Annotated in this window: 48 protein-coding genes and 2 pseudogenes (2 of these 50 cut by a window edge); 34 read left to right on the forward strand and 16 right to left on the reverse strand. The window is 62.7% G+C overall.

The genetic code is table 11. From position 1 onward, the window contains the following. The 3 genes from mscK to trxC all read left to right on the forward strand — a co-directional run. On the forward strand, nucleotides 1–2,617 hold the 3' portion of the coding sequence (mscK, locus tag OSC50_RS22485; protein WP_181080380.1) for a mechanosensitive channel MscK. 767 nt of this gene lie to the left of the window's left edge; 2,617 of the gene's 3,384 nt are visible here — the last part of the coding sequence; its start codon lies beyond the left edge, outside the window; the stop codon is at nucleotides 2,615–2,617. Between the two features lie 48 nt (nucleotides 2,618–2,665). Next, nucleotides 2,666–4,129, forward strand: a complete 1,464-nt coding sequence (gene selO, locus OSC50_RS22490) for a protein adenylyltransferase SelO (RefSeq protein WP_266245585.1) — start codon at nucleotides 2,666–2,668, stop codon at nucleotides 4,127–4,129. Between the two features lie 87 nt (nucleotides 4,130–4,216). After that, nucleotides 4,217–4,651, forward strand: coding sequence for a thioredoxin TrxC (gene trxC, locus OSC50_RS22495; RefSeq protein ID WP_181080378.1), 435 nt, complete (start codon nucleotides 4,217–4,219; stop codon nucleotides 4,649–4,651). Between the two features lie 132 nt (nucleotides 4,652–4,783). Here trxC and OSC50_RS22500 read toward each other — a convergent pair whose 3' ends face one another. Continuing rightward, entirely contained in the window at nucleotides 4,784–5,554 is a 771-nt protein-coding gene (locus OSC50_RS22500) for a ParA family protein (RefSeq protein WP_181080377.1), read from the reverse strand. 337 nt (nucleotides 5,555–5,891) lie between these two features. Here OSC50_RS22500 and OSC50_RS22505 point away from each other — a divergent pair, with 337 nt between their 5' ends. Genes OSC50_RS22505 through OSC50_RS22600 form a run of 20 tightly spaced genes read left to right on the forward strand, consistent with a single transcriptional unit; the run spans nucleotide 5,892 to nucleotide 23,140 of the window. After that, nucleotides 5,892–6,611, forward strand: a complete 720-nt coding sequence (locus tag OSC50_RS22505; protein ID WP_253510092.1) for a beta-ketoacyl synthase chain length factor — start codon at nucleotides 5,892–5,894, stop codon at nucleotides 6,609–6,611. Continuing rightward, complete coding sequence (locus OSC50_RS22510) at nucleotides 6,587–7,393, forward strand: lysophospholipid acyltransferase family protein (protein ID WP_266245583.1); 807 nt, start codon at nucleotides 6,587–6,589, stop codon at nucleotides 7,391–7,393. The genes OSC50_RS22505 and OSC50_RS22510 overlap by 25 nt, the downstream gene beginning before the upstream one ends. After that, nucleotides 7,377–7,646, forward strand: a complete 270-nt coding sequence (locus OSC50_RS22515) for a phosphopantetheine-binding protein (protein WP_253510088.1) — start codon at nucleotides 7,377–7,379, stop codon at nucleotides 7,644–7,646. The genes OSC50_RS22510 and OSC50_RS22515 overlap by 17 nt, the downstream gene beginning before the upstream one ends. Before the next feature lie 9 nt (nucleotides 7,647–7,655). Further along, the gene (locus tag OSC50_RS22520; protein WP_003187949.1) at nucleotides 7,656–7,910 is read left to right on the forward strand and encodes an acyl carrier protein; all 255 of its coding nucleotides are present in this window, start codon (nucleotides 7,656–7,658) and stop codon (nucleotides 7,908–7,910) included. After that, nucleotides 7,907–8,452 carry a COG4648 family protein gene (locus OSC50_RS22525; RefSeq protein WP_181080372.1) on the forward strand — a complete coding sequence of 182 codons (546 nt, stop codon included), beginning with the start codon at nucleotides 7,907–7,909 and terminating at the stop codon, nucleotides 8,450–8,452. The genes OSC50_RS22520 and OSC50_RS22525 overlap by 4 nt, the downstream gene beginning before the upstream one ends. Beyond that, nucleotides 8,449–10,113 carry an acyl-CoA synthetase family protein gene (locus OSC50_RS22530; protein ID WP_181080371.1) on the forward strand — a complete coding sequence of 555 codons (1,665 nt, stop codon included), beginning with the start codon at nucleotides 8,449–8,451 and terminating at the stop codon, nucleotides 10,111–10,113. Before OSC50_RS22525 ends, OSC50_RS22530 begins: the two co-directional genes overlap by 4 nt. Beyond that, nucleotides 10,106–10,840, forward strand: a complete 735-nt coding sequence (locus tag OSC50_RS22535; RefSeq protein WP_266245580.1) for a glycosyltransferase family 2 protein — start codon at nucleotides 10,106–10,108, stop codon at nucleotides 10,838–10,840. The genes OSC50_RS22530 and OSC50_RS22535 overlap by 8 nt, the downstream gene beginning before the upstream one ends. After that, nucleotides 10,837–11,772: a lysophospholipid acyltransferase family protein gene (locus tag OSC50_RS22540; RefSeq protein WP_266245578.1), complete on the forward strand. Its 936-nt coding sequence runs from the start codon at nucleotides 10,837–10,839 to the stop codon at nucleotides 11,770–11,772. Before OSC50_RS22535 ends, OSC50_RS22540 begins: the two co-directional genes overlap by 4 nt. Further along, on the forward strand, nucleotides 11,756–13,297 hold the full coding sequence (locus tag OSC50_RS22545) for an HAL/PAL/TAL family ammonia-lyase (protein WP_181080369.1): 1,542 nt from the start codon (nucleotides 11,756–11,758) through the stop codon (nucleotides 13,295–13,297). The genes OSC50_RS22540 and OSC50_RS22545 overlap by 17 nt, the downstream gene beginning before the upstream one ends. Further along, the gene (locus OSC50_RS22550) at nucleotides 13,290–13,715 is read left to right on the forward strand and encodes an acyl-CoA thioesterase (RefSeq protein WP_034095527.1); all 426 of its coding nucleotides are present in this window, start codon (nucleotides 13,290–13,292) and stop codon (nucleotides 13,713–13,715) included. Before OSC50_RS22545 ends, OSC50_RS22550 begins: the two co-directional genes overlap by 8 nt. Beyond that, nucleotides 13,712–14,302, forward strand: a complete 591-nt coding sequence (locus OSC50_RS22555; protein WP_266245575.1) for an outer membrane lipoprotein carrier protein LolA — start codon at nucleotides 13,712–13,714, stop codon at nucleotides 14,300–14,302. Before OSC50_RS22550 ends, OSC50_RS22555 begins: the two co-directional genes overlap by 4 nt. Further along, complete coding sequence (locus tag OSC50_RS22560; protein WP_266245573.1) at nucleotides 14,292–16,604, forward strand: MMPL family transporter; 2,313 nt, start codon at nucleotides 14,292–14,294, stop codon at nucleotides 16,602–16,604. Before OSC50_RS22555 ends, OSC50_RS22560 begins: the two co-directional genes overlap by 11 nt. A gap of 33 nt (nucleotides 16,605–16,637) precedes the next feature. Then, the gene (locus tag OSC50_RS22565) at nucleotides 16,638–17,885 is read left to right on the forward strand and encodes an NAD(P)/FAD-dependent oxidoreductase (RefSeq protein ID WP_266245571.1); all 1,248 of its coding nucleotides are present in this window, start codon (nucleotides 16,638–16,640) and stop codon (nucleotides 17,883–17,885) included. Beyond that, the gene (locus OSC50_RS22570; protein WP_266245569.1) at nucleotides 17,882–18,616 is read left to right on the forward strand and encodes a class I SAM-dependent methyltransferase; all 735 of its coding nucleotides are present in this window, start codon (nucleotides 17,882–17,884) and stop codon (nucleotides 18,614–18,616) included. Before OSC50_RS22565 ends, OSC50_RS22570 begins: the two co-directional genes overlap by 4 nt. Then, nucleotides 18,613–19,095: a hypothetical protein gene (locus tag OSC50_RS22575; protein WP_266245567.1), complete on the forward strand. Its 483-nt coding sequence runs from the start codon at nucleotides 18,613–18,615 to the stop codon at nucleotides 19,093–19,095. The genes OSC50_RS22570 and OSC50_RS22575 overlap by 4 nt, the downstream gene beginning before the upstream one ends. Next, nucleotides 19,092–20,258 carry a beta-ketoacyl-[acyl-carrier-protein] synthase family protein gene (locus tag OSC50_RS22580; protein WP_266245565.1) on the forward strand — a complete coding sequence of 389 codons (1,167 nt, stop codon included), beginning with the start codon at nucleotides 19,092–19,094 and terminating at the stop codon, nucleotides 20,256–20,258. The genes OSC50_RS22575 and OSC50_RS22580 overlap by 4 nt, the downstream gene beginning before the upstream one ends. Beyond that, the gene (locus OSC50_RS22585; RefSeq protein WP_034136590.1) at nucleotides 20,255–20,716 is read left to right on the forward strand and encodes a hotdog family protein; all 462 of its coding nucleotides are present in this window, start codon (nucleotides 20,255–20,257) and stop codon (nucleotides 20,714–20,716) included. Before OSC50_RS22580 ends, OSC50_RS22585 begins: the two co-directional genes overlap by 4 nt. Then, nucleotides 20,713–21,441, forward strand: a complete 729-nt coding sequence (gene fabG, locus OSC50_RS22590; protein WP_181080361.1) for a 3-oxoacyl-ACP reductase FabG — start codon at nucleotides 20,713–20,715, stop codon at nucleotides 21,439–21,441. The genes OSC50_RS22585 and fabG overlap by 4 nt, the downstream gene beginning before the upstream one ends. Continuing rightward, nucleotides 21,441–22,667 (forward strand): beta-ketoacyl-ACP synthase, encoded by a 1,227-nt coding sequence (locus OSC50_RS22595; protein WP_034095712.1) that lies wholly within the window; start codon nucleotides 21,441–21,443, stop codon nucleotides 22,665–22,667. Before fabG ends, OSC50_RS22595 begins: the two co-directional genes overlap by 1 nt. A 26-nt stretch (nucleotides 22,668–22,693) precedes the next feature. Beyond that, on the forward strand, nucleotides 22,694–23,140 hold the full coding sequence (locus tag OSC50_RS22600) for a hypothetical protein (RefSeq protein ID WP_181080360.1): 447 nt from the start codon (nucleotides 22,694–22,696) through the stop codon (nucleotides 23,138–23,140). A gap of 95 nt (nucleotides 23,141–23,235) precedes the next feature. Here OSC50_RS22600 and OSC50_RS22605 read toward each other — a convergent pair whose 3' ends face one another. After that, nucleotides 23,236–24,168 (reverse strand): LysR family transcriptional regulator, encoded by a 933-nt coding sequence (locus OSC50_RS22605; RefSeq protein WP_266245560.1) that lies wholly within the window; start codon nucleotides 24,166–24,168, stop codon nucleotides 23,236–23,238. Nucleotides 24,169–24,293: 125 nt separating this feature from the next. On the opposite strand from OSC50_RS22605, the gene OSC50_RS22610 reads away from it, so the two are divergent. Continuing rightward, nucleotides 24,294–25,562: an MFS transporter gene (locus OSC50_RS22610; RefSeq protein ID WP_266245558.1), complete on the forward strand. Its 1,269-nt coding sequence runs from the start codon at nucleotides 24,294–24,296 to the stop codon at nucleotides 25,560–25,562. Between the two features lie 32 nt (nucleotides 25,563–25,594). Here OSC50_RS22610 and OSC50_RS22615 read toward each other — a convergent pair. The 11 genes and pseudogenes from OSC50_RS22615 to pilM form a co-directional block, all read right to left on the reverse strand. Then, nucleotides 25,595–26,083 (reverse strand): annotated as a pseudogene (locus tag OSC50_RS22615) (cytochrome b/b6 domain-containing protein); the annotation flags it as partial. A 194-nt stretch (nucleotides 26,084–26,277) separates the two neighbouring features. Further along, nucleotides 26,278–27,345 (reverse strand): uroporphyrinogen decarboxylase, encoded by a 1,068-nt coding sequence (gene hemE, locus OSC50_RS22620; RefSeq protein WP_266245556.1) that lies wholly within the window; start codon nucleotides 27,343–27,345, stop codon nucleotides 26,278–26,280. 129 nt (nucleotides 27,346–27,474) lie between these two features. Continuing rightward, nucleotides 27,475–28,893: an FAD-dependent oxidoreductase gene (locus OSC50_RS22625; protein WP_181080356.1), complete on the reverse strand. Its 1,419-nt coding sequence runs from the start codon at nucleotides 28,891–28,893 to the stop codon at nucleotides 27,475–27,477. Nucleotides 28,894–28,925: 32 nt separating this feature from the next. Beyond that, a complete protein-coding gene (gene gltB / locus OSC50_RS22630) occupies nucleotides 28,926–33,371 on the reverse strand; it encodes a glutamate synthase large subunit (RefSeq protein ID WP_266245554.1) in 4,446 nt (1,481 codons plus the stop codon). Nucleotides 33,372–33,721: 350 nt separating this feature from the next. Then, the gene (locus OSC50_RS22635; protein WP_181080354.1) at nucleotides 33,722–35,299 is read right to left on the reverse strand and encodes an SPOR domain-containing protein; all 1,578 of its coding nucleotides are present in this window, start codon (nucleotides 35,297–35,299) and stop codon (nucleotides 33,722–33,724) included. A gap of 10 nt (nucleotides 35,300–35,309) precedes the next feature. Next, a complete protein-coding gene (gene aroB / locus OSC50_RS22640; protein ID WP_253510064.1) occupies nucleotides 35,310–36,410 on the reverse strand; it encodes a 3-dehydroquinate synthase in 1,101 nt (366 codons plus the stop codon). A gap of 125 nt (nucleotides 36,411–36,535) precedes the next feature. Further along, nucleotides 36,536–37,054 (reverse strand): shikimate kinase AroK, encoded by a 519-nt coding sequence (gene aroK / locus OSC50_RS22645; protein ID WP_034105907.1) that lies wholly within the window; start codon nucleotides 37,052–37,054, stop codon nucleotides 36,536–36,538. A 4-nt stretch (nucleotides 37,055–37,058) separates the two neighbouring features. Then, nucleotides 37,059–38,315, reverse strand: a pseudogene (locus OSC50_RS22650) (type IV pilus secretin PilQ); the annotation flags it as partial. Between the two features lie 139 nt (nucleotides 38,316–38,454). Next, entirely contained in the window at nucleotides 38,455–39,435 is a 981-nt protein-coding gene (locus OSC50_RS22655; protein WP_266245551.1) for a pilus assembly protein PilP, read from the reverse strand. Continuing rightward, on the reverse strand, nucleotides 39,432–39,986 hold the full coding sequence (locus OSC50_RS22660) for a PilN domain-containing protein (protein WP_253510060.1): 555 nt from the start codon (nucleotides 39,984–39,986) through the stop codon (nucleotides 39,432–39,434). The genes OSC50_RS22655 and OSC50_RS22660 overlap by 4 nt, the downstream gene beginning before the upstream one ends. Further along, nucleotides 39,983–40,636, reverse strand: a complete 654-nt coding sequence (gene pilM, locus OSC50_RS22665; protein WP_266245549.1) for a type IV pilus biogenesis protein PilM — start codon at nucleotides 40,634–40,636, stop codon at nucleotides 39,983–39,985. The genes OSC50_RS22660 and pilM overlap by 4 nt, the downstream gene beginning before the upstream one ends. Nucleotides 40,637–40,852: 216 nt before the next feature. Here pilM and OSC50_RS22670 point away from each other — a divergent pair, with 216 nt between their 5' ends. Further along, on the forward strand, nucleotides 40,853–43,318 hold the full coding sequence (locus tag OSC50_RS22670; RefSeq protein WP_409567517.1) for a penicillin-binding protein 1A: 2,466 nt from the start codon (nucleotides 40,853–40,855) through the stop codon (nucleotides 43,316–43,318). A gap of 136 nt (nucleotides 43,319–43,454) precedes the next feature. Here the strand turns inward: OSC50_RS22670 and OSC50_RS22675 are convergent, their stop codons facing one another. From OSC50_RS22675 to rpmE, 3 genes are all read right to left on the reverse strand, one after another. Beyond that, nucleotides 43,455–44,723, reverse strand: coding sequence for a malic enzyme-like NAD(P)-binding protein (locus OSC50_RS22675; protein WP_181080348.1), 1,269 nt, complete (start codon nucleotides 44,721–44,723; stop codon nucleotides 43,455–43,457). A 181-nt stretch (nucleotides 44,724–44,904) separates the two neighbouring features. Beyond that, a complete protein-coding gene (locus tag OSC50_RS22680) occupies nucleotides 44,905–45,717 on the reverse strand; it encodes a thermonuclease family protein (RefSeq protein ID WP_266245546.1) in 813 nt (270 codons plus the stop codon). Nucleotides 45,718–45,731: 14 nt separating this feature from the next. Beyond that, nucleotides 45,732–45,965: a 50S ribosomal protein L31 gene (rpmE, locus tag OSC50_RS22685; RefSeq protein WP_005784030.1), complete on the reverse strand. Its 234-nt coding sequence runs from the start codon at nucleotides 45,963–45,965 to the stop codon at nucleotides 45,732–45,734. Nucleotides 45,966–46,181: 216 nt separating this feature from the next. Between rpmE and OSC50_RS22690 the strand changes: the two genes are divergently transcribed. The 9 genes from OSC50_RS22690 to phaC (OSC50_RS22730) form a co-directional block, all read left to right on the forward strand. Then, nucleotides 46,182–48,401, forward strand: a complete 2,220-nt coding sequence (locus OSC50_RS22690) for a primosomal protein N' (RefSeq protein WP_253510053.1) — start codon at nucleotides 46,182–46,184, stop codon at nucleotides 48,399–48,401. A 110-nt stretch (nucleotides 48,402–48,511) separates the two neighbouring features. Next, complete coding sequence (argS, locus tag OSC50_RS22695) at nucleotides 48,512–50,248, forward strand: arginine--tRNA ligase (RefSeq protein WP_253510052.1); 1,737 nt, start codon at nucleotides 48,512–48,514, stop codon at nucleotides 50,246–50,248. Between the two features lies 1 nt (nucleotide 50,249). Continuing rightward, a complete protein-coding gene (locus OSC50_RS22700) occupies nucleotides 50,250–50,951 on the forward strand; it encodes an SPOR domain-containing protein (protein WP_181080344.1) in 702 nt (233 codons plus the stop codon). 259 nt (nucleotides 50,952–51,210) lie between these two features. Next, nucleotides 51,211–51,741, forward strand: a complete 531-nt coding sequence (gene hslV / locus OSC50_RS22705; RefSeq protein WP_003171209.1) for an ATP-dependent protease subunit HslV — start codon at nucleotides 51,211–51,213, stop codon at nucleotides 51,739–51,741. 36 nt (nucleotides 51,742–51,777) lie between these two features. Beyond that, entirely contained in the window at nucleotides 51,778–53,115 is a 1,338-nt protein-coding gene (hslU, locus tag OSC50_RS22710; RefSeq protein ID WP_181080339.1) for an ATP-dependent protease ATPase subunit HslU, read from the forward strand. A 79-nt stretch (nucleotides 53,116–53,194) separates the two neighbouring features. Beyond that, the gene (locus OSC50_RS22715; RefSeq protein WP_253510051.1) at nucleotides 53,195–53,572 is read left to right on the forward strand and encodes a gamma-butyrobetaine hydroxylase family protein; all 378 of its coding nucleotides are present in this window, start codon (nucleotides 53,195–53,197) and stop codon (nucleotides 53,570–53,572) included. Between the two features lie 249 nt (nucleotides 53,573–53,821). Then, on the forward strand, nucleotides 53,822–55,501 hold the full coding sequence (gene phaC / locus OSC50_RS22720; RefSeq protein WP_253510050.1) for a class II poly(R)-hydroxyalkanoic acid synthase: 1,680 nt from the start codon (nucleotides 53,822–53,824) through the stop codon (nucleotides 55,499–55,501). An 84-nt stretch (nucleotides 55,502–55,585) separates the two neighbouring features. Then, nucleotides 55,586–56,431, forward strand: a complete 846-nt coding sequence (gene phaZ, locus OSC50_RS22725; protein WP_181080336.1) for a poly(3-hydroxyalkanoate) depolymerase — start codon at nucleotides 55,586–55,588, stop codon at nucleotides 56,429–56,431. A gap of 88 nt (nucleotides 56,432–56,519) precedes the next feature. Beyond that, nucleotides 56,520–57,671: the 5' portion of a class II poly(R)-hydroxyalkanoic acid synthase gene (gene phaC / locus OSC50_RS22730; protein WP_181080335.1), read on the forward strand. It continues 531 nt past the right edge of the window; only the first 1,152 of its 1,683 coding nucleotides appear in the window; the start codon lies at nucleotides 56,520–56,522; its stop codon lies off the right edge, out of view.

Consider the following 57,671-nt stretch of genomic DNA (forward strand, 5'->3'; position numbering starts at 1 on the left):
GCAGTCCATCGAAGCGCAGAAAGCCGGCGGCAGCAGCCTGCTGGCCACCGAAAGCGCGGCCAACCTGAAGCTCTCGGACTACCTGCTCAAAAGCACCGACCGCCTCAACGACCTGACCCAGAAAAACCTGCAGACCAAGCAGCAGCTGGACACCGTCACCCAGAGCGACTCGGCGCTGGACGAGCAGATCAACGTGCTCAAGGGCAGCCTGCTGCTCTCCAAGATTCTTTATAAGCAAAAACAGGCATTGCCGCGTCTGACGGTGGACCGCGACCTGGCGGACGATATCGCCAACATTCGTCTGTACCAGTTCGAGGTCAACCAGCAGCGCGAGCTGATCAGCTCCCCCAGTGCCTATGTGGACAACCTGCTGACCAATCAGCCACCGGACGAAGTGACCCCGCAACTGCGGCGCACCCTGCTGGAACTGGCGATTACCCGCAGCGACCTGCTCGAACGCCTGAGCCGCGAGTTAAGCGCGCTGCTGAACGAATCCATCACCCTGCAACTGAACCAGAAACAACTGCTCAGCACCGCCACCACCCTGCGCGCCACGCTGGACGAACAGATGTTCTGGATCCCCAGCAACAAGCCGCTGGACACTGAGTGGCTGGAAACCGTGCCGGCGCACCTGAGCAAGCAAGTCACCACCCTGCCCTGGGCCTCCAGCGTCAGCGAATTGTATGACGGCCTGATCCAGCGCCCGCTGCTGTTTCTGCCATTGCTGCTGTTGATCGGCGCGCTGCTGTGGCGCCGCAAGGCCCTGTATCAGCGCCTGAACAAGGTGCACCTGGACATCGGCCACTTCAAGCGCGACAGCCAGTGGCACACGCCGCAGGCCATCCTGATCAACATTCTGCTGGCCATGCCGGTGTCCCTGGGCCTGGCCTTGTGCGGCTACGCGCTGCAGATCGACGCCCGAGGGCAGAACGCCAACCTGGGTTCGGCGCTGCTGCAGCTGGCCCAGGCGTGGCTGGTGTTCTACACCGCTTACCGGATTCTGGCGCCGGGCGGCGTGGCCGAATTGCACTTCCGCTGGGAAAAACCCCAGGTTGAATTCCTCCAAGGCTGGGTGCGCAAGCTCGGGTTGGTGGTGCTGGCACTCGTGGCGGTGGTAGCTATCGCCGAACACCAGCCGGCGGCGCTGGCCGACGATGTGCTGGGCATCGGCGTGGTGCTGACCTGCTACGCGTTGATGGCCTGGCTGCTGGGTCGCCTGCTGCTCTATAGCCCGACCCACGAAAAAGCCTCGCTGTTTCGCAAAGCCGTGGGCCTGTTGTTCACCGCGCTGCCCGTCGCGCTGTTTATCGCGGTGTGCTTCGGCTACTACTACACCGCTCTCAAGCTCAGCGACCGTTTGATCAATACCCTGTACCTGCTGATGCTCTGGCTGGTGATCGAAGCCACCTTTGTGCGCGGCCTCGGTGTCGCGGCGCGGCGCCTGGCTTATTCGCGTGCCCTGGCCAAACGCCAGGCTGCCAAGGAAGCCGGCGAAGGCGAAGCGGTGATCGAAGAACCGACCCTGGACATCGAACAGGTCAACGAACAGTCCATGCGCCTGATCCGCCTGGCCTTGCTCGGCGGCTTCATCGCGGCCCTGTACTGGGTGTGGTCGGACCTGATCTCGGTATTTTCCTACCTGGACAACGTCACCCTGTACGAATACACCAGCGGCACCGGCGCGAATATCAGCATGGTGCCCATCAGCATCGGCGACTTGCTCGGCGCGCTGATCATCATTGGCATCACCTTCGCCCTGGCGCGCAACCTGCCCGGCCTGCTGGAAGTGCTGGTGCTGTCCAAACTGGACCTGGCCCAGGGCAGCGCCTACGCCACCACCACCTTGCTGTCCTACATCATTGCCGGCGTGGGTTTTGTTTCGACCCTGTCCACCCTCGGCGTGAGCTGGGACAAGCTGCAATGGCTGGTGGCCGCGCTGTCGGTGGGCCTGGGCTTCGGCATGCAGGAAATTTTTGCCAACTTTATTTCCGGCATCATGATCCTGTTCGAACGCCCGGTGCGCATCGGCGACACCATCACCATCGGCAACCTGTCGGGCACGGTGAGCAAGATCCGCATCCGCGCCACCACCATCACCGATTTCGACCGCAAGGACATCATTGTCCCGAACAAAACGTTTATCACCGGGCAACTGATCAACTGGTCGCTGACCGACACCATCACCCGCGTCACGCTGAAACTGGGCGTGGACTACGGCTCCGACCTGGACCTGGTGAAGGAACTGCTGCTCAAGGCCGCGAGGGAAAACCCACGGGTTCTGAAAGATCCGGAACCCCATGTGTACTTCCTCAACTTCGGCGAAAGCACTCTGGACCACGAACTGCGCATGCACGTGCGCGACCTGGGCGACCGCAACCCGGTACTGGACGAGGTCAACCGCTATATCAACCGTGAGTTCAAGAAACAGCACATCAACATCTCGTTCCGGCAGATGGAGGTGTACCTCAAGAACATGCACGGCCAGGAATATAAGCTGGTGCCGGTCGAGGACGAGCGCAAGACCATCGCCGCCTCGACGCCGGAGCAGGACGCACCCGAGCCGCCCGCCGGAAAAGTCCAGGATGCACCTGAACCGCCACCGAGCAAACTCGACTAACGCATCCAGCCCCAGCAAAATGCGGGGGCATTCTGCTGGAGATGGCCGGTGAAAGCCCTCGATGAACTGACCTTCGACAACCGCTTCGCCCGTTTGGGCGACGCGTTCTCAACCCACGTTCTGCCCGAGCCCCTCGACGAGCCACGCCTGGTGGCGGCAAGCAATGCGGCCATGGGCCTGCTCGACCTCGACCCGGCGGTAGCGGCAACGCCGGTGTTTGCCGAACTGTTCGGTGGCCACAAGCTGTGGGCCGAAGCCGAACCGCGGGCGATGGTGTATTCCGGGCACCAGTTCGGCGGCTACACGCCGCAACTCGGCGACGGCCGTGGGTTGCTGTTGGGCGAGGTGTACAACGAAGCCGGCGAACACTGGGACCTGCACCTCAAGGGCGCGGGGATGACACCCTACTCGCGCATGGGGGATGGCCGCGCGGTCCTGCGCTCGTCGATTCGCGAGTTCCTGGCGTCCGAAGCGCTGCACGCCCTGGGCATTCCCACCAGCCGCGCGCTGTGCGTGATCGGCTCCGACACGCCGGTATGGCGCGAGAAGCAAGAGCGCGGCGCAATGGTCCTGCGCCTGGCGCCCAGCCACATCCGCTTCGGGCATTTCGAATATTTTTATTACACCAAGCAGCCCGAGCAGCAGGCGCAACTGGCCGAACACGTGTTGAACCTGCACTACCCCGAATGCCGCGAACAGCCCGAGCCGTACCTGGCGATGTTCCGCGAAATCGTCGAACGCAATGCCGAGCTGATCGCCAAATGGCAGGCCTATGGTTTCTGCCACGGTGTGATGAACACTGACAACATGTCGATCCTGGGCATCACTTTCGATTACGGGCCGTTTGCGTTTCTGGATGATTTTGACGCGCATTTCATCTGCAACCATTCCGATCATGAAGGGCGCTATTCCTTCAGCAACCAAGTGCCGATTGGCCAGTGGAACCTCAGCGCGCTGGCCCAGGCGCTCACGCCGTTTATCAGCGTGGACGCCTTGAAGGAAGCGCTTGGCCTGTACCTGCCGTACTACCAGGCCCACTACCTGGACCTGATGCGCCGCCGATTGGGGCTGACCACCGCCGAGGACGACGACCAGAAGCTGGTCGAGCGGTTGCTCAAGCTGATGCAGAACAGCGGCGTGGATTACACACTGTTCTGGCGCCGCCTGGGGGATGAATCGGCAGCGCTGGCGGTGGCCAAGCTGCGCGATGATTTTGTCGACATGGCCGGGTTCGATGCCTGGGCGGAACTGTATAAAGCCCGTGTAGCGCGGGACGGGGACTACAGCGAAGAACAGCGTCGTGGACGGATGCACGCGGTAAACCCGCTGTACATCCTGCGCAATTACCTGGCGCAAAACGCCATTACCGCCGCCGAGTCAGGTGACTACAGCGAAGTACGGCGGCTGCACGAGGTGCTTTCCAAGCCGTTTGAGGAGCAGCCCGGCATGGAACAGTACGCGCAACGGCCGCCGGATTGGGGTAAGCATCTGGAGATCAGTTGTTCGTCGTGAAATCGAGAGGTCGACGCATGCTGGCTACCTTGATAAACACCGGCGGCGGCGCCAAATAAAATCCATTGGCCATCCCAGGAGCCCACCATGTCCGAACCTCTCGTCATCCCTTGCCCCCATTGCAACGGCCTCAACCGCATCCCCGGCGAACGTCTGGGTGATGCGCCCAAGTGCGGGCGCTGCAAGCAAGCGGTGCTACTGAGCAAGCCTTTCGAGTTGAAGCAAGGCGACTACGCCAGTCAGATCAAGGGCGATCTGCCACTATTGGTGGATGTGTGGGCCGACTGGTGCGGGCCGTGCAAGTCGTTTGCGCCGGTGTTTGAGCAGGCGGCCGGGCAGCTGGAAGGCAAGTGCCGGCTGGCCAAGCTGGACAGCGAAGCCAACCAGCCGTTGTCGGCGCAACTGGGGATTCGGTCGATACCCAGTCTGATTCTGTTCAAAAACGGCCGTGAAGTGGCGCGCCAGAGCGGGGCGTTCCCGCTGCCGCAATTAATGAGCTGGTTGCGTAGCCAGGGGATATAACCGGACCGACACAATGCTGGACACTGTGGGAGGGGCTTGCCCCCGATGCGGAGGGTCAGCTCCAAATGAGTTAGCTGGCAATACGCTATCGGGGCAAGCCCCTCCCGCCTTGGATCTGTGTGGCGCTTGAGCTCAGGTGCCTTCCAGCAGGTTATGCAGCTCCACAAATTGTTGGGTCAGCTTGTGCCGTGGGTCAAGGTGGATCAGCGGCCGGCTTTCCTGGTGCGATTCGCGCATGCGCACGGAGCTGGCCAGGTACACGGGCAGCACCGGCAGGCCTTCGGCGATCAACTCGTCGAGCATCTGCTGCGGCAGGCTGGCGCGGGCCTGGAACTGGTTGACCACGATGCCTTCCACTTCCAGCCCTTCGTTGTGGTCTTCCTTCAATTCTTCGATTTCCGCCAGCAGACCATACAGGGCCTGGCGCGAGAAGCTGTCACAGTCGAAGGGGATCAACACGCGATCAGCGGCAATCAGCGCCGAAACCGCATAAAAATTCAATGCCGGGGGCGTATCCAGGTAAATCCGGTCGTAATCTTCGCCCAGTTCATCCAGCAGCTTTCGCAACTTGTTGATCTTGTGTTTGGCTTCGAGTTTGGGTTGCAGGTCTGCCAGTTCGGCGGTGGCGGTGATCACATGAAGGTTGTCGAACGGCGTTTCGTAGATATCCACCTTGTTCTTCTTGGAAAACGGCCCGGAAGACAGGGTCTGCTTGAAAAAATCGGCGATTCCCATGGGGATGTCGTCGCCGGTCAAGCCGGTGAGGTACTGGGTTGAATTGGCTTGTGCATCCAGGTCCACCAACAGGGTTCGATAGCCTTCGCTGGCGCTGACCGCCGCCAGGTTGCAGGCGATGCTGGATTTACCCACGCCGCCTTTCTGATTGAACACCACACGCCGCATGGAAAAACCTCCGTGTATCAATGAATGTCCGAGTGTAGAGGGCAAAAGCGCCTGTTAGCTACCTCGTTCATCCATGCAGTGCCGCATCGACAGAACGCAGTCGTATGACACACACGAATGATTCGGAACGGTCTGACAATCCAACCAGCGCTTGGGTAACGGACAATCTGTCAATCTTTCCCGTGATTTTGTAATCGACCTTGAACATTTTTTTACCAATGTTTGCTAGAACCCCACGGCACCCGGATAATGCGCGCCATTCGGCGCTTGCTCCCTGTCCCGGTATTCGGGGCCAAATGCCGCACATGGAAGCCCGCAGGGGCGGGATAACTTCTCAGTGATCAACTTCAACATCGCCCAATGGCGCGCCTGGGCTCCTGGCCTGGAGAGTGCGGACGACTGGCACGCCTGGTGCAAGGCCCCGGTGTTGCTGCCCGAAAGCGAAGCCTCTCCCGACGTGTCATTTCTGCCAGCCATTCAACGCCGACGCCTGAGCCGCCTGGCGCGCATGGCTTTCAGTGTGGGTTGGCCGCTGGCCGAGGGCCTGCAGGACCTGCCGCTGGTATTTGTGTCGCGCCACGGCGAAACCCCGCGCACCCTCGACATCCTCAGCGACCTGGCCCACGAACAGCCATTGTCGCCGACCCAGTTCAGCCTGTCGGTGCACAACGCAGTGATCGGCCTGTGGTCGATCCTGCGCAATGAAACCAGCGAAATGACCGCCCTCGCCGCCGCCGGCGACGGCCTGGAACACGGCCTGCTCGAAGCCGCCGCGTTGCTCAATGAAGGCGCACCGGCGGTGTTGCTGGTGATCACCGAAGAGCAGCCGCCCGCCGCCTATGCCAGCTGGATCCATGACGTGCCCTTCCCCTACGCGCTTGGCCTGCTGCTCACCCCAGGCGACGAGTGGCAACTGGAACTCACCACCGGCACTGTCCAAGCCACTCAAACCCAGTGGCCCCACGCCCTGAACCTGCTGCGCACCCTGCTCACCGACCAGGGCGCGTGCCAACATGCCTGGAAGAACCGCGTATGGAATTGGCAACGCACGCCATGACCGACAAGCCAAGGGACGCCTACTACTGGCGCCTGTGCGCCACGGCCGCCAGTTTTGCGCTGTTCGGTGTCGGCGGGCTGTGCCTGCGCCTGCTGGTGTTTCCCCTGCTCAATTGCCTGCCGGGCAGCGCGGCCCGGCATCGAGGTCGTGCGCGGCACATGATCAGTTGGCTGTTCTGGTTCTTCATTGGTCTGATGCAACGCGCCGGCGTGCTGACCTACAGCGTCGAAGGCGCCGAAAAACTTGGTCGCCCCGGCCAGATGATCATTGCCAATCACCCTTCGCTGATCGATGTGGTGTTCCTGATCGGCCTGGTACGCCAGGCCAATTGTGTGGTCAAGCAGAGCCTGTGGCAGAACCCCTTTACCCGCGGGCCGGTACGCGACGCCGGATATATCAGCAACGACGGCAGCGCCGAGATGCTCGACGCCGCCGCCGGCGCCCTGCAAAGCGGGCAAACCCTGATCATCTTCCCCGAAGGCACCCGCACCACGCCCGGCGCTGCGCCGGCCTTTCATCGCGGGGGCGCCGCCATTGCCCTGCGAGGTGCGACAATCATCACCCCCGTCGTGATCAAAGTCAGCCCCAGCACCCTGACCAAGGCCGAACCCTGGTATCGCATCCCCAAACGCCGCGTGCACTTCAGTTTGCGGGTCGGGGCCGATATAGAACCACAGGCGTTCGCAACTCTGGGGCCCGCGCCCCAGGCTTCACGCAAGCTCAACGATTACCTGCATCACTATTTCACTAAGGAGCTCGCCGAAGATGAGCGACCAACGTAGCCTTGAGCACGACATAAAGATGCTGATCATCGAGGCCCTGGGCCTGGAAGACATCAGCGCCGACGACATCGGCAGCGATCAAACCCTGTTCGGCGAAGGCCTGGGCCTGGATTCGGTAGACGCCCTGGAACTGGGCCTGGCGATCCAGAAAACGTACGGCATCAAGATCGATGCCGACGCCAAGGACACCCGCAATCACTTCACCAACGTGGCCAGCCTTGCGGCGTTCGTCACGGCCAGACAGGCAGCTTGAGACCGGACCATGCAAACTCGTGACGATATTTTCAACACCCTGCGCGATGCCTTGGTGGAACTGTTTGAACTGCCCCCGGAGCGCGTCACCCTCGACGCCAACCTGTATCAGGACCTGGAAATCGACAGCATCGATGCGGTGGACCTGATCGACCATATCAAGCGCCAGACCGGCAAGAAGATCGCCGCCGAGGAATTCAAGGCGGTGCGCACTGTGAACGATGTGGTTGAGGCGGTGTACCGTCTGGTCCAACCGGCCGCATGAGCCGGCTGATTGGCCTTGGCCTGTTGCTGGCGGGGCTGTTGTACCCCTTCGCGGTGTATTACGGCACCGAGCATTTTGCGCCGTGGCAATTCGGCCTGCTGCTGGGCGGCCTGTGGCTGTTGCGGGCGCTCACCGCCGCGCGCAGACCCGGCAGCCGCTGGATGGCGGTGGCGGTGATCGTGTTCTGCCTGCTGCTGGCCTGGTTCGACAACCCGCAGCTGCTGCGCTGGTACCCGAGCCTGGTCAGCGCGTTCATGCTCACGCTGTTCGGCTTGAGCCTGAAATACGGCCCGCCGATGGTTGAACGCCTGGCGCGCATGACGGAACCGGAGCTGCCACCCGAAGCCATCGTGTACACGCGCCAGGTCACCGTGGTCTGGAGTGTCTTTTTCTTGGTTAATGGCCTGCTCGCGGCCGCCCTCACCTTGTGGGCACCGCTGAGCTGGTGGACGTTGTACAACGGCCTGATCGCCTACGGGCTGATGGGGCTGCTGTTTGCCGTGGAATGGCTGGTACGACAAAGGGTGCGGGGCCGCATATGAATTGGTTGAACCTTGAGCATCTGTTGCTTGAGCCGGTGGCGCAGCGTTCGGTGTGCGCCAACCTGAATCACGCCCAACTGCGCGACCAGGCCCTGTGCCTGGCCGCCGGGCTGCAACGCCGTGGCATCCAGCGCCTGGCCGTACACCTGGAAGATGCCGGCCTGCTGGCGATCGCCCTGCTGGGCGCCTGGCGTGCCGGGGTCAGCGTGCTGCTGCCCGCCGACCTGCAACCCCAGACCCGTCAACGCTGGGACGAATGCGTGGATGCCTGGCTGACCGAGGCCGCTGACCTTGACGCCGTGTATCAGTCGCCCCTGAACCCGGCCGCGCTGGACCTGGACACCTGCCAACTGAGCCTGTGCACCTCCGGCTCCAGCGGCGAACCCAAGCGCATCGACAAGACCCTGCGCCAGTTGGCCAACGAAGTGCAGGCCCTGGAAACCCTATGGGGCGCCGACCTCGACGGTGCCTGCATCATCGGCAGTGTCGCCACGCAGCATATCTACGGCTTGCTGTTCCGTGTGCTGTGGCCGCTGTGTGCCGGTCGCACGTTTGTGCGTCAGCAACTGGCCTTCCCCGAAGATTTACAGCGCGCCAGCCGCGAACACACACGGTTTGCCTGGGTGGCCAGCCCGGCGTTGCTCAAGCGCATGGGCGACAACCTTGATTGGCCGGCGCTGAGCCAGGTAGCGCGCGTGTTCTCCTCCGGCGGCGCGTTGCCGATGGAAGCCGCCGGCAGTCTGTATGAACGCCTGCAGCAATGGCCGACGGAAATCCTCGGCAGCTCGGAAACCGGCGGCATTGCCTGGCGCCAGGGCAATCAACCCTGGCAGCCGTTTGCCGATGTGCACCTGAGCCAGGACGCCGACGGCGCCCTGCGCATCGCTTCGCCGTACCTGCCGGCCGGGCATATCGAACAGACCGCCGACGCCGCGCGCCTGCATGCCGATGGCCGCTTCGAGCTGCTGGGGCGTCTGGATCGCATCGTCAAACTGGAAGAAAAACGCATCTCCCTGCCCATGCTCGAACAGGCGTTGATGGCCCACCCGTGGGTGGCCGAAACACGGTTGGGCGTGGTCGAGGAAAACCGCGCGTCCCTCGGCGCCCTCGTGGTGTTAAGCGCCGCCGGTGTGCACGCCCTGCGCAATCAGGGGCGGCGCAGCGTCACCCAGACCCTGCGCCAGCACTTGAGCCAACATTGCGAAGCCCTGGCCCTGCCGCGCCGCTGGCGCCTGCTGAGCCAACTGCCACTCAACGCCCAAGGCAAACTGCCCCAGGCCGACGTGGCGGCGCTGCTCATGGCGCCACGGCCGAAGGCACCGCAGGTGTTGGAACAGGTTGAAATCGACGGCGAATGGACGCTGCAATTGAGCGTACCGCCGGACCTGGCGTATTTCAGCGGGCACTTTCCGGTCACACCGGTTCTGCCGGGGGTGGTGCAAGTGGAATGGGCGTTCAACCTCGGCCGACAACTGCTCGACCTGCCGCCGACCTTTGCCGGCATGGAAGTGCTCAAGTTCCAGCAACTGGTACGCCCCGGCGACCAGATCGAACTGCACCTGCGTTTCGACACAGAGCGCGGCAAATTGTATTTCGCCTATCGCAACGACGTCGCCGCGTGCTCCAGTGGCCGCATTCTGCTGGAACCTGCCCATGCATAACCCCTGCGCCCTGATCCCGGTCTATAACCACGAAGCCGCCGTGCCCGCCGTGGTCCATAGCCTGTTGAACAGCGGCCTGCCGTGCCTGTTGGTGGACGATGGCAGCAGCCCGGCCTGCGCAGCGGTGCTGGCGCAACTGGCGCGGCTGGAGAATGTCACCCTGCTGACCCTGCCGACCAACCAGGGCAAAGGCGGCGCGGTGATGGCGGGCTTTCGCGAAGCGGCGCGCCTGGGCTTCAGTCATGCCTTGCAGGTCGATGCCGACGGCCAACACGACCTGCGCGAAGTCGAGACCTTTATCGACGCCTCTCGCCGCCAGCCCGACGCGCTGATCTGCGGCTACCCCGAATACGACGAAAGCGTGCCCAAAGGCCGGCTGTACGCGCGTTACCTGACCCACGTATGGGTATGGATCAATACCCTGTCGCTGCAGATCCGCGACTCGATGTGCGGCTTTCGCGTGTACCCGCTGGCGCCGGTGTTGGCCCTGATGGAGTCGGCCTACATCGGCACGCACATGGATTTTGATTCCGACATCCTGGTGCGTCTGGCCTGGCGCAACCAGCCCATGCGCTGGCTGCCGACGCAGGTGCACTACCCGGCCGACGGCCTGTCGCACTTTCGCCTGTTGCGCGACAACGTGCGCATCAGCGCCATGCATGCGCGGCTGTTCTTCGGCATGCTGGTGCGCGCGCCGATGATCCTGTGGCGGCGGTGGCAGGCATGAGCGACAGCACCAAGCACTGGGCCGACCGCGAAGAACGCGGCAGCTATTGGCTGATGAAACTCACCGCGTTCGCCGCCAAAGTGCTGGGCCGGCGCCTGCTGAGCCCGGTGCTGTACGGCATCGTGTTGTACTTCTTCGTGTTCGGCCGCACCGCGCGCCAGAGCGCCTGGCAGTACCAGCAGCGCCTGGCCGAGTGGAGCGGGCGCACTGAATTGCGCCCCTCCCATAGAAAAGTCTTCGGCCAGTTCATGGCCTTCGCCGACGCCTTGCTCGACAAGCTCGATGTGTGGAACGGCAAGCTGCGCATCGAACAGATCGACATCGACGACCCGGCCAAACTACGCGGGCAATTGCGCGGCGAGCGCGGGCAGATGCTGGTGGGGGCACACCTTGGCAATCTGGAAGTGTGCCGCGCGCTGGCGGAGATCGGCGAACAGGTGACCATGAACGTGCTGGTGCACACCAAGCACGCCGAACGCTTCAACCGTCTGCTGGGCGAAGCCGGCGCGACCCATTTGCGCCTGATTCAGGTCAGCGAGCTGGACCCGGCCACCATGCTGCTGCTCAGCCAGCGCTTGGACGACGGCGAATGGCTGGCGATCGCCGGCGACCGCGTGCCGCTGCACGGCGGGCGCACGGTGCGCGTGGATTTCCTCGGGCACGCCGCCGCATTTCCCCAGGGCCCTTGGCTCTTGGCCGGCCTGCTCAACTGCCCGGTGAACCTGCTGATGTGCCTCAAGCACAATGGCCGTTATCGCCTGACCATCGAACCGTTCGCGCCATCGATCGAATGGAAACGCAGCACCCGCGAGCAGGTCATCGCCCAGTGGACCTCACGCTACGCCGCGCGCCTGGCCGATTTCTGCCTGGAAGCGCCCCAACAATGGTTCAACTTTTACCCTTTCTGGAAGACCGATGACGACGCATCTTGAGCCGGTAACCTTTGGCGAACGCCCCCTGCGCATCGAAGACGTGCTGGCCCTGGCCAACCGTCAGGTACCTACCCAGCTGCAAAGCGACGCGGCCTATCGCCAGCGCATCGCCAAGGGCGCGCAGTTCCTCGACTCGCTGCTGGACAAGGAAGGCGTGATCTACGGCGTGACCACCGGCTACGGCGACTCGTGCGTGGTGGCGGTGCCGTTGCAGCACGTCGAAGCCCTGCCCCGTCATCTGTATACCTTCCACGGCTGCGGCCTGGGGCAGTTACTCGACGCCCAGGCCACCCGCGCCGTGCTGGCCGCGCGCTTGCAGTCGCTGTGCCACGGCGTGTCCGGGGTACGCGTTGAGTTACTGGAGCGTCTGCAAGCGTTTCTGGAACACGACGTGCTGCCGCTGATCCCGCAGGAAGGTTCGGTGGGCGCCAGCGGCGACCTGACGCCGCTGTCCTATGTGGCGGCGACGCTGTCCGGCGAACGTGAGGTGCTGTTCCGTGGCGAACGCCGCGCGGCCGCCGATGTGCATCGCGAACTGGGTTGGCAACCGCTGGTGCTGCGCCCCAAGGAAGCCCTGGCCTTGATGAACGGCACCGCCGTAATGACCGGCCTGGCCTGCCTGGCGTTTGCCCGCGCCGACTATCTGCTGCAACTGGCCACGCGTATCACCGCGCTGAACGTGGTGGCGCTGCAAGGCAACCCCGAACACTTCGACGAGCGCCTGTTCGCCGCCAAGCCGCACCCGGGGCAGATGCAAGTCGCCGCCTGGCTGCGCAAGGACTTGGCGATTGATGCACCCACCGCGCCGCTGCACCGCTTGCAGGATCGCTATTCGCTGCGCTGCGCTCCCCATGTGCTCGGCGTGCTGGCCGACAGCCTGAATTGGCTGCGTTCGTTTATCGAAATCGAGCTGAACAGCGCCAACGACAACCCGATCATCGACGCCGAGGAAGAACGCGTACTGCACGGTGGGCATTTTTACGGCGGGCATATCGCCTTCGCCATGGACAGCCTCAAGACCCTGGTGGCCAACGTCGCCGACCTGCTCGACCGACAACTGGCCCTGCTGGTGGACGTGCGCTACAACCACGGCCTGCCGAGCAACCTGTCCGGCGCGCCGGCCGACCGCGCGATGATCAACCACGGCTTCAAGGCGGTGCAGATCGGCACCAGCGCCTGGACCGCCGAAGCGTTGAAAAACACCATGCCGGCCAGCGTGTTCTCGCGCTCCACCGAATGCCACAACCAGGACAAAGTCAGCATGGGCACCATCGCCGCCCGCGATGCGATCCGCGTGCTGGAGCTGACCGAACAGGTCGCCGCCGCCACGCTGCTGGCCGCCAACCAGGGCGTGTGGCTGCGCGCCCAGGCCGACGACGCGCGCCCGCTGCCACCGGCGCTGGCGGCCATGCACGCAGAACTGACCCAAGACTTCCCACCGGTGATCGAAGACCGCGCCCTGGAAGGCGAGCTGCGCCTGTGTCTGCAACGCATCGCCGAACAACATTGGAGGCTGCATGCGTAGTCAGGGCGTGTTGCACTGCGACACCGAGATCCTCGTGCCGTTTTTCGATGTCGACACCATGCACGTGGTGTGGCACGGGCACTATGTGAAATACCTGGAAGTGGCGCGCTGCGCGCTGCTGGACAAGATCGGCCACAACTACACGCACATGCTCGACTCGGGCTATGCCTGGCCGGTCATCGACATGCAACTGCGCTATGTGCGGGGGGCGGTGTTCGGCCAGACCCTCAATGTGCGCGCCAGCCTGGTGGAATGGGAGAACCGCTTGAAGGTCAACTACCTGATTACCGACCGGGCCAGCGGCGAGCGCCTGACCCGCGCCAGCACCGTGCAGGTGGCGGTAGAAATCGCCACTCGCGAGATGCAGCTGGCGTCCCCCAAAGTCTTCACCGACGCCGTCGACAGGGCCTTGTCATGAAACTGATCACCTTCCTCGGCGCATTGCTGCTGTCGCTTCAAGCCCAGGCCTTCGACCTGCAGCAACTCAGCGACCAGTTGGCCAAACCCTCGGTGATTCACGGCAGCTTCACCCAGGAAAAACACCTGCGCGCCCTGCCGCAGCCGTTGGTCAGCAAAGGCACCTTCGTCCTGGCCAAGAACCACGGCTTGCTATGGCTGCTCAAGACGCCGTTGCAACAGGATTACCGCATCAGCGCCCAAGGCATCGCCCGCCGTGATGCCAATGGCTGGCAGTTGCTGCCGAACAAGAGCGCCGGCGCCGAGCAGAATCGTTTGTTCCTCGCCGTGCTGCAAGGCGACAGCAGTGGCTTGCAACGTGACTTCGAGCTGCAACTGCAAGGCGAGGCCACGCAGTGGAAGCTCACGCTGATCCCGCGCTCGCTGCTGCTCAAGCAAGTGTTCACCCGGATCAACATCGAGGGTGGCGCGCTGGTGCAAACCATCGAACTGCTGGAAACCCAGGGCGACAGTACCGTATTGCGTATGCAGGACAGCACCGCCGATCAACCTTTGAGCGATGCGGAGCAACACGATTTTGCCCAGTGAGCGCCAGCTGCCGCGCCTGTTCCTGATCCTGCTGGTGGCCGTGCTGGCCCTGGCCGGCTGGCAGTGGCGCCACGGCGCGCCACTGTCGGCCAACCTGATGGAGCTGGTGCCCGGCAGCACGCCGAATGCTCTGGAGCAGCAGGCCGAGCAGCGCATGCAGGAGCCGCTGAACCGCGAGATGCTGGTACTGGTGGGCCACACCGACCGCCAGCAGGCGGTGGCCGTGGCCCGGCAATTGGGCGAACGCTGGCAGGCCAGCGGCCTGTTCGAAAAGGTGCAGTGGAACCTGCAGGCCGATCTACCGGCGCTGCGCGAGCAACTGCTGCGCGGACGCCTGGCGATGCTGTCGGCCAAGGACCGCGCGCAACTGATCGAGCATCCCGACGCTTTCATCCAGCAGCGTGTGCAAGCGCTGTTCGACCCCTTCAACGGCTTCAGCCTGGTGCCCAGCCAGGAGGATTGGCTGGGCCTGACCGGGCGCATCCAGAACAGCCAACCGCAACGTGGCGCGGTGCAGTTGGATATCGGCAGCGGTGCGCTGATTGCCGATGCCGACGGCAAGAGCTGGGTGCTGCTGCGCGCGCGCACCACCGGCAACGCCTTCGATATGCACCTGCCACTGCGCGTGGCGGACCTGCTCCAGGCCAGCCGCGCCGAGGCCGACGCACAGGGCGCGCAATTGCTGGCCGCCAGCGGCCTGCTGTACGCCGCCAACGGTCAGCAACAGGCCACTCGCGAAATCACCTGGGTTGGCGGCGGCGCGACCGTAGGCATTCTGTTGCTGCTGTTGCTGGCGTTCCGGCGCTGGCGCGTGCTGCTGGCGTTCGTGCCGGTACTGGTGGGCATGCTGTTCGGCGCGGTGGCCTGTGTGGCGCTGTTCGGCCATATGCATGTGATGACGCTGGTGCTGGGCTCGAGCCTGATCGGCGTGGCGGTGGATTACCCGCTGCACTACTTGTCCAAGAGTTGGAGCCTGCAACCGTGGCGCAGCTGGCCGGCGCTGCGCCTGACGTTACCGGGGCTGAGCCTGAGCCTGGCGACCAGTTGCATCGGCTACCTGGCGCTGGCCTGGACGCCGTTCCCGGCACTGACCCAGATCGCTGTGTTCTCCGCCGCCGGGCTGGTGGGGGCGTACCTGTCGGCGGTGTGCCTGTTGCCGGCGCTGCTCAACGGCGTCGAACTGCGCCCGGCGCACTGGCCGTTGCGCATCGCCGAACGTCTATGGCAGCTGCGCGCCGCGTTGCTCAAGCGCGTCCCCAGTGCGGTGTTACTGGCGTTGGTGCTGCTGTTCTGCGCCGGTGGCCTGTGGCAGTTGAATACCAAGAACGACATTCGCCAATGGATCGGCGCGCCGCCGCAGTTGCTACAGGAGGCCCAGGCCGTGGCGCGCATCACCGGGTTCCAGCCCACCAGCCAGTTCTTTCTGGTGCGCGCGCCGGACCAGCCCCAGTTGCTGGAGCGCCTGGACACCCTGGGCCAGCGTCTGGATCAATTGGTGAACACGGGCAAACTACAGGGCTACCTGGCACTCAACCAATTGGTCAGCCGCCCCGCCGAGCAACAGCAGGTGCGCGACGCATTGAACCGCCTGCCCCAGCATTGGCAGCCGCTGCTGGACCTCGGCGTGCCCGCCAGTGCCCTGCAGGCGGAAATCGCACAACTGCAGGCGCTGCCCACCGAAGACATCGACGCCGCACTGGCGGGCCCGCTGGCCGAACCCTGGCGCACACTGTGGCTGGGGCCGGTGGACGGCGGCGTGGCGGCGATGGTCAGCCTGCAAGGCTTGAACAACCCGGCGTTGCTGCACGCTCAGGCGGCGGACCTGCCGGGCGTGCAACTGGTGGATCGCCTGGGCGACCTGAACCGGGTGTTCGCCGCCACGCAGATCAGCGCCGCCGAATTGAAGCTGCTGTCGTGCGGGTTGATCGTCCTGCTGCTCATCATGCCGTTTGGTGTCGGCGGTGCCTTGCGCATCGTCGCACTGCCGCTGCTGGCCGCGCTGTGCAGCCTGGCCAGCCTCGGTTGGCTGGGCCAGCCGCTGACGCTGTTCAGCCTGTTCGGCCTGCTGCTGGTCACGGCGATCAGTGTCGACTACGCGATCCTGATGCGCGAACAGATCGGCGGCGCGGCGGTCAGCCTGCTGGGTACACTGCTGGCGGCGCTGACGACATGGCTATCGTTTGGTCTGCTGGCGGTGTCGAGTACACCGGCGGTGAGTAATTTCGGTCTATCGGTCAGCCTGGGCCTGGCGTTCAGCTTTATGCTGGCGCCCTGGGCCGGCCAACAGAAACATGCCTTATGAATGTGATTATCGCCCATGCGGCAAGGAGCCCTCGTGCCCACAGTTGAAATGGAACGTCGCCAGGTCGTGGTGATCGGTGCCGGCCCGTCCGGCGCTATCGCCGCCGCGCTGCTCAAACGCAAGGGGCATGACGTATTGATCATCGAGCGCCAGCACTTTCCGCGATTCTCGATCGGTGAAAGCCTGCTGTCCCACTGCATCGATTTCATCGAAGAGGCCGGCATGCTGGACGCCGTGCAGGCAGCAGGTTTCCAACTGAAAACCGGTGCCGCGTTCGCCTGGGGCGAGCGCTACAGCGCCTTCGATTTCAGCGATACGTTCAGCGATGGCAAGCCCACCACGTTCCAGGTGCAGCGCGGCGAGTTCGACAAGTTGCTGGCCGACCAGGCCGAACTGCAGGGTGTGGATATCCGCTACGGCGAAACCATCGTCGGCGTGGACTTCAAAGGTGACTGCCGTTACTTGCATGTGCGTCGCGAGAACGGCAGCGAGTACCACCTCAAGGCCAAGTTCGTGCTCGATGCCAGCGGCTACGGCCGCGTGCTGCCGCGCCTGCTGGACCTGGAAGCTCCGTCGAATTTTCCGGTGCGTCAGGCGGTGTTCACCCACGTCGAAGACCGCATCGAACACCCAGGCTTCGACCGCACCAAGATCCTCGTGACCACCCATCCCACCCAGCGCGACATCTGGTTCTGGACCATACCGTTCAGCAACGGCCGCTGCTCGGTGGGGGTGGTTGCGGCCAAGGAGCATTTCGACACCCGTGGCGATGATCTGGACGCTTGCCTGCGCGGCTTTATCGCCGAAACGCCGAGCCTGGCCGGCGTGCTGCAAAACGCTGTGTGGGATACGCCGGCGCGCAGCATCGGCGGCTACTCGGCGAACGTCACGACCTTGCACGGCCCGGGCTTTGCGCTGTTGGGCAACGCAGCGGAATTCCTCGACCCGGTGTTCTCCTCCGGTGTGACCATCGCCATGCGCTCGGCCAGCATGGCCGCCGGCGTGCTGCACCGCCAGTTGAGCGGCGAGACGGTGGATTGGCAGACCGAATTCGCCGCGCCCCTCAAGCGCGGCGTCGATACTTTCCGTTGCTACGTCGAAGGCTGGTACGCCGGGACGTTCCAGGATGTAATTTTCCATCCCGGCAGCGCCCCGGAGATTCGCCGCATGATCAGCTCGATCCTTGCCGGCTATGCATGGGACGAGCGCAACCCGTTTGTCAGCGAGCCCAAGCGACGCTTGCGGATGTTGTCGGAAATCTGTGCGAGTGAGCCGGTATGAGTACGCCCTACCTGAGCAAAAACTACGTCGAGGAAACCCGCTTCGGCCTGTGGTTCCTGCGCAGCCACACCTGGCAACACTACGTGCTGCGCGTGGCCATCAACGACCTGCGCGGCCTGTTCAGCGAGCCGCTGCCCCAGGCGCCGGTGCTGCTGGACGCCGGTTGCGGTCAGGGCAAATCGTTCACCCTGCTGCAGCAAGCGTTTGCACCGGCGCGCCTGATCGGCCTGGATGCCGACCCCCACAGTTTGCAGATGAGCCAGGTCGAAGCCGAGCGCCAGGACCTGAACGTCGAGCTGATCGGCAGCGATTGCGCCACCCTCGACATGGCCGACGACAGCGTCGACCTGCTGTTCTGCCACCAGACCTTTCACCACCTGGTGGAACAGCACCGTGCGCTGCAAGAGTTCTACCGGGTGCTCAAACCCGGCGGCTACCTGTTGTTTGCCGAATCCACCGAAGCCTATATCGACACCTGGGTGATCCGGTGGCTGTTCCGCCACCCCATGCACGTGCAGAAAAGCGCCGAAGAATACCTGGCGATGCTGCGCGAGCAAGGCTTTGAGTTTGGCCCGCAGAACGTTTCATACCCCTACCTGTGGTGGAGCCGCTCGAAGGATTTCGGCCTGCTCGAACGCCTGCGCCTGCGCCGGCCGAAACCGGTGGGCCAGCGCGAAGAAACCCTGGTCAACTGCGTGGCGCGCAAACCCTTGGCGAGCGTTGCGCCATGATCCGCGCGTTATTGATCGGTTGCCTGTTGCTGCTCAGCGCCTGCGCCAGCCAGCCGCCGCTGCCCGCGACCACCCCGCGCCTGCCGCTGCCGCTGCAACTGCATGTGCAACGCCTGGCGGACGGCCAGACCCAGGATTGGCTGCTGGTGGTGCAACGCGAAGGCGCCGCATTGCGCTGGTCGATGATGGACCCGCTGGGTATTCCCCAGGCCCGGCAGAAACTGGTCGACGGCCAGTGGCAGGCCGATGGCTTGCTGCCGCCCAACCCGCAGGCGCGTGAGCTGTTCGCCGCGCTGTTATTTGCCCTGACGTCGGCGGATGAGGTGGGCGCGCTGTACCCCAGCGCCCAGGCGCGGGACCTGACGCGCACCCTGCCGGGCCATTGGCAGATCGTGTACCAGTCTTCCGAAGTATTCAGCGTGAACATCGCGGGGCAGCCTTTGAGCTACCGCATCACGCCGCTTGGAGCCGCCCGATGAGCGCCTACCTGAACGCCCTCGGCCTGATCTGCGCCCTTGGCCGAGGCCAGGCCGAAGTCAGCCGCAACCTGTTCGCCGGCGATTGCTCGGGCATGCGCGCCGAAAGTGGCTGGGTGCCGGAACGCGTATTGCCGGTGGGCGGCGTGCAGGGTGAGCTGGCGCGTATCCCGGTTGAACTGGGCCAGCAAAGCAGCCGCAACAATCAACTGTTGCTGGAAGCGGCGTTGCAGATCGAGGACGAGATTCGCCAGGCCATCCACACCTACGGCACCTCGCGCGTGGGCGTGGTGCTCGGCACCAGTACTTCGGGCATCGATGAGGCCAGTCGTGGCATCGCCGAGTACCTGCGTGACAACCACTTCCCCGGCACCTATGACTATCAGCAACAGGAACTCAGCGCGCCGGCAAATTTCCTCGCCGACTGGTTGCAACTGAGCGGCCCGGCCTATGTGATTTCCACCGCCTGCACCTCCAGCGCCCGTGCGCTGATGAGTGCCCGGCGCCTGCTGGACCTGGGCCTGTGCGACGCGGTGATCTGCGGCGGCGTGGACAGCCTGTGCAAGCTGACCCTCAACGGTTTCAGCGCGCTGGAAGCGGTATCCGACACGCGCTGCAACCCGTTTTCGCGCAACCGCGACGGCATCAATATCGGTGAAGCGGCCGTGCTGTTCCTGATGAGCAGGCAACCGGCGCCCATCGCCCTGTTGGGCAGCGGCGCCAGTTGCGATGCGCACCATATTTCCGCGCCGGAGCCGAGCGGCAAGGGCGCGTTGCAGGCGATGCGCAAGGCCTTGGCCAGCGCAAAACTGATGCCTGAGCAGATCGGCTACCTGAACCTGCATGGCACCGCTACCCAGCACAACGACGCCATGGAAAGCCTGGCAGTCGCCAGCCTGTTCCCCGCCGGCGTGACCTGCTCGTCGACCAAACCCATGAGCGGCCATACCCTGGGCGCCGCCGGCGCGCTGGAAGCCGCGTTCTGCTGGCTGAGCCTGCGCCACGGCCAGGTGCCACCGCATGTGTGGGACGGCGAGGCCGACCCTGTGCTCCCGGCCTTGCAATGGGCGCGTGTCGGCGAACCTTTGGAGAAAAACTGCCTGATGAGCAACTCGTTTGCCTTCGGCGGCAACAACGTCAGCCTGATTATCGGAGAGGCCCCATGATCGATTGGCCACTCGCCGAACTGATCCCCCACGCGGGCGACATGATCCTGATCGACCAGGTGCTGTCGTTCGACGAAGAACAGATTCACACCCGCGCCACCGTCAAGCCCGGTGGCCTGTTCAACCGCCCTGACGGCAGCCTGCCGGCCTGGGTCGGCATCGAACTGATGGCCCAGAGCGTCGCCGCCTACGCCGGCTGCCACGCCCGCCGCAAAGGCGAGCCGGTGGCGTTGGGCTTCCTGCTGGGCACGCGTAAGTTCGAGTGCAACGTCGAGCACTTCCCGGCCGGCGCCGAGCTGAGCATCCACGGCCTGCGGTCGCTGGAAGACGACAACGGCATGGGTGTGTTCGAATGCCACCTGCGCGGCGACGGGTTCCACGCCAGCGCGCGCTTGAACGTATTTCGACCGCCCCAGGCGGCCGCCTATTTAGATGAATCGAAGGACGAAACGCCATGACTGAATCCGTACTGGTCACCGGCTCCAGCCGTGGCATCGGCCGCGCCATTGCCCTGCGCCTGGCCCAGGCGGGCCACGACATTGTGCTGCACTGCCGCAGCGGCCGCGCCGAGGCGGATGCGGTGCAGGTGCAGATCCAGGCCCTGGGCCGTCAGGCGCGGGTGCTGCAGTTCGACGTGGCGGATCGCGCCAGCTGCAAGCACATCCTTGAAGCCGATGTGGAGCAACACGGCGCCTATTACGGCGTGGTGCTCAACGCCGGCCTGACCCGCGACGGCGCGTTCCCGGCCTTGTCGGAGGACGACTGGGACGTGGTGATGCGCACCAATCTGGACGGTTTCTACAACGTGCTGCACCCGGTGATGATGCCGATGATCCGTCGTCGCGCGGCCGGGCGCATCGTGTGCATTACCTCGGTATCGGGGCTGATCGGCAATCGCGGGCAGGTCAACTACAGTGCCTCGAAAGCCGGCCTGATCGGCGCGGCCAAGGCCCTGGCCATCGAGCTGGGCAAGCGCAGGATCACGGTCAACTGCGTCGCGCCGGGGCTGATCGACACGGCCATGCTGGACGAAAACGTACCCGTCGAGGAACTGATGAAAATGATCCCGGCACAACGCATGGGCACCCCGGAAGAAGTGGCCGGGGCGGTGAACTTCCTGATGTCTGCGGAAGCCGGTTACATCACCCGCCAGGTGCTGGCGGTGAATGGGGGCCTGTGCTGATGAAGCGTGTCGTCGTCACCGGCATGGCCGGCGTGACCTCCCTGGGCAGCGACTGGCCGACCATTTCGGCCAACTTCCGCGCCAACCGCAGCGGTATCCGGCGCATGGACGAATGGGACCGTTTCACCGAACTGAACACGCGCTTGGCCGGGCCCATCGACGATTTCGTGGTGCCCTCCCACTGGACGCGCAAGCAATTGCGCAGCATGGGCCGCGTCTCGCGCCTGGCGGTGTGGGCCGCGGAGCAGGCGTTGCAGGATGCCGGTTTGCTCGGCGATGAGTCGATCAAGGACGGGCGCATGGGGGTGGCCTGTGGTTCGTCCACCGGCAGCACCGATGAGATCAAGGCTTTCGGCAACATGCTGCTCAACTCGGTGGCTGAGGGGCTCAACGCCAACTCCTATGTGCGCATGATGCCGCACACCACGGCGGCGAATATCAGCATCTTTTTTGGCCTGACCGGGCGCTTGATTCCCACTTCGAGCGCCTGCACCAGCGGCAGCCAGGGCATCGGCTATGCCTACGAGGCGATCAAGTTCGGGCGCCTGCCGTTGATGCTCGCCGGCGGTGCCGAAGAGCTCTGCCCCACCGAAGCCATGGTATTCGATGCGCTGTACGCCACCAGCCTGAAAAACGACGCACCGCAGACCAGCCCACGCCCCTACGACAGCGGCCGCGACGGCCTGGTGATCGGTGAAGGCGGCGGCATGCTGGTGCTCGAAGAACTGGAACACGCCCTGGCGCGCGGTGCGCACATCCATGCGGAAATCGTCGGCTTCGGCAGTAACGCCGACGGCCAGCACACCACCCGCCCGGAACAGAAAACCATGCGCCGCGCCATGGAACTGGCCCTGGAAGACGCCGGGCTGGCACCGGCCGCCATCGGTTACGTAAACGGGCATGGCACCGCCACCGATCAGGGCGACATCGCCGAGACCCTGGCCACCAGCAGCCTGTTCGGCAGTCGCATGCCTATCAGTTCGCAAAAGAGCTTTCTGGGCCACACCCTGGGCGCGTGCGGGGCGCTGGAGTCGTGGTTCAGCATCGAAATGATGAACCGCGACCAGTACGTGCACACCTTCAACCTGGACACGGTCGACCCGCAGTGCGGCGAGCTGGATTACCTGCAGGGCGGCTTTCGCCAGATGCATCACGACTATGTGATGAACAACAATTTTGCCTTTGGTGGCGTCAATACGTCGCTGATCTTTCGCCGCTGGTCCTGATTTTTTAATCGATTGGAGAAAACGGAATGTCTTCCTTGCTACGCGCCACCTTCATCACTTTGGCTCTGCTGAGCGCCGCCGGCTGCACCAGCAAACCGGTGCTCAACCCTCACAGTGAGCTACCGGCCGGAACGCAGGTCAGCGAAGAAAAAATGAAACAGGTGATCGTCAACGCCTTGCAGAAACGCGAATGGACCGTGCAGCGCCTGAGCCCGCAACTGGTTCAGGCCGAAATCACCGTACGCGGCCAGTACCACGCTGAAATCGACATCCACTACACCCGCAGCAGCTATGCCATCACCTACCGCGACAGCCGCGACCTGGGCTACAAGGACGGCAAGATCCATCGCAATTACAATCGCTGGGTGAACAACCTGGATAACGACATCATGGCGGGGTTGCGCAGCAATGGTGTAAGTGGCGAGGCAGGGTCGGCGGCGCAGTTGTTTGAGCAGACGGGAACGTCGAAGTAAAACCAAAGCCAGGCACCACCTCTGTGGCGAGCGGGCTTGCCCCGCGTTGGGCTGCGAAGCGGCCCCAACAAGATCACCGCGTTTTTTCAGACAGATCACAGCGTCAGATTTTGGAGCTGCTGCGCAGCCCAACGCGGGGCAAGCCCGCTCGCCACCAACAACTCCACAAACGCCTTCGCCATCGGCGTTTGTACGCCTTTGCGCTGCACCAGCCAGACCGCCGTCACCGCCTCCTGATCCAGCAACGTGCGATAGACCACGCCATCGATGCGGATGCGCTGATACGACGCCGGCAGTACCGACACGCCTAACCCCGCCGCCACCAACCCGATAATCGTCATCGCTTCCCCTGCTTCCTGGGCGAAGCGCGGGCTGAAGCCGGCGTCGCGGCACAGGTTGAGCAACTGGGCGTACAAGCCACTGCCGTAACTGCGCGGGAAAAACACAAACGGCTCCTGCGCCAATTGCGCCAGGTGCAAGCCACGCTCGGAGCCTTGCGCCAGAGGGTGGCCGGCGCTCAGCACGGCCACCAGCGGTTCGCGCATCAGCTCGATCACAGCCAGCGAATCCGGCAAGGGCAACGGACGCATCAGCCCGACCTGAATCGACTCATCCACCAGCGACTCGGCCACCTCGGTGCTGCTCATTTCCTGCAGGTTGAGGTGAACCGCCGGGAATGCCTGACGGAAGGCAAAGATCGCCTGGGGAATGCTGGCATTGAACGGCGCCGATGACGTGAAGCCAATCTTCAATTCTCCCAGTTCGCCCAACTGTGCCCGCCGCGCCACGTCTGCGGCTTTATCGACCTGGGCCAGCACCAGGCGTGCCTCTTGCAGGAACAGGCGCCCCGCTTCACTCAGTTCGACCCGACGATTGGTGCGCTCGAACAGCCGCGCTCCCACTTCGTTCTCCAACGCCTGGATCTGCTGGCTCAGGGGCGGTTGCGAGATGCCCAGTACCTGCGCCGCACGGCCAAAATGCAGCTCTTCGGCGACCGCGATGAAATACCGCAGATGACGTAATTCCATGCTTGCCTCATTAGGTCGTTAAAGCTATCAAACAGGTCGAACAATATATTGGAAAGAATCATTAGCCAGCTATATGCTTTTTTGCATTGCCTGCTCTGCCCGGCTTTTATCGCCCCGAGGTCTCTGTGAAACCTGCTGTCGCGCCACTCACTCAAGATGCCCCGCCCACCGCTCTGGATGAGGTGGTGGCGCAACTTAACGACGAGTACATCGAAAAAGGCACGCCGCTGTTCATGCGCACGGTGCTCGCGCTGTTCTCCGGCGGCTTCGCCACGTTTGCCCTGCTGTATTGCGTACAGCCGATGATGCCGGCGCTGTCCCATGAGTTTTCCATCAACGCGGCGCAGAGCAGCCTGGTCCTCTCGGTTTCCACGGCGATGCTGGCGCTGGGGTTGCTGATCACCGGTCCGATTTCAGACACCCTGGGGCGTAAACCGGTGATGGTGGCCGCGTTGTTCTGTGCCGCGCTTGCCACCATCGCCAGCGGCCTGATGCCTTCCTGGGAAGGCATCCTGTTTATGCGTGCGTTGGTGGGGCTGGCGCTCAGTGGCTTGGCGGCCGTGGCCATGACGTACTTGAGCGAAGAGATCCACCCTCAACACATCGGTCTGGCCATGGGCCTGTATATCGGCGGCAACGCCATCGGCGGCATGAGCGGGCGCCTGATCATGGGAGTACTGATCGATTTCGTCAGTTGGCACACCGGGATGCTGATCATCGGCGCCCTGGCGCTGGTTGCCGCGACGGTGTTCTGGAAAATCCTTCCCGAATCGCGCAATTTCCGCCCTCGCAGCCTGAGGCCGCGCAGCCTGCTGGACGGGTTTGTCATGCACTTCAAGGATGCCGGGCTGCCGTGGCTGTTTCTGGAAGCGTTCCTGCTGATGGGTGCGTTCGTGACCTTGTTCAACTACATCGGTTATCGCCTGCTCGCCGCCCCTTACGATCTGAGCCAGGCGTGGGTGGGCCTGTTATCGCTGGTCTACCTCTCGGGCATCTACAGCTCGGCCAGGATCGGTTCGCTGGCCGACCGCCTCGGCCGCCGGCGCGTGCTGTGGGCCACCATCCTGGTGATGCTGGCGGGCATGGCCCTGACCCTGTTCACACCGTTGTGGCTGATCGTTCCGGGCATGCTGGTGTTCACTTTCGGGTTTTTCGGCGCCCACTCGGTGGCCAGCAGCTGGATCGGCCGCCGTGCGGTGAAAGCCAAAGGGCAAGCATCGTCGCTGTACCTGTTCTGCTACTACGCCGGGTCGAGTATTGCCGGCACGGCGGGCGGGTTCTTCTGGCACTTTGGCGGATGGCATGGCATTGGCGGTTTTATCGTCGCGCTGTTGATCGGCGCCTTGCTGGTGGCGTTGAAGCTGGCAAAGCTGCCACCGCTGGCCTCGGCCTGAGGAGCGGCCGCCGCGAACGACATCCGCGCCATCACCCGCTTGCCGCGACGTTCATGCAGGACCACCGCGCCGATGTGCAGCACCAGCATCAACAACAGCGCCACGCAGGACAGCACGTGTACGCGGGTATAGAGGGCGATACGCGCAGGGTCGGTTTCAAATGGCGCAATGAAGGCCAGGTTAAAGATATTGATCGGTCGATCCATCATTAGTACGCCCGTCGCCAGCACCACGGCCAGCACCAGGTACATGGCCTTATGCACCAGCAACGCCATGTATTCCTGCAACGTGCGCTTGATGGAAAAATCCAGGCCATGGCCGAAGGAGCAGTACACCCGCAAGGCAAAAACCGGAATATAGAGGGTGGTCAACGACACATTGAAGAACGCGACCCATGCCTTTACCGACGCCGGCACGCTGAAGACGGCCACGGCAAAACCGGATAACAAAGACCACATAATGATGACGGCCGAAACCCAATGCAGCAGTTTCTGGCCCGTTGAATACGCTGAAGTGTTCATCCTGATAGCACCTGACAATGAACGCCAATCGCTGGCGAGTGGAAACGTCGGGTAGGATTTTTACCGAGGCGAGTTACCAGAGGCTGTAGGAGAAATCCCAACCTCTGCAGACTATCAAGGCAGGACTTAACGAACGCTGAAGCGCAGCGAGCCGCCCTCTGCCAGGCAGGGGGCGGCTCGCTTGGGGCGGGATGTTACTGGTGATATTGCGCGGACAATTCGTGCACAGCTTGCAGGAACGCCCCGGCGTGGTCTGGATTCACTTCCGGGGTGATGCCATGGCCGAGGTTGAACACGTGTCCGGTGCCGTTGCCATAACTGGCCAGGATGCGCCCGACTTCGGCGCGAATCGCTTCCGGCTTGGCGTACAGCACGGTCGGGTCCATGTTGCCTTGCAGCGCGACTTGGCTGCCGACGCGACGGCGGGCCTCGCCGATATCGCAGGTCCAATCCAGGCCCAGGGCGTCCGCACCGGCATCGGCGATGCTTTCCAGCCACAGGCCCCCCCCCTTGGTGAACAGAATCACCGGCACCTTGCGGCCTTCGTGTTCACGGATCAGGCCGCTGACGATCTTGCGCATGTAGGCCAGGGAGAATTCCTGGTACGCCGCTGCCGACAGGTTGCCGCCCCAGGTATCGAAGATCTGTACGGCTTGCGCACCGGCCATGATCTGGCCGTTGAGGTACGCGGTCACCGACTGGGCCAGCTTGTCTAGCAGCAGGTGCATGGCTTGTGGGTTGTCGTAGAGCATGGCTTTGGTCTTGCGGAAGTCTTTCGATGAACCGCCTTCGACCATGTAGGTGGCCAGGGTCCACGGGCTGCCGGAGAAGCCGATCAGCGGCACGCGCCCGTTGAGCTCGCGGCGGATGGTGCTGACGGCGTCCATCACGTAGCCCAGGTCCTTGTGCGGATCGGGAATCGGCAGGGCCTCGATGTCGGCCAGGGTGCTGACGACTTTGCGGAAACGTGGACCTTCACCGGTCTCGAAGTACAGGCCCTGGCCCATGGCATCGGGGATGGTGAGGATATCGGAGAACAGAATGGCCGCATCCAGTTGTGGGTAGCGGTCCAGCGGCTGCATCGTGACTTCGCAGGCGAACGCAGGGTTCATGCACAAGCTCATGAAGTCGCCGGCGTGGGCGCGGCTGGCGCGGTATTCCGGCAGGTAGCGACCGGCTTGACGCATCATCCACACGGGAGTGACGTCTACAGGCTGCTTGAGCAGGGCACGCAGGAAACGGTCGTTCTTGAGGGCAGTCATGTCGGCATCCGCAAAAAAAGTGCGGGTATGGTCTCAAAAGACAGCGGCAAGCGGCAAGCTACAAGCGGCAAGTTGAAGCCGTTGTGCTTTTAACTTGCCGCTTGCCGCTTGAAACTTGCCGCTACGTCATCAGACGCACAGGTAATCCAGGATCCCTTCAGCCGCATTACGGCCTTCGAAGATCGCGGTTACCACCAGGTCGGAACCGCGCACCATATCGCCACCGGCGAAGATTTTCGGGTTGCTGGTCTGGTGCTTGTACTGGCCCTGTTCCGGCGCGACGACGCGGCCCTGGCTGTCGGTCTGGATCTGGAACTGCTCGAACCACGGCGCCGGGCTTGGACGGAAACCGAATGCGATGACCACGGCGTCGGCCGGGATGATCTCTTCGGAGCCCGGGATCGGCTCGGGGCTGCGACGGCCACGGGCATCCGGTGCGCCGAGACGGGTCTCGACCACCTTGACGCCTTCGACGCGATCTTCACCGACAATCGCGATCGGCTGGCGGTTGTAGAGGAATTTCACCCCCTCTTCCTTGGCGTTCTTCACCTCTTTGCGCGAACCCGGCATGTTGGCTTCGTCACGACGGTAGGCACAGGTCACCGACTTGGCACCCTGGCGAATCGACGTACGGTTGCAGTCCATCGCGGTGTCACCACCGCCCAGCACCACGACCTTCTTGCCTTTCATGTCGACAAAATCTTCCGGCGACTTTTCGAAACCCAGGTTGCGGTTGACGTTGGCGATCAGGAAGTCCAGAGCGTCGTACACGCCCGGCAGGTCCTCACCGGCAAAACCGCCCTTCATGTAGGTATAGGTGCCCATGCCCATGAACACGGCATCGTATTCTTCGAGCAGTTGCTCCATGGTCACGTCCTTGCCGATTTCGGTATTGAGGCGGAACTCGATACCCATGCCGGTGAAGACTTCGCGACGATGGCTCAGGACGGTTTTTTCCAGCTTGAACTCGGGGATACCGAAGGTCAGCAGGCCGCCGATTTCCGGGTTCTTGTCGAATACCACCGGGGTCACGCCGCCACGCACCAGCACGTCGGCGCAGCCCAGGCCGGCAGGGCCTGCGCCAATGATCGCCACGCGCTTGCCGGTCGGCTTGACCTTGGACATGTCCGGGCGCCAGCCCATGGCGAACGCCGTGTCGGTGATGTACTTCTCAACCGAACCGATGGTCACCGCACCGAAACCGTCGTTAAGGGTGCAGGCACCCTCGCACAGACGATCCTGTGGGCACACCCGGCCGCACACTTCCGGCAGAGTGTTGGTCTGGTGCGACAGCTCGGCGGCGGCGAGGATGTTGCCCTCGGCCACCAACTTCAGCCAGTTGGGAATGAAGTTGTGCACCGGGCACTTCCATTCGCAATACGGGTTACCGCAGCCCAGGCAACGGTGTGCCTGTTCGGCCGAGTGCTGGGGTTTAAAGGGTTCGTAGATTTCCACGAACTCTTTCTTGCGTTGACGCAACAGTTTCTTCTTCGGATCTTTGCGCCCGACATCGATGAACTGGAAGTCGTTATTCAGACGTTCAGCCATGTTAAAACCTCATCAAACTCTTCAGGCGCATATCACTGCGGGTTGGCACGGATGCTGGAAAGCAACGATTTCAGGTTGGCAGCCTTGGGCTTGACCAGCCAGAAACGACGCAAGTAATCATCGAGATTCTCGGCGAGGTTGCGACCCCATTCGCTGCCGGTCTCTTCGACGTACTCGTCCAGCACGTGCTGCAAGTGGTTCCGGTAGGATTCCATGGCTTCGCCGCTGATGCGCTGGATCTCGACCAACTCGTGGTTGACCCGGTCGACGAAGGTGTTGTCCTGGTCGAGCACGTAGGCGAAACCGCCGGTCATGCCCGAACCGAAGTTGTAGCCGGTCTTGCCCAGCACCGCGACAAAACCACCGGTCATGTACTCGCAGCAGTGATCGCCCGTGCCTTCAACCACGGTGTGGGCACCGGAGTTACGCACGGCAAAACGCTCACCGGCCGTACCGGCGGCGAACAGCTTGCCGCCCGTGGCGCCGTACAAGCAGGTGTTGCCGATAATGGCACTGTCCTGGGTCTTGTAGACGCTGCCTGTAGGCGGAACGATCACCAGCTTGCCGCCGGTCATGCCCTTGCCCACGTAGTCGTTGGCGTCGCCTTCGAGGTACATGTTCAGGCCACCGGCGTTCCATACGCCGAAGCTCTGGCCAGCGGTGCCCTTGAAGCGGAACGTGATCGGCGCCTTCGCCATGCCCTGGTTGCCGTGCTTGCGCGCAATTTCGCCGGAGATGCGTGCGCCGATGGAACGGTCGCAGTTGCAGATGTCCAGGGCGAATTCGCCACCGCTGGCGTCGTTGATCGAGGAGCTGGCCATCTCGACCATTTTCTCGGCCAGCAGGCCTTTGTCGAACGGTGGGTTGCGGTCCACCTGGCAGAATTGCGGCTTGTCTGCCGGGATGTGATCGCTGCCCAGCAGCGGCGTGAGGTCCAGGTGCTGTTGCTTGGCGGTCTGGCCTTCAAGGATGTCCAGCAGGTCGGTACGACCGATCAGCTCTTCCAGCGAGCGCACGCCCAGCTTGGCCAGCCACTCACGGGTTTCTTCGGCGACGTAGGTGAAGAAATTCACCACCATGTCGACGGTACCGATGTAGTGATCCTTGCGCAGCTTCTCGTTCTGAGTGGCGACGCCGGTGGCGCAGTTGTTCAGGTGGCAGATGCGCAGGTATTTGCAGCCCAGGGCGATCATCGGCGCGGTGCCGAAGCCGAAGCTCTCGGCGCCGAGGATTGCCGCCTTGATCACGTCAAGACCGGTTTTCAGGCCGCCGTCGGTTTGCACACGGACCTTGCCGCGCAGGTCGTTGCCGCGCAGGGTCTGGTGGGTCTCGGCCAGGCCGAGCTCCCACGGCGCGCCGGCGTATTTGATGGAGGTCAGCGGCGATGCGCCGGTGCCGCCGTCGTAACCGGAGATGGTGATCAGGTCGGCATAGGCCTTGGCCACACCGGCGGCGATGGTACCTACGCCGGCTTCCGCGACCAGTTTCACCGAGACCAGCGCCTGCGGGTTGACTTGTTTGAGGTCGAAAATCAGCTGCGACAAATCTTCGATCGAGTAGATGTCGTGGTGCGGCGGTGGCGAGATCAGGGTCACGCCCGGGACCGCATAACGCAGCTTGGCGATCAGACCGTTGACCTTGCCGCCCGGCAGTTGGCCGCCCTCACCGGGCTTGGCGCCCTGGGCTACCTTGATCTGCAGCACTTCGGCGTTGACCAGGTATTCCGGGGTGACGCCGAAACGACCAGTCGCGACCTGCTTGATTTTCGAACTCTTGATAGTGCCGTAGCGCGCCGGGTCTTCACCGCCTTCGCCGGAGTTGGAGCGCGCGCCCAGGCGGTTCATGGCTTCGGCCAGGGCTTCGTGGGCCTCGGGCGACAAGGCGCCCAGGGAAATACCCGCAGAGTCGAAACGCTTGAGGATCGATTCCAGCGGCTCGACTTCGCTGATGTCCATCGGCGTGTCCAAGGTCTTGACCTTGAGCAAGTCACGGATCATCGATACCGGGCGGTTATCCACCAGACTCGTGTATTGCTTGAACTTGGCGTAGTCGCCCTGCTGCACGGCGGCTTGCAGGGTGCTGACCACGTCCGGGTTGTACGCGTGATACTCGCCACCGTGCACAAACTTGAGCAGGCCGCCTTGCTGGATCGGCTTGCGCGCGCTCCAGGCTTCGGCCGCCAGGGCTTTCTGCTCGGCTTCGATGTCGACGAACCGCGCGCCCTTGATACGGCTCGGCACGCCACGGAAGCTCAAATCGCACACTTCTTCCGACAGACCGATGGCTTCGAACAACTGCGCGCCACGGTAGGAGGTGACGGTGGAGATGCCCATCTTCGACAGGATCTTCAGCAGGCCCTTGGTGATGCCCTTGCGGTAGTTCTTGAACACCTCGTAGAGGTCGCCCAGTACTTCACCGGTACGGATCAGGTCACCCAGCACTTCATAGGCGAGGAACGGGTACACCGCCGAGGCGCCGAAGCCGATCAGCACCGCAAAGTGATGCGGGTCGCGGGCGGTGGCGGTTTCCACGAGGATGTTGGAATCGCAGCGCAGGCCTTTTTCGGTCAGGCGGTGGTGCACGGCACCGGTAGCCAGCGAGGCATGGATCGGCAGCTTGCCCGGCGCAATATGACGGTCGGTCAGCACGATCTGGGTACGCCCGGCGCGCACGGCTTCTTCGGCCTGGTCGGCGACGTTGCGCACTGCGGCTTCAAGGCCGAGGCTCTCGTCATAGTTCAGGTCGATGATCTGACGGTCGAAGCCTGGGCGCTCCAGGTTCATCAACGAACGCCACTTGGCCGGGGAGATGACCGGCGAGCTGAGGATCACCCGAGAGGCGTGCTCAGGCGACTCCTGGAAGATGTTGCGCTCGGCACCGAGGCACACTTCCAGGGACATCACGATAGCTTCGCGCAGCGGGTCGATCGGTGGGTTGGTCACCTGGGCGAATTGCTGGCGGAAGTAGTCGTACGGCGTGCGCACGCGCTGGGACAAGACGGCCATCGGCGTGTCGTCGCCCATGGAGCCGACCGCCTCGTAGCCTTGCTCGCCGAGCGGACGCAGCACCTGGTCGCGCTCTTCGAACGTGACCTGATACATCTTCATGTACTGCTTGAGCTGGTCGATGTCGTAGAAGGCCGAACCGTGGTCGTTGTCTTCCATGGTCGCCTGGATGCGCAGGGCGTTCTTGCGCAGCCATTGTTTGTACGGGTGACGCGACTTCAAGCGGTTGTCGATGGCGTCGGTGTCGAGGATCTGCCCGGTTTCGGTGTCCACGGCCAGGATCTGGCCAGGGCCGACGCGGCCTTTGGCGATCACGTCTTCAGGCTTGTAGTCCCATACGCCGATTTCCGACGCCAGGGTGATAAAGCCGTTGGTGGTGGTGACCCAACGCGCCGGGCGCAGACCGTTCCGGTCAAGCAGGCACACCGCGTAGCGGCCGTCGGTCATGACCACGCCGGCCGGGCCGTCCCACGGCTCCATGTGCATCGAGTTGTACTCGTAGAATGCACGCAGGTCCGGGTCCATGGTCTCGACGTTCTGCCACGCTGGCGGAATGATCATGCGCACGCCACGGAACAGGTCGATGCCGCCGGTGACCATCAGTTCGAGCATGTTGTCCATGCTGGAGGAGTCGGAGCCCACGCGGTTGACCAGCGGGCCGAGCTCTTCCAGGTCCATCAGGTCATTGGCGAATTTGGTGCGACGGGCCACGGCCCAGTTGCGGTTGCCGGTGATGGTGTTGATCTCGCCATTGTGGGCGAGGAAGCGAAACGGCTGGGCCAGCGGCCATTTCGGCAGGGTGTTGGTGGAGAAGCGCTGGTGGAACACGCAGATTGCGGTCTGCAGGCGCTCATCGCTCAGGTCTGGATAGAAGGCGGTGAGGTCCGCCGGCATCATCAGGCCTTTATAAATGATGGTCTTGTGGGAAAAGCTGCAGATGTAGTGGTCAGTGTCGGCGGCGTTGGCCACGGACGAGCGACGACGGGAGGTGAACAGCTTGATCGCCATGTCCTGGTCGCTCAGGCCTTCACCGGCGATGAACACCTGTTCGATCTGCGGCAGGCGCTCATGGGCCAGACGGCCGAGCACGCTGGTGTCGATCGGCACTTTGCGCCAGCCGACAAGTTGCAGGCCGGCGGCGACGATCTCGCGGTTCATGTTCTCGCGAGCGGCTTCGGCTTTGACCGGGTCCTGGTTGAAAAACACCATGCCCACGGCGTACTGCTTGGGCAGGTCGACCGCGAAATGCTCCTTGGCGACAGCGCGCAGGAACTGGTCGGGCTTTTGAATCAGCAAGCCGCAACCGTCACCGGTCTTGCCGTCGGCGTTGATCCCACCGCGGTGGGTCATGCAGGTCAGGGCCTCGATGGCCGTTTGCAGAAGGGTATGACTGGGCTCGCCCTGCATATGGGCTATCAGGCCGAATCCGCAGTTATCCTTGAATTCATCGGGTTGGTACAGACCTGCTTTCATAGACACTTTCTCACCAGGCTGCCTCTTATACCGAGGCAAATTTCTTTTCAATTCAACCGGTTACCTTCCACGCCGAACGTTCGCCGGCTTAGCGGGGGCAAAAGGGAGGTCATTGTACACACCGACACAGACGCTCACAAATTTAGCGACGAAATGTCGCAAATCTATGTCGCATTTATGAAAGGTTTAAAGCGATATGCTGTGCTAGTCAAAACTTTTTTAATTCTGACCGCTACGACTCAAAAGCTACCGTGACGCAGACACCACAAAGCGCGCGGTCCCTGGAGACTGCACGCCATGCGATTTTTTTGAGGTGCCGGGAGGGCGGCCTGGGTAAGGCCGCCGGATCTTCAGCGAGTTGTTGCGAGTTCTTGTTGAACGCTGGCAACAGTGCGAGGCCAAGGTTTACCAGCCTGAACCTTCGCTGGCAAGGCCTTGATAGCGGAATCAGCGGCTGCACGGCTGGAGAAGTTGCCGTAGGTGATCACATAGAGAGGCTTGCCGTTGAGCACTTTCTTGAAATAACGGTACTCGCCGCCCTGCTCTTTCACGAACGCCTGAGCATTGGCTTCGGAGCTGGTGCCGAGGATCTGCACCACGAAGTTACCGCTCGGCTGGCTGGCGTACCAACTGCTGCCGGCGGCGCCTGCCTTGGCCACGGTGGTGGCGGGTTTTTCAGCGGGCTTGGCGGCCGGGGCCGGCTTGGCCGCAGGGGCTGGCGCAGGCGCTGCGACCACAGGCTTGGTGACCGGTGCAGGTTTGGCGGTTGCGACGGTCGGTGCCGGCGTTGGGGCAGGCGTCGGCTTGGCAGCGGGCTGGCCGGCCGGTACGCCCGCAGGCGGCGCGGTGGTGGTTACGGTCGGCGGCGTGGCGCTGGAGCCTTCCACCGGCACGCCGTCGTCGCCTTCGGAAATGCCACCGGCTTCTTCGGCGAGCGGGCCGCGCATCACAGGCTGACCGACCATCGGCAGGTTGGTCGGCTGACCGGAGTTGGCGAATTCGACATTCGGTGTGGGTTTGCCCAGTGGCAACTGCGCCTGTTCGGCAGGCGCGCCAGCAGGGGTGGGAGCCTTGTTGCGGCCTGGGATCAACCAGGCGGCGGCAACGGCAACCACGACCACTGCGGAAATGGCCAGTACGTGCTTCTTAGGCATAGTGAACCCCATCTTTGGACGCTTGACCGCTGAGCGGCTGGCAATCATGGCTTCGATCATCGCATCGCGGGCAACCTGGTTGATGGTGCCAGGCCAGCCGCCTGCGCTGTCGTGAATATCAGAGATCTGCGCAGCGGAGAAAAGTTCGATGCCCGCCCCTGCGCCTTCGAGGCGTTGAGCCAGGTATTCGCGGGTTTCTTCCTCTTCATACGGCTGCAGTTCGATGACGTGGAACAGTTCCTGATCGCCACTGATCTGCTCAAGGTCGGCGATCAGCGAAGACTCACCAAACAGGAACACATGGGGGCGACCTTCCGGCGTACCCGCAGCTAACGCCAGCAGGGCTTCCAGGGCCGATTCGTCGAGCTGCTCGGCATCGTCCACCAGCAGGTAGACCTCCTGGCCGGTCAAGCCCAACTGCACCACCTGCTTGAGGATCGCGCTCGGCTCGGCGGTGGCCACATCCAGCGCCTGGGCCACCTGGCTCAGCACACCCGCCGCATCAGCGGCGCCGCGGGCCGACACCACCACGCTCTGTACCGATTGCTTGTTGGTACTGGCAACCAGGGCCTGGCGCAGCAACGTCTTGCCGCTGCCCAAGGGGCCCGTGACGACCAGCAGCAACTGGCTGTAGCGCGCGAGATGGTGAAGCTGCCCCAGCACCGGCTTGCGCTGGGCCGGGAAGAATTTGAAACCCGGCACCCGTGGAGCAAAAGGGTCGTGGCTTAACTGGTAATGGCCGAGGAACGCCTCGTCGGCATGCAAACTAGTCATGGTGATCCTGTTAACCTTTAAGCTGGGCCAGGGCGCGGTAATCCGCTCCCAGCGTGGCCTGTAAAATCTCTCTCGGATAATCGTCGGTCACCACCGCTTCGCCCATGTGGCGCAGCAGCACCAGTCGCAGTCGACCGTCGATCACTTTCTTGTCTATTGCCATATGTTCGAGGAAATCCGCCTCGGTCATCTCCTGCGGCGGAACGACCGGCAGACCGGCCCGCTGAAACAGGCGAATACCGCGATCCCGCTCCTGGGCGCTGATCCAGCCAAGCCGGTGCGACATGTCCATAGCCATCACCGTGCCAGCCGCCACGGCCTCGCCATGCAACCACACACCATAGCCCATGTGGGTTTCGATCGCATGCCCGAAGGTGTGACCCAGATTCAACGTGGCCCGCACGCCGGACTCACGCTCGTCGGCATTGACCACCAGGGCCTTGGCGGCGCAGGAGCGGGAAATCGCTTCGGTGAGCGCCACCTGATCGAGGCCGCGCAAGGCGTCCATGTGCTCCTCCAGCCAAGTCAGGAAAGGCTCATCGCAGATCAATCCATACTTGATGACTTCCGCCAGGCCCGCCGACAGCTCACGCGGCGGCAGCGTGTTAAGGGTAGCGGTGTCGATCAACACGGCATTGGGCTGATAGAACGCACCGACCATGTTCTTGCCCAGCGGATGGTTGATGCCGGTCTTACCGCCCACCGACGAATCGACCTGGGACAGCAGGGTGGTCGGCACCTGGATAAAGTCCACACCGCGCTGGTAGCAGGCAGCGGCGAAACCAGCCATATCGCCGATAACGCCGCCTCCGAGGGCCACCACCGTGGTACGCCGGTCATGGCGCGCGGTCAGCAGGCCATCGAAAATCAGTTGCAGGGTTTGCCAGTTCTTGTGGGCTTCGCCGTCGGGCAGTATTACCGAAATCACCGAGTAGGCCGCAAGGCTGCGGCTCAGACGCTCAAGATACAGCGGCGCGACCGTTTCGTTGGAGATGATCGCCACTTGCCGCCCGGCAATGTGCGGTGCGAGCAACTCGGGCTGGTCCAACAGGCCCTCGCCAATGTGGATCGGGTAGCTGCGCTCGCCTAGATCGACCTTAAGTGTCTGCATGTGTCCCCGCGTGAGAGATGAATTGACGACCGGTAACGTCAGGATACGACGCTGCCTGATGGCTCTACGCCACAACCCGCAGGGCGATGGCGCGACGCCGAGAATAGCGCATTTCGCCCCTGGCTTTAACGGGGAGGCAGCCGTTGCAGGCGCTCAAGAATGTCGAGCACCACCATACGTGGCGGCCGCTCATCGGTTTCCACCACCAGATCGGCAATTTCCCGATACAGCGGATCGCGCAGCGTCAGTAGATCGCGCAGGGTTTTCGCCGGATCGGCGGTGCGCAGCAATGGGCGATTGCGATCGCGCGCAGTCCGACCGACCTGCTGCTCGACCGATGCATGCAGGTAAACCACCCGACCACCGGCATGCAGCGCACGGCGGTTTTCATCGCGCATCACTGCGCCACCGCCGGTGGCCAATACCACGCCATCGCAGCCGCATAATTCAGCAATCATTGCCTGCTCGCGGTCGCGAAAGCCCAGTTCGCCTTCTTTATCGAAGATCCACGGGATATTGGCACCCGTGCGCAATTCAATTTCCTTATCGGAGTCTTTGAACGGCAGGCGCAGCTCTTTGGCCAGCAAACGGCCGATGGTGCTTTTTCCAGCCCCCATCGGTCCCACAAGAATCAAATTTCGCACAGAATCAACGACTCACAGCAATCGCCTGGTTATTCATAATACGCGGAGTCAGGAATACCAGCAGCTCGGATTTTTTCTCCGCCAGCACATCGCGCCGGAAAAGGCGGCCAAGATACGGCACATCGCCCAAAAATGGCACTTTATCTACCACTTTGCTTTGGGTATTGGAGAAAACTCCGCCGATCACAATGGTCTCGCCATCCTTGACCAGCACCTTGGCGTTGACCTCGTTTTTCTTGATCGGTGGTACGTCGTTGAGCCTGTTGAGGTAGTCCGGCTCATCCTTGGTGACTTTCACTTCCATGATCACCCGGTCATCAGGGGTGATCTGAGGGGTCACTTCCAACGACAGCGAGGCCTCCTTGAACGACACCGACGTGGCGCCACTGGAGCTGGACTCCTGGTACGGAATCTCGGTGCCCTTAAGGATGCGCGCGGTCTCCTTGTCGGAGGTCACGACCTTGGGCTGGGAAACGATCTCGCCGTTGCCGGTCTTTTCCATGGCCGTCAGTTCCAGGTCCAGCAGCACATTGTCGGTGATGTAAGCCACACCCAGGCCGGACGCGCCGGCTATTGCGCCGAGGTCGACAAACGGTGAGCCAGGCGGATTTTCCGGCGGTTCTACGCCATCGGGCAGGGGCTTTGGAATGCCACCGGCCTGCCAGTTGCCGCGATTGAGCCGTCCGCCCCAGCGTGCTCCCAGGCTTTTGTCGTAATCGACGTTGGCCTCCACGATCCGCGCTTCGATCATGACCTGCCGCACGGGGATATCCAACTGCGCCACGATGCGCCGCAGCTCGTCGAGCCGCTCGCCGGTCTGATAGGCGATGATGTTGTTGGTGCGCTCATCCACCGCCACCGAACCGCGTTCGTCGGTGGCCCCTTCAAGGCCGGTCACCGACTGGAACAGCCTGGCCAGATCGGCTGCCTTGGCATAATTGACCTGCAACAGCTCCCGCCGCAGCGGTGTGAGGTTGGCTATCTGCCTGCGCGACTCCAGCGTCAGCAGTTCGCGGGCTGCCAATTCCTCGGCGGGCGCTACCAGCAATACGCCGGCGTGAATGCGCTTATCCAACCCCTTGGTCTGTAACACCAGCTCCAGCGCCTGATCCCAGGGCACATCTTTGAGGCGCAGTGTGATCGAACCCTGGACGTCATCGCTGGCGACCAGGTTAAGGCCGGCCACATCGGCAATCTGCTGCAATACCGCGCGCAGCTCTATGTTCTGGAAGTTGAGCGTGAGCTTGTCGCCGCTGTAGGCACCCGCCATGGCCCCACCCGGCGGCGGCAGTTGAATAAGATCTATACGGTTGGGCACAGCGGCAGCCATCGGTGCTGTGAACGCTATCCATAGCGCCACACCGAAGGACGAGAAAGTCCTTTTCATTTGTTCGATTCCGTTATGAGTTGACGTTCAACACGAGGGTTCTGGGGCGCTCCAGCCACGCACCCTGTTTATCGGGAAACAGCTCGACCACTTCAATATGGCTGTCATGAATAGCCGTAACGCGCCCGTGGTCCGGCCCGAGATAATCGCCCAGCGCCAGGCGATACACATCGGTCGCCACGCGCAACAGCGCAAAGGTCTGCGCGCCACGCGCGAGCGTGCCGACCATCTGGAAGCGTTCCAGCGCCTCGCGCTCCAGAGGGCCTCTGGGCCGCTCCAGATCCGGCGCAGGCGCACGCCGCCCAGGCCTATGCTCAACCTGCAAGGTCGACGGCTGGAACGGATCGCGCAAACCGGCCCCTTGATAGACGAAGGATGCGCCTTGTGGCAGTGGTCGCTCACGCACCGGAGCCCCAACGGCGGCCTGATCACGCCGGTACGTCTTGACCAGCAGATCGAGGCGCAATAATCGGCCCTCACGCTGCACGTCCATCTCATGCACCGTGGTAAGTCGCGAAAGCCCTTCAACGGCGCTCATAAACATGGCCAGATCGTGATAGGCACCCGTGACGCCGATCTGCACCGGTCGCGCGGTATACAGCGGCGCCGGCTGTTCTTCCTGCGGAGCCACCCTTTCGACTAACACGCCATTGGCCAGCGCCAACCGCGCGATATCCTCCAGCAGGCCGGGCATTTCGGACCCGCCGGGCAACAGCCGTAACAGCGCATCGGCGTCGGCCTGCATCGCCTGGAGCTGCCGCGCACGCACGTCACGGCTGGCCGCTACGGCGCTCTGCTGCGCGAGTTGCTGGCGAAGAATCCCCTCCTGCGTCTGTGCCTGATGCAACCGAGCCCGTGCAGGACTCAAGAGCATCCATTCACCCACAGCCAGCACTGCACCGGCCAGGACGCAGCCAAGCAAGAGCTTGCCAGGCAAGGGCCATTTTGCAGCGTGGTAAGAGAGTGCGCCGAGTTCGAGCCTGGGCAGGCTCATGGCTGGGCCTCGGAGGATTCTCCCTGGCGCACCATCAATTGAAATTCGTTATCACCGCTCGCACCTTCGGTGCGCACGTGCTGCAGGCGCGCTGTGTGGACGCCTTGCGACACCTCCAGCCGGCGCATCAGTTGGGCGATGTCCTGGCTGGATTCGGCACTGCCGCGAATACTCACCGTATCGCCTTTGGCCACTACTTCATGCAGATGCACCCCATCCGGCACCGCACGCGCCAGTTGGTCCAGTAACTGGGCGCCGGAAGAGCGACCATTGTGCAAGTCCTGCACGATCTTCATACGCTCGGCCAATTGCTGGCTTTGCGCCTCCAGGTCGTCAAGGGTCTTGATGCTGGAATCCTGAAGAGCGAGATCTTTGTCCAGGTGATTATTACGCGTCACCTGCCGATCTATGGCCTGGTCAATGACCTGGTCCGCCAGCCACACAACCACCAACGCCACGCAGACGAACACCAGCATCAACACCATAAAGTAGCGGCGTCGCCGCTCGGCCCGAGCCTGGCGCCAGGGCAAAAGATTGATACGTGTCTTCAAGCGAAACTCCTCAGGGCCAGTCCGCAGGCGATTCCCATTCCTTGGGCATCCATGGCCCATTGTGCACCATCGACTCGATGGCCCGACGTGAAGCTGGCGAAATCCTGACTGCTCGCGCGCGCCATTGCAAACGCTTCAACATCGACCACCGCCGGCACCAGCCCAGCCATGGCCAGAACGGCCTCCCGGGCCTCCACATGTTCCTTCAGGCACGCCGCCAGCAATACCTCGACCCGTGTCGGGTCAGCAGCCGAGCGCCCCTGGACTTGAAAGTCGAAGGCCATGTCATCCAACGGGTATGGAATGTACTGCTCTGCCTCCCTCTCGACCACCCCCGCCATCTCTTCCTCCGCGAGCCCGGCCTCCAGCTCGATCAATCGCGTGAGGACCGATGGGCCCGACACCGCCACTGCAGCGCGCCTGGACGTTGCCTGAACCCTGGGCAGCGCCGCGCGCAGGGCTTGCCCGATGCCTTCGAGGTCCAAAAAAGCGCCCTCCACCACCGCCCGGGCGGGCAACCCTTGGATGGCATACCCTGCGACGCTGTAACCAGCGGGATCGAGCCGCAACTCGACGAGCCTGATGGCCGTGTCGTTGATATCGATGCCCAGCAAGGTGTCGACTTTTCGCCTGAATAATCCTTTTCTCATAAAACTCCCCAAAACTTTCCCTGTCATACCGCCTGGTTGCCTGACACCGTGCATTCGGTCGCCTTGTTGCAGAGGCGCGAATGACGCCCCAGGCCGAAAATGCTTTAATGCCCAGCGTTTTTTCCCGCTTTTATCTGCAGCTCGGGTTGATCCATCGTTCGCCATGCATGCCCCGACGCCTAACCCATTCTTTTCTCTGGAAATCCAAAAGCCTTGATTCGTCTGCTGAAGTTTTTCGGGTACTCCATTGTCGCCATCGTCTGCGGGCTCCTGCTCGTGCTCAGCGGGGCGTATCTCTACCTTAGTCCGGGTTTACCGTCGGTAGAGGCCCTCAGAAGTATCCAGTTGCAGATTCCTCTGCGGGTCTACAGCAGCGATGAAAAACTGATCGCGGAGTTCGGCGAAATGCGCCGCACACCGATCCGTTTTGCCGACATTCCGCCCAATTTCATCAGCGCCCTGCTGTCGGCCGAGGACGATAATTTTGCCAACCACTATGGCGTCGACCCCAGCAGCCTGGTGCGCGCCGCGACACAGTTGGTAAAAAGCGGACATATTCAATCCGGCGGCAGCACCATCACCATGCAGGTGGCGAAGAACTTCTTCCTCACCAGCGAGCGCAGTTTTTCACGCAAGGCCACCGAGATCCTCCTGGCCCTGCAGATCGAGCGCCAGCTGACCAAGGACGAGATCCTCGAGCTGTACGTGAACAAGATCTACCTGGGCAACCGCGCCTACGGCATCGAAGCCGCGTCCCAGGTGTACTACGGCAAGTCCATCCGCGACGCCAGCCTGGCGCAGATGGCCATGATCGCCGGTCTGCCCAAGGCTCCGTCGCGCTTCAACCCCCTGGCCAACCCGGCACGCAGCAAAGAGCGTCGCGACTGGATCCTGGGACGCATGTACAAGCTGGGCAAGATTTCCCAGAGTGCTTACGAAAGCGCCGTGGCCGAGCCGCTGAATGCCAGCTATCACGTGCCGACGCCGGAAGTGAATGCACCGTATATCGCCGAAATGGCCCGCGCCGAGATGGTCGGTCGCTACGGCAGCGACGCCTACACCGAAGGCTTTCGCGTGACCACTACCGTTCCGAGCGATTTGCAGGAAATTGCCAACGATTCGGTGCATTCCGGGTTGGTTGCCTACGACCAGCGTCACGGCTACCGCGGTCCAGAATCACGCCTGCCAGGCAAGACCCTGAGCGCCTGGACCGCAGAGTTGGGTAAACAGCGCCCGATCAGCGGCCTGGAGCCGGCCATTGTCACCCAGGTCAAGAAAGACGGCCTGCAAGTGCTCACCCGTACCGGCGAAGCCCATGTGGCCTGGGACAGCATGAAATGGGCGCGCCCTTTCCTGAATACCAACAGCATGGGCGCCATGCCCAAGCAGCCATCGGACGTCGCGCAGGTGGGCGACCTGATCCGTGTGCAACGCCAGAAGGACGACAGCCTGAAATTCAGCCAGGTGCCATTGGCCCAGGGCGCGCTGGTATCGCTGGACCCGCAGAACGGTGCGATTCGTGCCCTGGTCGGCGGCTTCGCGTTCGAACAGAGCAACTACAACCGCGCCACCCAGGCCAAGCGCCAACCGGGTTCGAGTTTCAAACCGTTCATCTACAGCGCCGCGCTGGATAACGGCTACACGGCTGCCAGCCTGGTCAACGATGCGCCAATCGTGTTTGTCGACGAGTACCTGGACAAGGTCTGGCGCCCGAAGAACGACACCAACACCTTCCTCGGTCCGATCCGTATCCGTGAAGCGCTGTACAAGTCGCGCAACCTTGTGTCGATCCGCCTGCTGCAGGCCATGGGCGTCGGCAAGACCATCGACTACATCACGCGCTTTGGCTTCAACAAGTCAGACCTGCCGCCGAACCTGTCGCTGGCGCTCGGCACCGCCACCCTCACGCCGATGGAAATCGCCACCGGCTGGAGCACCTTTGCCAACGGCGGCTACAAGATCACGCCGTACCTGATCGACAAGATCGAAAGCCGCAACGGCGACACCCTCTTCACCGCCAACCCGCCACGCGTTCCGGGCGATGTGGTCAACGGTGTGGCGGCCACTGACGGCCTGGCCGCGCCGAGCCACGGCGGCATCACCATCGAGCCAACACCCGGCACGACTCCGGCAGCCGCCAACCCCAGCGCCCCCAGCGAACCGCAGGCACCGGCTGTGGCCGAGCGCGTGGTGGATGGCCGTACCACCTACATCCTCAACAGCATCCTGGAAGATGTGATCAAGAAGGGCACCGGCCGCCGCGCCCTGGCCCTGGGCCGCGCGGATATCGCGGGCAAGACCGGTACCACCAACGAATCCAAGGACGCCTGGTTCTCCGGCTACAACGGCGACTACGTCACCACGGTGTGGACCGGCTATGACCAACCGGAAAGCCTCGGTCGCCGTGAGTTCGGCGGCACCGTCGCGCTGCCGATCTGGATGAGCTACATGGGCGCAGCCTTGAAGGACAAGCCGCTGCACACCCAGCCGGAACCGGAAGGCATCCTCAGCCTGAGGATCGACCCGGTGAGTGGCCGTGCGGCCTCGCCAAGCACGCCGAATGCGTACTTCGAACTGTTCAAGAGCGAAGACACGCCGCCGTCGGTCAACGAACTGGGCAACGGCGTCGTACCAGGCAGCCCGCTGCCGGCGGATGAAGGCGCGCCGATCGATCTCTTTTAGAGAGCGGCAAGCTGTCAGCTACAAGCGGCAAGTTAAGAGCTGCGATGTGCCGTTCTTGAACTTGTCGCTTGCAGCTTGAAACTTCCCCATAAAAAAACCCGGCGTTCTGAGCCGGGTTTTTTTATGGGTCTACGGCTTAGCCGTTGAACACATCATCCACGCTCTGCAGCGGGTAGTTCTTCGGATACGGCAGGGTCGCCACACCGGTCTCGATCGCAGCCTTGGCCACGGCGTCGGAGATCAGGGTGATCAGGCGCTTGTCCATTGGTTTCGGGATGATGTACTCACGTCCGAATTCCAGCTTGGCGCCACCGTAGGCGTCGCACACGTCCTGAGGCACCGGCAGCTTGGCCAGTTCACGCAGGGCGTTGGCGGCCGCTACTTTCATTTCTTCGTTGATGCGCTTGGCGCGAACGTCCAGGGCACCACGGAAGATGAACGGGAAGCCCAATACGTTGTTGACCTGGTTCGGGTAGTCCGAACGGCCGGTGGCCATGATCACGTCGCTGCGGGTGGCGTGAGCCAGTTCCGGCGCGATTTCAGGGTCCGGGTTGGAGCAGGCGAACACGATCGGGTTGGCTGCCATGGACTTGAGGCCTTCGGCGCTCAGCAGGTTCGGGCCGGACAGGCCGACAAATACGTCAGCGCCGTTCAGTGCGTCAGCCAGGGTGCGCTTGGAGGACGGGTGGGCAAACATCGCCTTGTACTGGTTCAGGTCGGTACGCTCGGACTGGATAACGCCCTTGCTGTCGACCATGTAGATGTTTTCCAGCTTGGCGCCCATGCTGACGATCAACTTCATGCAGGAGATGGCCGCCGCACCGGCACCCAGGCAGACGATCTTGGCGTCAGCCAGGGTTTTGCCGGCGATTTCCAGCGCATTGATCATGCCGGCCGCGGTCACGATCGCGGTGCCGTGCTGGTCATCGTGGAATACCGGAATGTCGCACTGTTCGATCAGGGCCTTTTCGATCTCGAAGCACTCAGGCGCCTTGATGTCTTCCAGGTTGATGCCACCGAAGGTGATGGAAATGCGCTTGACCGTGTCGATGAAGGCCTGCGGGCTTTCGGAATCGACTTCGATGTCGAACACGTCGATGCCGGCAAAGCGCTTGAACAGCACGCCTTTACCTTCCATGACCGGCTTGGATGCCAATGGGCCGAGGTTGCCCAGGCCGAGAATCGCGGTGCCATCGGAAATTACTGCAACCAGGTTGCCTTTGCCGGTGTACTTGTACGCCAGCTCGGGGTCGCGAGCGATTTCACGTACGGGCTCGGCCACGCCAGGGCTGTAAGCCAGCGACAGGTCGCGGGCGGTGGCGGTGGCTTTGGTGAGCTCTACACTCAGCTTTCCTGGACGAGGATGGGCATGATATTCGAGAGCGGCAGTTTTCAAATCAGACATATCGGCATTCCGCTTTTACTGTTGGTCGACGGACCGCCGAGGATACGCGTGTCGCAAAGTCCCTACAAGACTGGGCAGTCACCGGTGTCAAGGCCCCAAAGCGCCGTACTTTGGTCTAAGGCCACGGGATACAAGGGCTTGACTGTTCACAATCTACTTAAAAAATGTCTACAATTTTTTATCAGCGATGCACTTTCAGCATGCCGGGATCGGTCAGTGGCAATAACCAACGCGCCTGATGAGTTTTAATGCCACCGCGCCGGGCGCGATCCTGCACCCAGCCTCGAGCCTCGACGGTCTCGCCCTGCAGATTCTTCAGCAGGCGACTGTCGAAGTGCCCGGCCAGATCGGGCGCAATGCGTAATACCAATGAGCCCTGCAACTCGATCCAGATTCCGCCACGGTTGCGTTCGATACCGCGAACTTGCCCACTGATCACGGCGAATCCGGAACGTTTGACGTGTGCCACCGTGCGCACCGGCGATTGGCGCCACAACCCCTTTTGCGCATTGCGCGCGCTGGCTTCGGCAGCCTGCTGGCATGTCACCAGGTCGACATTCGGCGCGACCGCGACCTGAAACCCCAGGCCGTCGGCGAGCAACTGCGCTTCCAGGTTGCGGCCATCGGCGCCGTATAGATGGGCCAGGGTTCGCCCGTAGCGATCCTTGGCCTCGCGTCCCGGCACCAGGCCGACTCGCCCGCCACTGGCCTGCACCAACGCCTGCAGACGCTGGCGCGCGGCGACAGCGAACGGCTCGTCAGGGCGCCCCTTCTGGCCGATTTCCGGCGCATTGAGGCCAATCATGCGCACGCTGCGACCATCGCTGAGACGCACGGTGTCGCCATCCACCACCCGCGCCACCTGCACCTGCACCTGCACCAAGGACGCCGGCGCGCTGCAAAAGGCCTGCGCTTGAACGGCCGACAGCCAAATCCCAGGCACAAAAAAGGCGCCCACAAGGGACGCCTTCTTCAACCACAGGTAAAAGCCCATAAGGCTTTTGAACCTTACTCTGCTGGAGTAGCAGCAGGCTTCTTGCCGAAAGCACCAAAGCGATCTGCGAAGCGCTGTACACGGCCGCCGGTGTCCAGAGTTTTCTGCTTACCGGTGTAGAACGGGTGGCACTCGTTGCATACGTCAGTACCCAGTGGCTTGCACAGGTTCGAACGAGTTTCGAACTTGTTGCCGCAGCTGCAGGTCACTTCGATGGTTTCGTACGCTGGATGGATATCGGCTTTCATGGTGACTTCCTCGGGCTAGCGTGCCGCCACTCGACACTATTGTCGAATACCGCACGTAATTAGGCCGCGGATTCTACCAGACCTTTGTAATCGCGCAAGCGGCCCCTATGCCAGAAAAGCCCCTTTCATCAGAAAACCACGGCATACCCATTAACGCCCTCCTCTGCTAGGCTCGCGCCCCTGCGCCACCGCCTGCCTTTATAAGAGACTCCCCGCGTGCCCGACGCCATTTTGCGCCTCGCCCTGCCCTCGCCCCTGCGCCGCCTGTTCGATTACCGTGCGCCGGCCGGCGTGCTGCGTGCGCAGTTGCAGCCGGGGATGCGCGTGCGTGTGCCGTTCGGCCGTCGGGAAATGATCGGGATCCTGGTGGAAGTGGCCGACCACAGCGAGGTGCCGGCCGAGAAACTCAAGCCGGCCGTGGCGATCCTCGACGCCACCCCGCCGCTGCCGCCTGCGCTGTTCAAGCTATGCCTGTGGACCGCGCAGTATTACCAGCACAGCCTGGGCGATACCTTGAGCTGGGCGCTGCCGGTTCTGCTGCGCCAGGGCGAACTGGCCGAGGCGCGCCAGGAACGTTTCTGGTCGACGGTGCCCGGCGCGCGCCTGGACGACCCACGCATCGCCCGCGCCCCGCGCCAGCGTGAAGCCCTGGCGACGCTGGCTCAACACCCCCATGGCGTGGCGCATCAATTGTTGAGCAAGCTAATGCTGAGCAAGGACAGCCTCGACCTGCTGCTCGCCAAAGGCCTGGTGCAGGTGGAAATCCGCAAGCATGCCCCCGACGCCCGCCACGAACACTGGCTGGCCCAGCCGGAACTGCCGTTGAATGCCGAGCAGCGTGCCGCCTATGAAGCGATTCGCGCCGGCTTCGACAGCTTCCATGCGTTCCTGCTGGCCGGCGTGACCGGCAGTGGCAAGACCGAAGTTTATCTGCAACTGATCCGTGAAACCCTGCAGGCCGGCAAACAAGCCCTGGTGCTGATCCCGGAGATCAACCTCGGCCCACAAACCCTGGCCCGCTTCGAACAACGCTTCAATGCACGCATTGCCCTGGTGCATTCGGCGGTCAACGACCGTGAGCGCCTGGAGTCCTGGCTGGCGGCGCGGGACGGCGAGGCCGATATCATTATCGGCACCCGTTCGGCGCTGTTCACGCCAATGAAAAACCCTGGGCTGATCATCATCGACGAGGAGCACGACGGCTCCTATAAACAGCAGGAAGGCCTGCGCTACCACGCCCGCGACCTGGCGTTGGTGCGCGCGCGCCAGGAAGACATTCCGATTGTGCTGGGTTCGGCCACGCCATCGCTGGAGAGCCTGCACAACGCCTACACCGGCCGTTACGGACTCCTGCGCTTGAATGAGCGAGCCGGTGGCGCCAAACAACCACGTTTCCTGCGGCTGGACGTGAAAAGTCGCCCGCTGGACAGCGGCATTTCCGGGCCGATGCAGCAAGCCATCGGCCAGACCCTTGCCGCCGGCCAGCAGGTGCTGGTGTTCCTCAACCGCCGCGGGTTTGCCCCCACCCTGCTGTGCCATGACTGCGGCTGGATGTCCGAGTGCGAACGCTGCGATGCGCGCATGACCGTGCATCAGCGCTACGGCGAGTTGCGTTGCCATCACTGCGGCCATGTGGAACGGGTGCCACGCCACTGCCCGCAATGCGGCAAAGTGGACCTGCGACCGGTCGGCGCGGGTACCGAGCGCGCCGAGGAGCGCCTGGGCATTCTGTTCCCTGACTACCCGGTGCTGCGGGTCGACCGCGACAGCACCTCGCGCAAAGACGCGATGAACCAGCTGTTCGCCACGATCCAGAAGGGCCAGCCGTGCATCCTCGTGGGCACGCAGATGCTCGCCAAGGGTCATCACTTCCCTCGGGTGACGCTGGTGTCGATCCTGGACGCCGACGGCGGCCTGTTTTCCGGGGATTTCCGTGCCAGCGAACGCATGGCCCAGTTGATCGTGCAAGTCGCCGGCCGCGCGGGACGCGCCGAGGAGCCTGGGCGAGTGATCATCCAGACGCACCTGGCCGACCATCCGTTGCTGATCCAGCTGACCGAACAAGGTTATTTTGCCTTTGCCGAACAGGCCCTGAGCGAGCGTCGTTCCGCCGGCCTGCCGCCATTCGCGCACTTGGCGCTGCTGCGCGCCGAGGCTCATAAACCCGGGCAGGCCGAAGGTTTTCTAGATGAAGCCTGCAGCGCCGCCGAACGTTTGCTCGGCGAGCTGGGTCTGACCGGCATCGAACTGCTCGGCCCGGTGCCCGCGCCCATGGAACGCCGCGCCGGACGTTATCGTGCTCAACTGCTTTTGCAAGCAACGTCACGTGCGCCCTTGCATCGCCTGTTAAGTAGCTGGTTACTTGCGCTGGAGCAAATGCCAAGCGGTCGCCAGGTGAGATGGTCGTTGGACGTAGACCCGGTAGATTTGTATTAAGCCTGGCCACAGGTCCCGCGAAGGTTGGCAAGCCCGCCCCCGCCACGGATAATGCCCAGTTTTTCCACCTGCGCATCGCGCGCCGCCGCTTGCGGTCGAAAGAGAACACCATGAAAGACACCATTCGCCAGCTGATCCAACAAGCCCTCACCCAACTCGTCAACGAAGGTGTGTTGCCTGAAGGCCTGACGCCGGCGATCCAGGTGGAGAACACCCGTGACAAGACCCACGGCGACTTCGCCAGCAATATTGCGATGATGCTGGCCAAGCCGGCCGGCATGAAGCCGCGCGACCTGGCGGAGAAAATCATCGCCGCCCTGCCCGCCGACCCGCAGGTGAGCAAGGCCGAGATCGCAGGCCCGGGCTTTATCAATATCTTCCAGAACACCCAGGCCCTGGCCTCGCGCCTGGACGCCGCGCTGGCCGATGCCCGTATCGGCGCGCGCAAGGCCGGCGACACCCAACGCGTGGTCATCGACCTGTCGGCGCCCAACCTGGCTAAAGAGATGCACGTCGGCCACCTGCGCTCGACCATCATCGGCGACGGCGTGGCACGGGTGCTGGAGTTCCTCGGCGACACCGTGATTCGCCAGAACCACGTCGGCGACTGGGGTACCCAGTTCGGCATGCTGATGGCCTACCTGCAGGAAAATCCGATCACCAGCAATGAGCTGTCGGACCTGGAAAACTTCTACCGCGCCGCCAAGAAGCGCTTCGACGAATCCGAAGCGTTCGCCGATCGCGCCCGTGGCCTGGTGGTCAAGCTGCAGGCCGGCGACGAGGAATGCCTGGACCTGTGGAATCGCTTCCGCGATATCTCGCTGTCCCACTGCCAGGAAATCTACGAGCTGCTCAACGTCAAGTTGACCATGGCCGACGTGATGGGCGAGAGCGCCTATAACGACGACCTGATCAATGTGGTCAACGACCTCAAGGCCAAGGGTTTGCTGGTGGAGAGCAACGGCGCGCAGTGCGTGTTCCTCGAAGAATTCAAGACCGCCGACGGCGAGCCGCTGCCGGTGATCATCGTCAAGGCCGATGGCGGCTATCTGTACGCCACCACCGACCTGGCGGCCGTGCGCTACCGCAGCGGCGTGCTCAAGGCGGACCGTGCGCTGTACTTCGTCGACCAGCGCCAGGCCCTGCACTTCCAACAGGTGTTCGAGGTGGCACGTCGCGCCGGGTTCGTCACCCACCCGATGCACATGGAACACATGGGCTTCGGCACCATGAACGGCGCCGACGGCCGACCGTTCAAGACCCGCGATGGCGGCACGGTCAAGCTGATCGACCTGCTTAACGAAGCCCAGGAGCGGGCCTACAACCTGGTGAAGGAAAAGAACCCGGAGCTGGCAGAGGCCGACTTGCGCAATATCGCCCGCGTAGTAGGCATCGGCGCGGTGAAGTACGCCGACCTGTCCAAGCACCGCACCAGCGACTACAGCTTCAACTTCGACCTGATGCTCAACTTCGAAGGCAACACCGCGCCGTACCTGCTGTATGCCTACACCCGCGTGGCCGGTGTGTTCCGCAAACTGGGCAAGGACTTCAGCCAGGTCGAAGGCCGGATCGTGCTGGACGCGCCCCATGAACAGGACCTGGCCGCCAAGCTGGCGCAGTTCGGCGAAGTGCTGAACAGCGTCGGCGAAAAAGGCACGCCGCATATCCTTTGCACCTATTTGTACGAAGTAGCCGGGTTGTTCTCCAGCTTCTACGAGAACTGCCCGATCCTCACCGCCGACGACGAAGCCCAGAAGCAGAGTCGCCTGCGCCTGGCCGCACTGGCTGGACGGACCCTCAAGCAAGGCCTGGAGTTGTTGGGCCTGGAAACCCTGGAGCGTATGTAAGTTGGCTGCCAAGAAAAAACCTGCACCCAAGCGCGGCGCGAGCCGCTACCAGGCCCCGGCGAAGAAGCCGATCCCGGGCTGGTTGTGGATGGCTATCGGCCTCACGGTCGGTGCGTTTGTGGTGTTTCTGATGAAGCTGGACCCGGGTCAGGGCGATGACGTCAAACGGGTCAAGCAGGAACAGCAGAAAGCCTCGAAGATCGCCGAAGCCAACAAGACCGCCCCGAGCCCGACCGCACCGGTGAAGCCTAAATACGACTTCTATACGCTGCTGCCGGAATCGGAAGTGATCGTCCCGCCCGACGCCGTCCCGGAAAAAACCCTGCCGACGCCGCAAGTGCCGACCACCCCGGTCACCCCGGCCGAAGCCGCCAAGATCGATACCGCACGCGCCCAGGCAGCGCTGGCCGGCATCACCCCGCCGCCGGCACCACCGGTCGCCGAGACCAAGGCGGCACCGGTGACCAAGTTCTTCCTGCAGGCCGGTTCGTTCCCGAAACAGGCGGACGCCGATCGCGTGCGTGCGCAGATCATCCTGCTGGGCCAGACGGTGACCGTGGAGTCCGGCACGGTGAAGGACGCGACCTGGTATCGCGTGCTGGTAGGGCCGTTCAGCAACCGCGAACAGCTGACCGTGGCGCAGAAGCAATTGGCCGGGGCCGGGTTTAGCAACCTGTTGTTACAACAGCGCCAGAGCCGCTGATTTCGAAGACACACCAGCATGAATGTGGGAGAGGGGCTTGCCCCCGATAGCGGTAGATCAGCCAATATTTTCGGTGACTGATACACCGCCATCGGGGGCAAGCCCCCTCCCACATTTGGTTTTGCAGTGCTCTGAAATGGGTGTCAGACCGATAAACACCACTCGTCCGCCATAAACCCCCATGGTTGAAATCCCCCCCGCCACCCCCATATGAGTTTCCATCAGGGCATTTTCGCCCCGCTGCGTGGAGACTCTCCCCTTGACCACCATCGTTTCAGTACGTCGCCACGGCAAAGTCGTCATGGGCGGCGACGGCCAGGTTTCCCTGGGTAATACCGTGATGAAAGGCAACGCGAAAAAAGTGCGCCGCCTGTACCACGGCCAGGTGCTCGCCGGTTTCGCCGGTGCCACTGCCGACGCATTCACCCTCTTTGAACGTTTCGAGGGCCAACTGGAAAAACACCAGGGCCACCTCGTGCGCGCCGCCGTCGAGCTCGCCAAAGAATGGCGCACCGACCGCTCACTCAGCCGTCTGGAAGCCATGCTGGCCGTCGCCAACAAAGACGCGTCCCTGATCATTACCGGCAATGGCGATGTGGTCGAGCCCGAGCATGGCCTGATTGCCATGGGCTCCGGCGGGGGCTATGCCCAGGCCGCGGCCAGTGCGCTGTTGAAGAAAACCGACCTGTCGGCACGGGAAATCGTCGAGACCGCCCTGGGTATCGCCGGCGATATCTGCGTGTTCACCAACCACAACCAGACCATTGAGGAGCAGGACCTCGCCGAGTAAGCCGTAGGCTTATTCCGCTTGAGGCCGCCAAACACTATGTCCATGACTCCCCGTGAAATCGTCCATGAACTCAACCGCCATATCATCGGCCAGGACGATGCCAAGCGCGCCGTTGCCATCGCACTGCGTAACCGCTGGCGCCGGATGCAATTGCCCGAAGAATTGCGCGTTGAAGTAACACCCAAGAACATCCTGATGATCGGCCCCACCGGTGTCGGTAAAACCGAAATCGCCCGGCGCCTGGCCAAACTGGCCAACGCCCCGTTCATCAAGGTCGAGGCCACCAAGTTCACCGAAGTGGGCTATGTGGGCCGTGACGTCGAGTCGATCATCCGCGATCTGGCCGACGCCGCGCTGAAGATGCTGCGCGAGCAGGAGATGACCAAGGTCAGCCATCGCGCCGAAGACGCCGCCGAGGAACGCATTCTTGACGCCCTGCTGCCACCGGCGCGCATGGGTTTCAATGAAGACGCCGCACCGGCGTCGGATTCCAACACACGCCAGCTGTTCCGCAAGCGTCTGCGCGAAGGTCAGTTGGATGACAAGGAGATCGAAATCGAAGTAGCCGAAGTGTCCGGCGTCGACATCTCCGCGCCGCCTGGCATGGAAGAAATGACCAGCCAGTTGCAGAACCTGTTCGCCAACATGGGCAAGGGCAAGAAGAAGAGCCGCAAGCTCAAGGTCAAGGAAGCGCTCAAGCTGGTGCGCGACGAGGAAGCCGGGCGCCTGGTGAATGAAGAAGAACTCAAGGCCAAGGCCCTCGAAGCGGTCGAGCAGCATGGCATTGTGTTTATCGACGAGATCGACAAGGTGGCCAAGCGTGGCAACTCCGGCGGCGTCGATGTGTCCCGTGAAGGCGTACAGCGCGACCTGCTGCCGCTGATCGAAGGCTGCACCGTCAATACCAAGCTGGGCATGGTCAAGACCGACCACATCCTGTTCATCGCTTCCGGTGCGTTCCACCTGAGCAAGCCCAGCGATCTGGTGCCGGAGCTGCAGGGTCGCCTGCCGATTCGCGTCGAGCTCAAGGCCCTGACTCCGGGCGACTTCGAGCGCATCCTCAGCGAGCCGCACGCTTCGCTTACCGAGCAATACCGCGAGTTGCTGAAAACCGAAGGGCTGGGCATCGAGTTCCAGGCCGATGGCATCAAGCGCCTGGCGGAGATCGCCTGGCAAGTCAACGAGAAGACCGAGAACATCGGTGCCCGTCGCCTGCACACCCTGCTTGAGCGCCTGCTTGAAGAAGTGTCCTTCAGCGCCGGCGACATGGCGGGCTTGCAGAATGGCGAAGCGATCAAAATCGACGTCGACTACGTCAACAGCCACTTGGGCGAATTGGCGCAGAACGAAGACTTGTCGCGGTACATTCTGTAAGCCGCAAGCTGTAAGCTACAAGCCGCGAGTTGAGCACATTCAACTCGCGGCTTGTAGCTTGCAGCCCAAGGTGTCCTCAATGCCGAAATTCCCCACCGCTGTTAATTTGCACAAAACCTCCAACACCCTCGGCCTCACCTACGGCCCCGATGAGGTCTACCAGTTGCCCGCCGAGTTCCTGCGGGTGCACTCGCCTTCCGCCGAGGTCCAGGGCCACGGCAAACCCATCCTGCAATTCGGCAAGCTGAACGTGCGGCTGACCAAGGTCGAGCCCGCCGGCCAGTACGCACTGAAATTGACCTTCGACGACGGTCACGACAGCGGGCTGTTCACCTGGGACTACCTCTACCAACTGGCCGTGCGTCAGGAAACGTTGTGGGCCGATTATCTCGCCGAACTCAAGGCCGCCGGCAAAACCCGCGACCCGAGTGAATCGGTCGTGCGCCTGATGCTCTAAGTCAGCCGTCTTGCTCTTTAGAGGGCATTTTCTAATTCCATCTGCTTGAATGCCCTGTCTATAGGCCAATGATTGGCCGGCTTGCGAAAAAAATTAAACTCGGGTAACCAATGGAACTGGCAAGTTCCCTGCATTTGACGATGCGGTATCAACGGTCACCCGAGTCGCAGTACCAGGCTTGTGTTGTGTATCGAAACTTGGTGCGCAGCGGTACCCGGTACTCGTCTTTCGGACAATGGAGCGTCGTAGATGAGTAACAAGAACAACGATGACTTGAAACGCCAGGCCTCGGAAAACACCCTGGGGTTGAACCCGATCATCGCGTTACGCAAAAAGGATTTATTGGCCTCGGCGAAGATGGTACTGACCCAAGCCATCAAGCAACCGTTGCACAGCGTCAAGCATGTCGCCCATTTCGGCGTGGAACTGAAAAACGTGATGTTCGGCAAATCGGCGCTGGCGCCGGAAAGCGATGACCGTCGCTTCCACGATCCGGCCTGGAGCCAGAACCCGCTCTACAAACGTTACTTGCAAACCTACCTGGCGTGGCGCAAGGAACTGCACGAGTGGATCGGCGACAGCAACCTGTCCGAACAGGACATCAGCCGCGGCCACTTCGTGATCAATCTGATGACCGAAGCCATGGCGCCCACCAACAGCGCGGCCAACCCGGCGGCGGTCAAACGTTTCTTTGAAACCGGCGGCAAGAGCCTGCTCGACGGCCTGTCCCACCTGGCCAAGGACATGGTGCATAACGGTGGCATGCCGAGCCAGGTCAATATGGGCGCCTTCGAAGTGGGCAAGAGCCTGGGCACCACCGAAGGCGCGGTGGTGTTTCGCAACGATGTGCTGGAGTTGATCCAGTACAAGCCCGTCACCGAGCAGGTGCACGAACGCCCGCTGCTGGTGGTACCGCCGCAGATCAACAAATTCTATGTATTCGACTTGAGTCCGGATAAAAGCCTGGCGCGCTTCTGCCTGCGCAACGGCCAGCAGACCTTCATCATCAGCTGGCGCAACCCGACCAAGGCCCAGCGCGAGTGGGGCTTGTCGACCTATATCGAGGCGCTCAAGGAAGCCGTCGATGTGGTCACGGCGATCACCGGCAGCAAGGACATCAACATGCTCGGCGCCTGCTCCGGCGGCATCACCTGCACTGCGCTGCTGGGCCACTACGCGGCGCTGGGCGAGAAGAAAGTCAACGCCCTGACATTGCTGGTAAGCGTACTGGACACCACCCTGGACACCCAGGTCGCGCTGTTTGTCGACGAGCAGACCCTGGAAGCGGCCAAGCGTCACTCCTATCAGGCCGGCGTGCTGGAAGGCCGCGACATGGCCAAGGTGTTCGCGTGGATGCGCCCCAATGACCTGATCTGGAACTACTGGGTCAACAACTACCTGCTGGGTAACGAGCCGCCGGTGTTCGACATCCTGTTCTGGAACAACGACACCACGCGCCTGCCGGCGGCGTTTCACGGCGACCTGATCGAGTTGTTCAAGAACAACCCGCTGGTTCGCCCCAACGCCCTGGAAGTGTGCGGCACGCCGATCGACCTCAAGCAAGTGACCGCCGATATCTACTCCCTGGCCGGCACCAACGACCACATCACCCCATGGCAGTCGTGCTACAAATCGGCGCAGTTGTTTGGGGGCAAGGTGGAGTTCGTGCTGTCCAGCAGCGGACATATCCAGAGCATCCTCAACCCGCCGGGCAACCCCAAGGCGCGCTACCAGACCAGCGATGGCCTGGCAGGCAAGCCGCTGGAATGGCAGGAAAACGCCACCAAGCACACCGATTCGTGGTGGTTGCATTGGCAGGCATGGCAGGCGGAGCGGGCGGGCAAGCTGAAAAAGGCCCCAACGGTATTAGGCAACAAGACGTACGCCGCAGCCGAAGCGGCGCCAGGTACCTATGTGCATGAACGTTAGCTTCAAGCTACAAGCCTCGAGCCGATTGAGTTCAGCTTGAGGCTTGTAGCTTGAAGCTGCCCCTCTAACCCTAAGGGTTCCCCCATGCCGCAACCGTTCATCTTTCGTACCATCGACCTGGATGGCCAGACCATCCGCACGGCGGTACGTCCGGGCAAGCCTCACTTGACGCCATTGCTGATCTTCAACGGCATCGGCGCCAACCTGGAGCTGGTGTTTCCGTTCGTCCAGGCCCTGGACCCGGATCTGGAGGTGATTGCCTTTGACGTTCCTGGGGTGGGCGGCTCCTCGACGCCCAGCCGGCCTTACCGCTTCCCCGGCCTGGCCAAGCTCACCTCGCGCATGCTCGATTACCTCGACTACGGCCAGGTAAACGCAGTCGGGGTGTCCTGGGGCGGCGCGCTGGCTCAGCAGTTCGCCTATGACTACCCGGAGCGCTGCAAGAAGCTGATCCTGGCGGCGACCGCCGCAGGCGCCTTCATGGTACCGGGCAAGCCGAAGGTGCTGTGGCTGATGGCGAGCCCGCGCCGCTATATCCAGCCGTCTCATGTGGTGCGCATCGCGCCGATGATCTACGGCGGCTCATTCCGTCGCGACGCCAAGCTGGCGGCCGAACATGCCAGCAAAGTGCGTTCGGCCGGCAAGCTCGGCTACTACTGGCAACTGTTCGCGGGGCTGGGCTGGACCAGCATCCATTGGCTGCACAAGATCCGCCAGCCCACCCTGGTACTGGCCGGGGACGACGACCCGCTGATCCCACTGATCAATATGCGCATGCTTGCCTGGCGCATTCCCAATGCGCAGCTGCACATCATTGATGACGGCCACCTGTTCCTGATCACCCGCGCAGAGGCGGTGGCGCCGATCATCATGAAATTCCTGGAGGAGGAGCGCCTGCGCGCAGTGATTCACCCACGACCCGCGGTGTAAGGACCACACCGCCGCGCAACTTGCCAGGAACCGACTATGGTTCTGACTTGGCCTGCCTGTTGATGGTTTGACGAAGGAGTGTTGGCTCATGCGAGAAAGACCCGTGACGAACCCGGCGCCCACCCCTGCCGCGTTCATCAATGCGCAAAATGCGATCACCGGGCTGAGAGGCCGCGACCTGCTGTCGACCCTGCGCAGCGTGGCCGCTCATGGCCTGCGTAACCCGGTGCACACTGCGCGTCACGCCCTCGCCCTGGGCGGCCAGCTGGGCCGCGTCCTGCTCGGCGAGACGGTGCATGAGCCCAACCCCCGCGACGGCCGCTTCGTCGACCCCACCTGGCAACTCAACCCCTTGTATCGGCGCAGCCTGCAGGCGTACCTGAGCTGGCAGAAACAGACCCGGCACTGGATCGACGACAGCACCCTGGGCAACGATGACCGGGCGCGGGCGCACTTTGCCCTGTCGCTGTTCAACGATGCGGTATCGCCCTCCAACACCTTGCTCAATCCGCTGGCGGTCAAAGAGCTGCTCAACTCCGGCGGCAACAGCGTGGTGCGCGGGGTGAGCAACCTGTTCGACGACTTGCTGCACAACAATGGACTGCCGCGCCAAGTCAGCAAGCACGCGTTCGAAGTCGGCAAGACCGTTGCCACCACGCCCGGCTCGGTGGTGTTTCGCAACGAGCTGCTGGAGCTGATCCAGTACAAACCGATGAGCGAAAAACAGTACGCCAGGCCGCTGCTGATCGTGCCGCCGCAAATCAACAAGTACTACATCTTCGACCTGAGCCCGGCCAACAGCTTTGTGCAGTACGCGCTCAAGAACGGCCTGCAGACGTTTATCGTGAGCTGGCGCAACCCGGATGTGCGGCATCGCGAATGGGGCCTGTCGACCTACGTGGCGGCGCTGGAAGAAGCGCTCAATGTTTGCCGGGCCATCAGCGGTGCGCGCGAGGTCAACCTGATGGGCGCCTGCGCCGGCGGCCTGACCATCGCCGCGCTGCAAGGCCATCTGCAGGCCAAGCGCCAATTGCGGCGTATCTCCAGCGCCAGCTACCTGGTGAGCCTGCTGGACAGCCAGATCGACAGCCCCGCCACGCTGTTCGCCGATGAACAGACCCTGGAAGCCGCCAAGCGTCGGTCCTACCAACAAGGTGTGCTGGACGGGCGCGACATGGCCAAGGTGTTTGCCTGGATGCGCCCCAACGACCTGATCTGGAACTACTGGATCAACAATTAC

This window comes from Pseudomonas quebecensis (genome assembly GCF_026410085.1).
GTDB lineage: Bacteria > Pseudomonadota > Gammaproteobacteria > Pseudomonadales > Pseudomonadaceae > Aquipseudomonas > Aquipseudomonas quebecensis.

Coding starts and splice junctions, on each gene's coding strand:
- trxC (WP_181080378.1), top strand. CDS start 4,217: ATGTCCGAACCTCTCGTCATCCCTTGCCCCCATTGCAACGGCCTCAAC.
- OSC50_RS22500 (WP_181080377.1), bottom strand. CDS start 5,554: ATGCGGCGTGTGGTGTTCAATCAGAAAGGCGGCGTGGGTAAATCCAGC.
- OSC50_RS22510 (WP_266245583.1), top strand. CDS start 6,587: ATGGAATTGGCAACGCACGCCATGACCGACAAGCCAAGGGACGCCTAC.
- OSC50_RS22515 (WP_253510088.1), top strand. CDS start 7,377: ATGAGCGACCAACGTAGCCTTGAGCACGACATAAAGATGCTGATCATC.
- OSC50_RS22520 (WP_003187949.1), top strand. CDS start 7,656: ATGCAAACTCGTGACGATATTTTCAACACCCTGCGCGATGCCTTGGTG.
- OSC50_RS22525 (WP_181080372.1), top strand. CDS start 7,907: ATGAGCCGGCTGATTGGCCTTGGCCTGTTGCTGGCGGGGCTGTTGTAC.
- OSC50_RS22530 (WP_181080371.1), top strand. CDS start 8,449: ATGAATTGGTTGAACCTTGAGCATCTGTTGCTTGAGCCGGTGGCGCAG.
- OSC50_RS22535 (WP_266245580.1), top strand. CDS start 10,106: ATGCATAACCCCTGCGCCCTGATCCCGGTCTATAACCACGAAGCCGCC.
- OSC50_RS22540 (WP_266245578.1), top strand. CDS start 10,837: ATGAGCGACAGCACCAAGCACTGGGCCGACCGCGAAGAACGCGGCAGC.
- OSC50_RS22545 (WP_181080369.1), top strand. CDS start 11,756: ATGACGACGCATCTTGAGCCGGTAACCTTTGGCGAACGCCCCCTGCGC.
- OSC50_RS22550 (WP_034095527.1), top strand. CDS start 13,290: ATGCGTAGTCAGGGCGTGTTGCACTGCGACACCGAGATCCTCGTGCCG.
- OSC50_RS22555 (WP_266245575.1), top strand. CDS start 13,712: ATGAAACTGATCACCTTCCTCGGCGCATTGCTGCTGTCGCTTCAAGCC.
- OSC50_RS22570 (WP_266245569.1), top strand. CDS start 17,882: ATGAGTACGCCCTACCTGAGCAAAAACTACGTCGAGGAAACCCGCTTC.
- OSC50_RS22575 (WP_266245567.1), top strand. CDS start 18,613: ATGATCCGCGCGTTATTGATCGGTTGCCTGTTGCTGCTCAGCGCCTGC.
- OSC50_RS22580 (WP_266245565.1), top strand. CDS start 19,092: ATGAGCGCCTACCTGAACGCCCTCGGCCTGATCTGCGCCCTTGGCCGA.
- OSC50_RS22585 (WP_034136590.1), top strand. CDS start 20,255: ATGATCGATTGGCCACTCGCCGAACTGATCCCCCACGCGGGCGACATG.
- fabG (WP_181080361.1), top strand. CDS start 20,713: ATGACTGAATCCGTACTGGTCACCGGCTCCAGCCGTGGCATCGGCCGC.
- OSC50_RS22595 (WP_034095712.1), top strand. CDS start 21,441: ATGAAGCGTGTCGTCGTCACCGGCATGGCCGGCGTGACCTCCCTGGGC.
- OSC50_RS22600 (WP_181080360.1), top strand. CDS start 22,694: ATGTCTTCCTTGCTACGCGCCACCTTCATCACTTTGGCTCTGCTGAGC.
- OSC50_RS22605 (WP_266245560.1), bottom strand. CDS start 24,168: ATGGAATTACGTCATCTGCGGTATTTCATCGCGGTCGCCGAAGAGCTG.
- hemE (WP_266245556.1), bottom strand. CDS start 27,345: ATGACTGCCCTCAAGAACGACCGTTTCCTGCGTGCCCTGCTCAAGCAG.
- OSC50_RS22625 (WP_181080356.1), bottom strand. CDS start 28,893: ATGGCTGAACGTCTGAATAACGACTTCCAGTTCATCGATGTCGGGCGC.
- gltB (WP_266245554.1), bottom strand. CDS start 33,371: ATGAAAGCAGGTCTGTACCAACCCGATGAATTCAAGGATAACTGCGGA.
- OSC50_RS22635 (WP_181080354.1), bottom strand. CDS start 35,299: ATGACTAGTTTGCATGCCGACGAGGCGTTCCTCGGCCATTACCAGTTA.
- aroB (WP_253510064.1), bottom strand. CDS start 36,410: ATGCAGACACTTAAGGTCGATCTAGGCGAGCGCAGCTACCCGATCCAC.
- OSC50_RS22655 (WP_266245551.1), bottom strand. CDS start 39,435: ATGAGCCTGCCCAGGCTCGAACTCGGCGCACTCTCTTACCACGCTGCA.
- pilM (WP_266245549.1), bottom strand. CDS start 40,636: ATGAGAAAAGGATTATTCAGGCGAAAAGTCGACACCTTGCTGGGCATC.
- OSC50_RS22675 (WP_181080348.1), bottom strand. CDS start 44,723: ATGTCTGATTTGAAAACTGCCGCTCTCGAATATCATGCCCATCCTCGT.
- OSC50_RS22680 (WP_266245546.1), bottom strand. CDS start 45,717: ATGGGCTTTTACCTGTGGTTGAAGAAGGCGTCCCTTGTGGGCGCCTTT.
- rpmE (WP_005784030.1), bottom strand. CDS start 45,965: ATGAAAGCCGATATCCATCCAGCGTACGAAACCATCGAAGTGACCTGC.
- argS (WP_253510052.1), top strand. CDS start 48,512: ATGAAAGACACCATTCGCCAGCTGATCCAACAAGCCCTCACCCAACTC.
- hslU (WP_181080339.1), top strand. CDS start 51,778: ATGTCCATGACTCCCCGTGAAATCGTCCATGAACTCAACCGCCATATC.
- OSC50_RS22715 (WP_253510051.1), top strand. CDS start 53,195: ATGCCGAAATTCCCCACCGCTGTTAATTTGCACAAAACCTCCAACACC.
- phaC (WP_253510050.1), top strand. CDS start 53,822: ATGAGTAACAAGAACAACGATGACTTGAAACGCCAGGCCTCGGAAAAC.
- phaZ (WP_181080336.1), top strand. CDS start 55,586: ATGCCGCAACCGTTCATCTTTCGTACCATCGACCTGGATGGCCAGACC.